Raw genomic sequence first — 57,671 nt, 5'->3', positions numbered from 1 at the left:
AATAAAGAAGTTAGCCGATGATTTTCTTTCTGGTGCTAAATTAACGGTTTTAATTGGCTTAAGCTGCTCAATAGCTTGGCGAATACTTGTCAGTAATTTATTGATTTGCTGTTTGTCTTGATGATTTAAACTGTATATTGAGCGTGAGGGTAGGCTATTTAATAGGGTCACAATATTGCGACGAGTTTGACCTCCATCTTTGAAGGGGACAATTGCCAAGTAAGCGATAATGAATAAGTCAGCGTTGTTGCTTGTAAAGGTAATGGTTGTTCTGCGGACACCTACCTCAATGCTGGGGGCTTGATTGAAGACTTCAGAAACATTGGCTATCTGATTGTAAATCGAGGCTAAAGCCAAATTCGCTTTGAGGTCTAACGGGGTATCAACGATAATTTTTACCGTTGGCAGGGTCTCGTTGAAAAAGGTTTTGGCAGCTTCGGAAGACAGAGGGATAATTTGACTTTGATCGCCATCAGGACTCAAGTCAACCCATTCACAGATCAGTCCTTCGGTTTTGAGACCAAACCGGGAAACGGCACATAGTTTTGCCCCAGTGAGGGTAGCACCAGTCAAATCTGCTCCAATCCAATTGGCTTTAATCAGCCTTGCCTTACTAAGATCAGCGTGTACTAAACTGGTATTAACTAAATTGGCATTGCTCAAATCAGCCCCAACTAAGGTAGCTCCACTTAATTTAGCGTTGCTGAGATCAGCCCAACTGAGGTTTGCTCCACTTAAATCAGCCCAGCGTAGATTTGCCCCACTGAGATCAGCTCCCCTAAAATTGGCACAGGTGAGATTTCCTTGTCTGATTTCAACCCCTTTGAGATTACTACCGCTGAAATCGGCTTTGTGCAGATTTGTTCCGTTTAAGTGCGCTCCCTTCAAATTTGCTTGACTAAGGGTTGCCCCGGCTAAATTGGCTTCATTGAAGGTAGCGCGGCTGAGATTAGCTTGTCTGAGGGTGGCTTCTCGTAAATCAGCACCAGAGAGGTTTGCTGCGGTTAGATTTGCTCCACTTAGGGAACCACGAACCATCTCAGCACGAATCAGTGATGCCTGAATCAGTTGGGCACCTCTTAAATCAGCCCGAATCAAATTTGCTACATTGAGCTGTGCTTGTGTTAACTTGGCTTTAGAGAGATTGGCACCGCTGAGTCTAGCAACGTTTAAGTTTGCTCGGCTGAGGTTTGTGCCGCTCAAGTTAGCACCACTTAAGTTAGTTACCCTCAGGTTAGCTTCACTCAAGTCGGCACCACTAAGAGTAGCGCTGCTTAGGTTAAGTTCCGTAAGATCAGCAGCTGTAAAATCTCTTACCCCTGCTGCATATTGTTGGATAATTTCCCTGACATTCATTACAATCTAACAAAAATTAATATTTATCATGGCATAGGCTGAATCCCGCTGAGAGATAATGAAAATTGGTATTGTAGGACTGGGATTGATGGGTGGATCCCTAGGATTGGACTTGAGAGCACAAGGTCACCAGGTCTTGGGAGTCTCTCGTCAACCAAAAACCTGTCAATTCGCACGTGATCACGGCATTGTTGATGATGCGAGTATTGACTTAAGTATCCTAGCCACAGCAGAGGTTGTATTTATTTGCACCCCGATAGCCGCGATCGCCTCTACTGTCAAGGATTTAGTCAACTATCTTTACAAGGATACCGTAATCACTGATATTGGTTCGGTCAAAATGCCAGTGGTTAGAGAAATGGCTCCCCTGTGGGAAAATTTTGTAGGTGGTCATCCGATGTCAGGAACGGAACACAGCGGTGTGGAAGCTGCGGTGTCGAATCTATTTGCCGGAAACCCTTACGTACTGACGCCGATTGAGACGACACCACCACCAGCACTTGAGAAGGTGGAGGAAATTGTGCGATCGCTTAAGTCATTGGTTTACATCACAAGCCCGGAAAACCATGACCAAGCGGTAGCATGGATTTCTCATCTACCGGTGATGGTGAGTGGGAGTTTGATAGATGCTTGTATGCAGGAGACTGACCCAGTGGTGTTGAGGTTAGCCCAACAGTTAGCTAGTTCTGGTTTTCGTGATACTAGCCGTGTCGGGGGTGGTAATCCAGAACTGGGAGTAATGATGGCTCGTTACAATCAGGAGTCGATAATGCGATCGCTTTTAGGCTATCGCGATCGGCTTGACCAGATAATTGAGGTGATTGAACAGGAAGATTGGTCGAGTCTGGAACAAATCTTTGAAACTACTCACGTAGCGCGGAAAAAATTTGTTTCGTGAGTTTGTTTAGTTTGTTATTTAGATAATTAGGAAGCCACCACAGAAGATCCCACCAAGCAGTGTTTATTTTAAGCTGAACGCTGACCGCTGTTCGCGTAGCGTGCGCGTAGCGCATATGCTTACCTACTTACAGTTTTTCAAATGTAAGCAGGTACACAAAATTAATTACAAATTTTCAAAAACTGAAACTCTTTTAATTCAAGGGTTACAGAGAATTATAGTAGGTAATTCATTCGGCGCGCGGTACTTACTATGATACAGTAATAAGTTACTCTCTCATCACCTGATACTGCGTTCCTAAAAAATAAAGTTTTGTAAAAAAAAACTTCCTGTATACTAACTTGGTATATAGTGTAAATTTGGATATGCTAAGTAGGTGGGCGTAATTAAGTGTAAGAGTTGATTTAGCAGATGGGTGAAGTAGAGATTGGAGTCGGAACCAAAGGGGCCACCAACGTGCCTAGTAGCCCAAGCCATAGAACAGCCGGTACTAGAACTGGAAAATTGGGTAAAAATAGAACAACCCAATGTCCATGTCGATGAAACCCCTTGGGGGGTCATTGGGGTAAAGGAATGGTTATGGCTAGTCGCCAACCAGGATTTTTGCCTATAAAGAGCAGCAGATACACGTTCACGAAAAGAACTAGAGTCACTGCTAGGAGATAAGTATGGTGGAGTTCGAGCGCAGCGACGAAAAGCGTGTATACTAATGGTTACCCTGTAGTAGCCCAACAAAAGTGCTTGGCACATATGCGCAGGCATTTCAAGGGTTTAATTAAATGTCCTGGATTACACAATGAGAGTATTGGCAAAGCATTTATTAGTCTGCAAGATGTGCGCTTTTGAGCATTATCACTTATGGCAAACCCAGGCTGATCATAAAGCTTACGAATTATGGGCCAAGGAATTCAAATCCAAATTAAGTAAAGCTTTCAATAAATGGATACCGCAAGGGGGAGCAAGAGCTTTGAGGCTTTTAAATAATCTCCAAAACAAGTTTGATCAGTGGTGGTATTTTCGCCATGCATCCAGAAGTACCTCCTGACAACAATTTGGCAGAACGTTGTCATTGATTGGCTGTTACAAAGCGTAAGGGAGCGCGGAGGTTCTCGCTCCTTGGAAAGATTTGAAAACACCGCCAGACTTTTGACTGTTGTGCAAACCTGTCGTTCTCAGCAACGTTGTGTCGTCAACTTTTTTGCTGAAGCATTACGTGCCCACATCGGTCGTGACATGGGTTTTCCTTGACTTATCCCTATTTTTACGACCTGAATCCTTACCTCGAATGTTATTTCGAGACACCTGTATTGGAGTAAAAGTTATATTTTATAAAATTTGTTGAGCAAAAAGTTTAAGCATTTCAAGCTCTTATAAAACAGGATATTTATGACAGTAATCGAGAATCTTTTATCTGATATCAGTCGTTTGGGAATAAAGCTATGGCTTGAATATAGTGATTCAACTCAAGCACCTAGGTTAAAATGTAGAGCTCCAGAAGGAGCTTTAAATCCAGCCTTACGAGATCAGTTGCAACAGCATAAAATAGCAATAATTGAGACTCTACAACAGTGGGATAAATATAATAATCAAGCAGTTGAAACTATTGTAAAAGTTCCTCGTGAAGGAAACTATAGTCTCTCCTTTGCTCAAGAAAGACTGTGGTTTATAAATCAGCTTAATCCTGGTGATACTAACTACAATGTGGTTCATAATTTTCAAATTTCAGGAATACTCAATGTTTCAATACTTGAACAAAGTTTAAATGAGATTATTCGCCGTCATGAGGTGCTACGAACCACATTTTCCATAAAAAAAGGTAGCCCAAGACAAGCAATTGCACCTAGTTTAAATCTGATCTTATCAGTTGTTGATTTACAATCGCTACCTAGCCAAGATCAGTTGACTCAAACAGAACAATTCATTCAGGCAGAAAATCAATATGCTTTTGACCTATCTCAAGAGATATTATTGCGAGCCACAGTGCTTCATCTGTCAGAGCATTTGCATATCTTACTATTAACTTGTCATCATATTATTACAGATGGCTGGTCTACAAAAGTTTTGTTGCGAGAACTCGGAAGTCTTTATACGGCTTTTTTGAATGATGAGTCTTCACCATTACCTGAGTTACCAATTCAATATATAGACTTTGCCCACTGGCAGCGACAATGCTTATCAAAAGAACGATTGGCAAATCTGGTGGAGTATTGGAGACATCAATTAGCTGGCGCACCACCTTTGCTAGATTTACCTACTGATCATTCTCGCCCTCCAGTGCAAACCTTTCGAGGTGCGACTCAGCTTTTTGACTTCAGTAAAGACCTGACGCAACAAATTAAAGAACTGGGTTACCAAGCCGGAACAACACTATTCATGACATTGTTGACGGCTTTTATGGTCTTACTAAGCCGTTATAGCGGCCAGGAAGATATTATAGTGGGCACTCCGATCGCGGGTCGCAATCATCCTGCCCTTGATTCAATGATTGGCTTTTTTGTCAATACGTTAGTGTTGCGGGTTGATCTCTCTGGTAATCCAAGCTTCCGAGAATTAATGGATCGGACACGACAGGTAACGTTAGACGCTTATTCCCATCAAGATTTGCAGTTCGAGAAGCTTGTGGAAGAGCTACAACCCGAACGAAACCCTGGTTACAATCCGCTGTTTCAAGTGATGTTTGTTCTGCAGGAGAATGAGGTTGATGAATGGAAGTTTTCAGATTTAACCCTGACTCCTTTACCAACGGAAAGGGTCACGGCCAAGTTTGATTTGACCCTATGTCTTGAGAATCGGGAATCTGGGCTGAGAGGGAAGTTAGAATACAGCACGGATTTGTTTGATCAGGACACTGCTGCTCGAATGATTGGGCATTTTCAAACGCTCCTTGCCGCAATTGTCAGAAATCCTGATCAATCGATCTGTCACCTGCCGCTTTTAAGTCTTGAGGAATCCTATCAACTCCTAGTTGCTTGGAATCAAACCCAAATGGATTCTCTGTGTGACATTTCTGTTCATTCACAGGTTCTAACTCTGTTAGAGCAGCAGGTATCTCAGCATCCAGATGCTATAGCTGTCCAGTTTCAACAGCAAACGCTCACTTATCAAGCATTGCACGATCGGGCTAATCAACTCGCTCATTATCTCCAAAGTCTTGGGGTTGGTCCAGAAGTTGTCGTAGGTCTTTGTGTCGAACGGTCTATAGAGCTAGTTGTGGGTTTTCTGGGCATCCTTAAAGCAGGTGGAGCGTATCTCCCTCTTGATCCGACCTATCCCCAAGAACGGCTCACTTATATGCTTGCAGATGCACAAGTTTCGGTGCTTGTGACTCAGCCCACTCTACTGACTAGACTTCCATCTCACCCAGCAAAAGTGGTGATGTTAGAGAGCGACTCTGCTGTTTTTGCCAACCAACCTGTGACAGCACCAACCTCTGCCATTACTGCAGAGACGCTAGCCTATGTAATCTATACTTCTGGCTCTACCGGACGACCCAAAGGAGTAATGGTCACGCATCGGGGGTTAAGCAATCTAGCAGCAACTCTGATTGCGACTTTTAAAGTCAACCCCCACAGTCGGGTTCTTCAATTTACCTCCTTGAGTTTTGATGTTTCAATCTCAGAAATCTTGATGGTTTTAAGTTCTGGGGCTTGCTTGTGCTTGAATCCATCAGAATCTTTACTGCCGAGTTTAGATTTAGTGCAACTTCTCCAGCAGCAGGCAATTACGCATTTGGCATTACCTGCATCTGCCCTGGCGACTTTACCGCTCATGCCAATCCCCAGTTTACAAGTGCTGATTGTAGGAGGGGAAGCCTGTCCTGTTCCGTTGATGCAAGAGTGGGCTAAGGGTCGGGAATTTTTTAATGCTTACGGCCCAACAGAGGCGAGTGTGTATACGACTATCGCCCTTTGTCAACCAGAGGACCCTATCATTACACTCGGTCGCCCCATTCCCAATGTCAACGTTTATATTCTAGATCCCTATGGTCAGCCGGTTCCGATCGGTATTCCTGGCGAGTTGTATATTGGGGGGATCGGTCTTGCACGAGGTTATCTCAACCGTCCTGATCTGACCCAGGCAACATTTGCCGCAATGCCTCACAGCTTAAAGAGGCTGCACGAGGATTTTGGCAAGGCTTTACCTGCAAACTCTCTAGCCAATCGTTTATACAAAACGGGTGATCGGGTGCGTTATCTTGCTGATGGCAGAATTGAGTTTTTAGGACGGATTGATCACCAAGTTAAGTTGCGCGGATTCCGGATCGAGCTCGGAGAGATCAGTGCAACCCTGGAACAACATCCAGCCATTCAGACTGCAATTGCCTTGTTGAGACCAGATCAACGTGGCGAACAACAATTGGTCGCCTATGCAGTTTTGCACAGTGGGAGTGATCAGCCTTCTGCTCCTGAACTGCGAAGGTTTTTGCGAGGACTCTTGCCTCACTATATGGTGCCAATGGCGATCATTTTGCTGTCAGAATTCCCCCTGACCCCCAATGGCAAGATCAACCGTGCTGCTTTGCCTGCTCCTGATTTGCAACACCTACAACAAGCTACCTTTGTTCCGCCTCGCAGTCCGGTTGAAATTGTTATTGCCAATATCATCGCCTCGGCATTGGGTTTAGAACAGGTGGGTCTGCAGGATGATTTCTTTGAACTGGGAGGCCATTCGTTATTAGCGACTCAGGTTATCTCTCGAATTCGTCAAAGTTTTGGGGTTGAGATCCCACTGATCACTCTATTTGAGCAACCCAGGTTAATAGACCTTGCTCAGGCTGTGAACTCTGTTCAGAAGAAAGATTTTTCTCCCTTACCTCCTATTCAGCCGATCGATCGCAACCCCTTAAGCGACCCCAAATCATTTCCCCTGTCATTTGCCCAACAACGGCTCTGGTTCCTCAATCGTCTTGAAGGGGTCAATACAACAAGCTATAACACGGGTAGAACTTTTCAGTTAACTGGGAATTTGAATCGACCCGCACTACAACAAAGTCTGCAAGCCCTCATCGAACGTCATGAAAGCCTACGCACTACCTTCCCCATTGATCGTCAAGGTATTCCCTGTCAACGGATTAATGAGCCTGGAACGATAACATTACCCGTGATTGAGTTGGAAGCAGGAGCACAAGAAGCCGAGATTAAAGAGCTAATTAAAGTAGAAAGTCAACAACCCTTTGATCTGACTCACAACAGGCTCATTCGCTTCAAACTGCTGCAATCGTCGCCTACTGATCATATTTTGATGGTCACGATACACCACATTATTTGTGATGGTTGGTCGATCGGGGTATTCCAACAAGAGCTACTCCAACTGTATCAAGCTTTTTGCCAGAATCAATCTTCTCCCCTTTCCCCTTTACAGATCCAATATGCAGATTTTGCCTGTTGGCAACGGCAATGGCTAACCGATCAAGTTTTAGAGGCTGAACTCAACTATTGGAAACAACAACTGGAAGGCGCTCCCCCTCTATTAGAACTGCCCACAGACTACCCTCGACCTGCTGTGCAAACATTTCAAGGGGGGGAGGTCAGTTTTCAGGTTGATGCATCCCTGAGCCAGAATCTGAAAGCCTTCAGCCAAAAAGCAGGCGTTACCCTATTTATGACCTTGCTTACTGTCTTTAAGATATTATTATCTCGCTACTCCAGACAGACCGATATTGTGGTGGGTGCGCCCATTGCTAATCGTAATCAGGCTGAAATTGAGCCTTTGATTGGTTTTTTTGTCAATACCCTGGTATTGCGTTCCGACTTGTCCGGCAATCCTAGATTTGTGGAACTGCTGAGACAGGTTAGACAAACCACGCTAGAGGCTTACACGCATCAAGACCTACCTTTTGAGAAATTAGTAGAGGAATTACAACCGAAGCGTCGTCTTGACCATCATCCGATTATTCAGGTCATGTTTGCTTTGCAAAATGTTCCAGATGCTGATTTAGAACTACCAGACTTAGAAGTCAAGTCCCTCAGATCAGAGGTTGAGACAACCCGCGAATTTGATTTAGAAGTTTACCTTTGGGAAAAACCTCAGGGGTTGGTCGGCTCCTGTATTTACAGGGGTGATTTGTTCAAAGTTGAAACGATCCAGCGGTTATTTGAACAATTTCAGAGGTTATTGCAAGCAGTGGTGATCGATAGCAGTCAAAGGATCGATGAGTTGCCCCTTCTGACTCTTGCTGAACAACACCAGATTCTAACGCAATGGAATCAGACTCAAAGAGACTACCCTCGTAACTCCTGTATTCATCAACTATTTGAGCAACAGGTAGAACGATCAGGAGATGCCATTGCCCTAGTATTTGAAGACCAACAACTTACTTATCAGGAGCTGGATTACCAGGCCAATCAGCTTGCCGCTTACTTACGGAACTGGGGTGTCGATCCAGACGTATTGGTTGGGGTTTGCCTGGAGCGATCGCCTGACCTGATTGTGGCCATACTGGCAATTCTTAAAGCTGGGGGAGCATATGTGCCCCTTGATCCAAACTACCCCTCAGAACGTTTGGCCTTCATTGCCGAAGATACACAAATACCGATATTAATTACTCAAACAGCTTTTCGAGCCCACCTTTCGGATTCTCAGACCTGTTTCCTCATTTGTTTAGATGAAATCAACTTAAGAGAGTTTGCTGCTCAACAACCGACTAACCGGAAAGAACATGATGTCCAGCCTGATTTGAAGAGAACGTTAACAGACACCATCTCTCCTACCCTAGAAACCCAGGCTGGGACTTCTTTGAGCGGAAAATCAATCACCGCTGACAATCTTGCCTATGTGATGTATACTTCCGGCTCTACAGGTCAACCCAAAGGTGTTGCAGTTTCCCATCGGGGAGTTGTTCGTTTGGTGGTCAATTCCAACTATGTTAACATCACCGCAGCGGATACCTTTCTACAACTCGCCTCCATTGCTTTTGATGCAGCCACCTTTGAAATTTGGGGTGCGTTACTCAACGGAGCTACCTTGGTGCTCGCTCCAGCCTCTCGTTCTTCTCTGGCTGAAATTGCTTACCTCCTGCAGCATCATCACATTACGATTCTCTGGCTCACTGCTGGGCTCTTCCATCAAATGGTGGAAGAGCATCTTGAAGCTTTCTCATCTGTTCAACAACTCTTAGCTGGAGGTGATGTTCTCTCTGTTGCTCATGTTCAAACCGTAGTTGAAGCCTTACCCAACACCCTGGTGATTAATGGCTACGGTCCAACAGAAAATACTACCTTTACCTGCTGTTACCCTGTTCGAGATCTTGATGAGATCGGCACATCAATTCCGATCGGATCTCCGATTTCAAACACTCAAGTCTATCTGTTAGATCAAACTTTTCACCCAGTTCCAGTTGGAGTACCTGGAGAGCTTTATATTGGCGGAGACGGCTTAGCACGCGAGTATCTCAAGCGTCCTGATCTGACCGCAGAACGCTTTATCGTGAATCCCTTTCTATCTTGCAAAGTCATAGAAAAGGATGAAGGGAGAGAATCAAAAGGAACTCCCCAGATTTCAACTTCGAACACACTGTATAAAACCGGAGACTTAGCCCGATACCTTCCTGATGGCAATATTGAGTTTCTTGGACGATTTGACCATCAAGTTAAAATTCGTGGTTTCCGCATTGAACTGGGAGAAATTGAAGCAACGATTCGGCAGAATTCAATTGTCTCTCAAACAGTTGTTACGGTTCATAAAGATCCAATCGGTGATAAAACTTTAATCGCTTATGTAGTGCCTGACTGGCGTGGGCAAGGGATTGCTGCATTACTTGCTCAGGCAGAACAGGAATTATTAGAGGATTGGCAAACCCTCTACGAAGAAATCTACAGTCCATCCACTTCAGAACCGGATGAGACAGGATTAAAATCTAACTTGGATTTCAATATTGTAGGATGGAATAGCAGTTATACAGGTCAGCCGATCCCAGCTATCCAAATGAGGGAATGGGTTGAGCATACCGTGTCACGAATTCAGCATTATCACCCTCAGTCAGTATTAGAAATTGGCTGTGGAACAGGATTATTGTTAAGTCGAATTGCTCCCCATTGCAAACATTATGAAGGAACTGATTATTCCAGGGCAGCCTTAGCCTATAACCAAAATCTACAGCAAAGTAAAACGACCTTAAATCATGTTATTTTTCATCATAAATTAGCCCATGACTTTGAAGGCATTCCTAAGCAAAAATTTGACACCGTTATACTCAATTCAGTCATTCAATACTTCCCCAGTATTCATTATCTTCTCCAGGTTTTACAAGGGGCAATAGATGTCATTATTCCTGGCACCCCCGGTCGCATTTTTGTGGGAGATATTCGGAGTTTACCCTTATTAGATAAGTTTCATACGATGGTGCAATACTTGCAAGCGGACGATTCAATGTTGTTACAGGAACTTACAACTCGATGTCAGCAGAGCTTGCAAGCGGAAGAAGAGCTTGTCATTGATCCAGATTTCTTTGTTACCTTACCTCACTATTTCCCTGAAATTAGCCATGTTGAAGTTCAACCGAAGCGAGGCAAACATCACAATGAGTTAACCCAGTTTCGTTATGATGTAACGCTCCATCTCAGCATGACTCAACCAAGGGAAAATGTAACAATTCCTTGGCAGGACTGGCAGGATGACCCAGACATGTTGACTCAAGTTCGGCGTGTGTTGTTGGAAGAACGTCCAGAATCGTTGGGTATTCGTCGTATTCCCAATGGGCGAATTCAACAGGCATTACAAGTCCAACAATGTCTGGAGCAATCGTCTCAGGAATTCAAAACCGTTAAACATCTCCGACAACATCTAATGGATGTAATGGGTGATGGAGCACACAACAACTCCAGTGGCGTTGAGCCGGATATGTTCTGGGAATTAGCAGAAGAATTGGGCTATCAGGTGCATTTGAGTTGGTGGGAAGCCAGTTCAACAGGGTATTATGATGTAGTTTTTCTACGTGAGACTGTTCCCAAGGACCAGGATGTTGTCTCAGCTCTTCAAAAGGTTGCCTTTTGGCAAGAGCACCGAAGTCCTCTTAAGCTGAGGCAAGACTATGCCAATATCCCCCTACAAAGTAAGCTAACTTACAAACTGATTCCTGAAATACGCCAGTTTTTGCAAAACAAGTTGCCTGAGTATATGCTGCCTCAGCACTTTGTTGTCTTAGACCATTTACCTCTGACCGCCAATGGCAAAGTCGATCGCAGGGCTTTGCCAGTCCCCGATGTTATAGATGTGCATCGAGAGGGAGAATTTGTTGCACCGAGGACCCCGACTCAAGAGCTGTTAGCTGCGATTTGGCGTGAGGTTTTGCGAATTGAACAGATTAGCCTTGACGATGACTTCTTTAAGCTAGGGGGACATTCTTTATTGGCAACTCAGGTGATGTCGCGGATTCGCCATAGACTAGGAGTTGAACTGCCTTTGCAAGTGATGTTCGAGCAACCGACATTGAGGGATCTCACCCAGGCAATAGAGACTGCTCAGCAAGGGGATTTAATCTCTTTTCCTGCCATTCAGCCCGTTTCTCGTGCAACACTCTTGCCCGTTTCGTTTGCTCAGCAACGGCTTTGGTTTCTAACTCAGCTCGAAGGCATGAGCGCTGGCTATAACGTCCCCAATGCTTTCAAACTTGAGGGTGTGTTGAACCACACCGCATTGGAGCAAAGTTTTCAAGCGATCATTCATCGTCATGAGACCCTACGGACCACCTTTAAAGCTGATGATACGGGTACACCTTACCAGTATATTAATGAGGCTGGAATCTTTACCTTGCCAGTGATTGAATTACACAGCGAACACCAAGAACGCCAAGTTAAAGATCAAATTCAAGCAGAAAGCCACCAGCCCTTTGATATTAGTCAAGATCAACTGATTCGTGCCAAGTTACTGTGTCTGTCCCCCACTACCCATGTATTGCTAGTAACCATACACCACATTGTCTCAGACGGGTGGTCATTAGGGGTATTCATTCAGGAACTATCTCAACTTTATCAAGCCTTTTGTCAAGGAGAGACCTCTCCACTCTCTCCATTAACAATCCAATACGCAGACTTTGCCCAATGGCAACGGCAATGGTTAGCAGGTCAAGCCCTGACAAGCCATCTAGACTATTGGAAACAGAAACTTGATGGTGCTCCTCCCCTGTTAGAATTCCCCACAGATCATCCTCGCCCAGAGGTAGCTACCTTTGAGGGAGGAATAGAGTGGTTCTGGCTGGATTCTAGCCTGACGCAACAACTGAAGACCCTAAGCCAAAAAGCAGGTGTCACCCTGTTTATGACCTTACTGGCAGCGTTTCAAGTGTTGCTCTCGCGCTACACCAGAAAATCAGATATTGTGGTTGGATCGCCAATCGCCAACCGCAAACAGGTTGAAGTTGAATCGTTGCTGGGCTTTTTTGTCAACACCCTGGTACTGCGCTCTGATCTGTCTAACAATCCTAGCTTTGAGGCGTTATTGGCTCAGGTCAGACAAACAACCTTGGAGGCTTATCTTCACCAAGATTTGCCTTTTGAAAAACTGGTGGAAACCTTACAACCAGAACGTCACCTCAATCATCATCCTATCGTTCAGGTCATGTTTGCTTTGCAGAATGCCCTGGGTGATAAATTAGAACTCTTTGATTTGAAAGTAGAACGTCTAGGCGTAGAACTGAAGACCATTCGTGAGTTTGATTTTGAACTTGATCTTTTTGAGAATCCTGAAGGTTTGGCAGGACGGTGTACTTACAATATTGGTTTATTTAAGGCTGAAACAATTCGACGGATGTTGGGCCACTTTCAGACTCTCTTACAAGCCATTGTTGTTGATAGTACTCAAGGAATTGCAGAACTTCCCCTCCTGACTCAGGCTGAACAGCAACTGTTAGTTGCCTGGAATCAAACTCAGAAAGATTATCCTCATGATCAATGTATTCATCAATTATTCGAAGCTCAGGTTGAGCGCACATCTGATGCCATTGCTGTAATATTCGAAGGGCAGAAACTAACTTACCGGGAACTGAATGAGCGATCTAATCAGTTGGCTCATTACTTACAGCAGCAAGGTGTAGGCCCCGAAGTATTAGTTGGTATTTGTGTTGAGCGTTCCCTAGAGATGGTGGTGGGCGTGCTAGGTATTCTTAAAGCAGGAGGGGCATATGTTCCCTTAGACCCCACCTATCCGAGTGATCGAATTGCTTACATGATGGAAGATTCAGAGATTGGGCTGCTCCTCACTCAACAATGTTTGCTAAAGGAATTACCGCTTCACCGACCTCAAATCATCTGCTTGGATGTAGAAGATGACGTTTTTGCTAAATACAGCACTGATACAGTTCACAGTAAGGTCCATCCTACTAACCTTGCTTATGTCATCTATACATCAGGGTCTACTGGACAACCCAAAGGCGTAGCGATCACTCATCATTCTGTACTGAACCTGGATCAGGGATTATTGCACGCTGTTTACAGTTCTCTGACTCATAGTAAGGAGAACCTTTGCATTAGTATTAATGGTTCATATGCCTTCGACACATCGGTTAAGCAGATTCTTCAACTTTTACATGGGCACACCCTAGTCATTGTTCCAGAAAGCGATCGATACAGCGGCTCAACTCTACTGCACTATCTCAAGCAATATCAGATTGATGTTTTTGACTGTACACCCATGCAATTCACCTGGTTGATAGAAGCAGGTCTCCTTAGCACAGATGAAGTACCCCTGAGAGCCATCTTAGTAGGTGGAGAACCGATTGCCTCCTCCACTTGGCTAGCGGTTCAAAGCTGCGAGACAATTCACTGCTTTAATCTCTACGGTCCAACAGAATGTACTGTAGATGCTACGATCTGTCGTTTACAGTCCGCTCATAGTGCTGGTACTATTGGTCGCCCTATTGTGAATACGCAGGTTTATCTGTTGGATAGTCATCTACAACCTGTTCCGATAGGAATTCCTGGCGAGTTGTATATTGGAGGGGCAGGGTTAGCCCGTGGCTATTTAAATCGTCCAGAGTTGACTGCCACAAAGTTTATTGCTAATCCCTTTGGTGCTGGGCGATTGTACCAAACTGGTGACCTAGCCCGTTACTTGCCTGATGGTTCCATTGAATACCTGGGTCGCTTGGACCAACAGGTTAAAATTCGTGGTTTCCGCATTGAGTTAGGTGAAATTACAACCGTCTTAAGCCAACATCCAGATATTAGTCAGGCTGTCACCATCGCTCGTGAATCTGAGACTAGAGATCGGCAACTGATTGCCTATGTGGTAGCGAAGGATAACGTTCATGTAGATCCACCAGTCTTGCGGCAATATTTGCAGCAAAGCTTACCAGCTTATATGTTGCCCAGTTCGTTTGTGTCACTGGCAGAATTACCCTTAATGCCCAATGGCAAAATAGATCGTAAAGCACTGCCTGCGCCCAACGTTTCTGATTTGCAGCGACAGACAACTTTTGTCCCTGCTTCCACCTCCACCCAGCAACTCTTAGTAATGGTTTGGGCCGATGTTTTAGGAGTGGACCAGATTGGTCTTTATGACAACTTCTTTAACCTTGGGGGACATTCTTTGCTAGCTGTTAAGGTTATTTCTCGCCTACAAGAAGCTTTGCAAATTAGTCTACCCGTTCAACTCTTATTTACCTCCAAAACACTGTTAGAGCTGGCTCAAGCTATAGATCGGATTCGAAATAGCGATCAGGATATTTCAAAACTTGGCACATCTTTTGTTGATTTAGAAGCTGAAGCCATTTTAGATCCAAACATCAAGCCTGCTAAGGCACAAATTTCTCGCAACCCAGATCACATTCTTTTAACAGGAGCAACAGGTTTTGTCGGTATTTTTCTCCTGCATGAATTACTCAAACAAACTTCAGCCAAGATTTACTGTCTCATGCGGACTGGCGATCCCCTTCAGGGTTGGCAGCGCCTGCACAAGCTCCTGAAATCTTTTGGTCTTTGGCATGAAACCTATCAATCGCGAGTGGTTGTGATTAAGGGAGATCTCTCACTGCCTAAGTTTGGTCTTGAGGAATCAGAGTACGAACAGCTCAGTCATCAGGTTGAATCTATTTATCACTCTGGAGCCTGGGTCAATAGCATGTATCCATACTCTTTTTTAAGTCCGGTAAATGTTGCAGGAACCCAGGAGATTATAAAGCTAGCATGTGCCAGTCGAGTCAAACCGCTGCACCATATTTCAACCCTTGGAGTTTTTTCTGCCGGAAGTTATTCTGGACAAAACCTTATTTTTGAGGATGATCCCCTGATTCATGGCAAAGGACTCAAAGGAGGATACAGCCAGAGCAAGTGGGTAGCAGAAAAACTTGTTATGGCGGCACGAAATCGTGGATTACCCACTTCAATTTACCGACTAGGGAGAGTCTTTAGCCATTGCCAGACAGGCATCATGAACATGCAGGACTTCCTTTGCATTTTCCTGAGAGGTTGTATCCAGTTTGGCAAATATCCCGACAGTGATCAGATGGTAGACCGATTGACTCCTGTAGATTACGTAAGTAAAGCAATTGTTCATCTATCTTTGAAAGGTCAGCTGGGTAAAGTTTTCCATATCAATAATCCTGAAACCGTAAATCTACAAACATTGTTTGAGTGGATCAAGGCTTTTGGCTATCCTTTAGAAGCTATCCCCTATTCAGAGTGGCGAACTCAATTTACACAACTAGAAATTTCTCAAGCGAGTAATAACAGTCTATATTCGTTATTTCCTGCGTTCTCACCCTATAATCCTCCTTATACAGGCAAGGTGCTGAGATTTGACTATCAAAATTTGACTAATGGTTTAGCTCAAAGTAATATTCAGTTGGAATCCATCAACCAGGCATATCTCAACCTCTTTCTATCTTTTCTAATTCAAGAGAATTACCTTGATGCTCCGGCAAGGTTGTGAGAACTATTTCAAATTTGCCAGGTAGGGTTTGTCACAGTAAAAGAATCTTCCTTTTTCTATCTCTCTTGCTTAGAAAAACTGCAAATTGTTCGGGCAGTGATGTACTGATAAATCAAATGACTGATATAAAGCAATCACGCATTAATGGTAGCAGCTTTCCCATCATTAACGCTTTCACGAAGCAATTTACTGCCCTAGAGGGTATGGAAATCTTCAGCTTCATCTGGCTCAGCCAGGTCGTTTCTCTACTTGGCTCCAGGCTTACCAGTTTTGCCATCAGCATCTGGGTTTATTCACACACGGATTCTGTCACCCTGTTTTCATTGCCTATTTTATCTACTTTGCTGCCTACTATTCTCATCAGTCCCATTGCTGGAGTTTATATCGATCGCTGGAATCGCCGATGGACAATGATAATCAGTGATTTCTGTGCTGGCTTGTCTACCTTGATAGTAGCTTGGTTGTACGTAACAGGTCATTTAGAACTTTGGCATATTTGCCTGACTAATATATTGCGATCTAGCTTTAGCACCTTTCAAGAATTAGCCTATCTTGCTGCAACCAGTTTGCTTGTCCCTAAAGATAAGCTAATTCGTGCTAACAGTATGATGCAAACGAGTCAAGCCATATCCAAGTTGATAGGACCTGCACTAGCTGCAGCTTTATTAGGGATCGTTCAGTTTGAAGGCATTGTGGCTATCGATTTCATTACCCTGGCCTTTGCCCTAGTATCTCTCTTAATCGTCAAATTCCCTGAGATTGCCGCTGAAACTGAGCAGCAGACTGAGCATGAGTCATTTATGCAGAGTTTAGCCCTTGGCTGGAATTACTGTAAAGAACGATCAGGTCTTCTATGGCTTACTTTTCTACTAACAGTCTGTAACTTTTTGATAGGAGCCCATGCTGTTTTAGAGGCTCCCCTCATTCTTTCTTTCGCATCAGTGATCGGTTTTGGCCTAGTTGTGTCCTGCTCAAATGTTGGTATGGTTGCAGGAGGTCTAGTGGCAATGAGCAGAGGAGGTAAGCAAAATCAAATGCGCACCATTCTGATTGGCATGGCTTTAATCGGCTTATCCATTCTGCTTGAAGGTATTCGTCCCTCAATTTGGTTAGTTACGATCTCAAGTTTTTGTTTGCTTCTACCTGTCCCCTTAATTAACAGCTCCATTATTAGTATCTTTCAACGTAAAGTAGCCCCTGAATTACTAGGGCGGGTTTTAGCGTTATTAAGATCAGTTGCTCGCTCTGGAATCCCTATTTCTTTTCTTCTTGCTGGCTTCCTTGCTGATCATTACTTTGAACGCTTTATGAGTGGAGATAACCCAGGTGCTAGACTGATTGGTCAAGCGATCGGGGTAGGTCCTGGCCGAGGTATTGGTTTGCTTTATATTTGCATGGGAATCTTAACGCTTACCATGACTTGCATCGCTTATTTTTTACCTCGGTTGAGATACCTTGAGGATGAGCTACCTGATGTAATTGGAGATGATTCATCTGATGTTATTTCTGAGGTTGAATAACAAACAAGTTTTTGAACCAACCTGTAAACCTATCGTGATTAATTGAGAATTTCGAAAGTTGCTGAAATGGGTAGAGGTTTTGATGAATAAAGTTGATCAGAAGATGGTGCGGCTGGCGACTGCTTTCAAGGGGAAAATTCGGATCGTCGATGCCAGTTGCTGGGTATTCGTCATATTGGCAGTATTGAGTTCCAAATAAGTAATCCCAGATAATTAAAATTGAGCCAAAATTGCGATCGCGATGTTGTGCTTCAATTGAATGATGAATGCGATGAGACTGAGGGGTAATCATGATATGCTTCAACCAACCATAATTGAGTTTGAGATTGGCATGATAGATACGTAAATACCACTTTTGCAACACTTTAAATAGAATGATAGAAGGCGCAGAAATCCCAAGCGCGATCATGGGTAAAGCAACAATGATATAAGCAATTGCTTTATCAACGATATGAAAGCGTAGACCACTCAAGAGGTTCAGTTCGGTTTGGGAGTGATGGACAGCATGAAAATACCAAAAGGCTGGGATATGGTGGCGTAGAATATGTCCAAACCAAATTAGAAAGTCGCTAAGCAGAAAGCCGAGCACTAACATGATTGGTGGAGGAAGTATTGTTGCGCTATCAAAGATAGGGAAACCGACACGATTGCTCAAAGCGTAAAGAACGGAGATGCAAGGCTTCAGAAAAAGAATCGTTTCGACAAGGTCACCTAGCAACCACAAGGAGTCTTGACAGAAACCAACGGACAGCCGAGCCTGCTGACGTGCGGGTAACCAGATTTCGATCAGTAGAATCATTGAGACAATCCCATAAAACCACGGATTAAGGGAGATCTCGTGGCTAAGAGTTATGAGAATTTCTTCGGCCAATGTCCTAATGTAGGCAAGGTCACTCCAGGCGATCGCGGTTTGCACTAGAAAACAGATCACTACCAATCTTAAAGTTATCCCAGCGACATTCTGACACCCTCGCCATAGAAACTGAATTCGAGATGATTGCAGTAAATCTAACATCGTAATTGCGAAGTGGGGGAAGTAGGCGTCTAGCCAAGCAATCCTTATAGGATATCATTCACCTGTTTCTGAAGCAGAATTTTTTCGCCTTGAAGCCGTGGTAAAATTCTGTAATCATTTGAAAAGTAATAATTTATACCCTCAAGGTTAAGGTAACGTGTGAACTACTCTTACATCCTATTAACCTTTTCTAATTGAACAATCGAAAAACGTACATTGTAACACCTTTTTCAAGATCTCTCTGGAAAAAACCATGAATCAATTAATGAAAAGTAATGACCTGAAAGATTCAATCATAATTTCAGATACTACCCTCCGTGATGGTGAACAGACATTTGGCATTGTCTTCAGCAATGAGGAAAAGTTGGAAATTGCTAGACAACTTGATGCACTAGACATTCAGGAGTTGGAAGCTGGATTTCCAGCTCAAGAAGGAAGTGAAAGGACCTACCTGCAAGAGCTGATTTCCCGTAAAACCAATGGGCGTATCTCAGCACGGGTGTTAGGCTGGCATCGGCCATTGCGTGAAGAACTATCCTGGTCAGTTAAGTTGGGCCTAGATGGCTGCTGCTCTTCTACTCCGATTACCCCTTATATGATTGATAGCATCCTGAGATCTACACCGGACAAAATCTTACAAGCTCAACGGAGTGCATTAGCTTTCATCAAGGAGAACGGCTTATACGCTGTTTCTGACTTTCAGGATGCTTTTAATGCTGATCGCTCATTTTTATTTGAGATGATCCAGATGTCAGAAGAAACAGGTGCAGATCGAGTACGGCTCTGCGATACCGTAGGTCGCACTGATCCCTTCATGATCTTCGATATCATAACGGATATTCTCAATAACTCGGAAATCGATGTGGAACTCCATGCCCATAACGATCTGGGTATGGCGGTTGCCAACTGTGTGGCTGCGATCAAAGCATTTGATCTCTGGTATGAGGCCCAAAAAGAACGACCAAGCCGGAAGCTCTATTTAACCACTACAGTGAATGGAATTGGTGAGCGAGCTGGTAACACTGATTTGGCTACATTAGTGGGTGCATTGAAAGTTGGGCTAAATATAAATCTATCTGTACAGGAATCGAGACTCTCCAGCGTTTGTGATTATGTCTCGCAAGCAAGTAGTCGCCCGATCCCGATTAATGCACCAGTAGTAGGTCCCAATATTTGGTCTCATTCCTCAGGTATTCATGTAGATGGTGTGTTGAAAAGCCCTGCAAATTACGAGCTGATAAGCCCTGAATTTGTTGGCAAAACTAACACTGCTCGACGTTTAGGTATCAATAAACATTCTGGCAAACGTGCCGTCCAGCATAAATTTGCTGGGTTGGGCATACCGTTGACTGATGAAGCTGCTCTCAAACTGTTGCCCCAGATTCGTGAAGGGACAATTCAGAATAAGCGAATGCTATTTGATCATGAATTGGTTGATTTAGTGAATCGATCCCAAAAACCTTCATGATCTCACTGCAATCGTGATTTTTGCTAAGTAGGTGGGCGTAATTAAGTGTAAAATAGCGATGGAAATTCAAAATCATGAAACCCCTATGAATAGAGGATTCCAGCTTCATTTTCGGATTTTGAGTTTTAACGTTTATTTATGCCCACCTACTTATCGGTGACCCTCTACCCTTAACCTACCAATCGGTTCTTTAGTTATGATCACCCCCCCCATTGCCACTCTTTCAACTCCAAAGCAAGAACCTGGTGAGGAAAACTTACTGATGAATCTGAAACATCAAGTGTTGCCTGAACAAAGAAACCAATGTATCTATCAACTGATAGATGCTTATGCCCACAATATACCTAACAAAACTGCTGTAATTTGTGGAGGTCAGACCCTGACCTATCGCATACTCAATCAGCTTGCCGATCAAGTTGCTGAGCATTTGCAGCATTTAGAGATTGAATCCGGAGGATTGATCGGGCTGTATATGGATCGATCGTTGGCTATGATTGTTGGTTTATTGGGAATTTGGAAAGCGGGTTGTGCCTATGTTCCACTTGATAGTCAATATCCCAAGCAGCGTCTCGAATTTATGCTGGCAGAGACTGAAGCAGCGATAGTCTTAACTGAACCTCAGTTGTGTCAGGATTTACCAAAACTATCAACAATTGCACAGGTGATCACGTTAAAGGTCGAGACCGACGGTCGTTTGTCCCTTGCTTCAGTAATCTCATCGAAATTAAAACCATCTGTCTCGACAGCGATTTCTGCGCCAGTGACGGCCAAGGATCTTTCCCCGTCGAAGGTGGAAGATCCTCCTTCTGTAGATCAGTGCAGTGAAGGCCGCGATAAACTGAGCTGGGACAAGCGAGCCAAATCTTCTCCTGAAATCAACCCCCTCGATCGCCTCGCTTATATTATTTACACCTCTGGTTCAACGGGCAAACCCAAAGGCGTAATGATCAGCCATCGGAATCTGGCACATTACTGTTGGTCGATCGTTCAGCCCATGGCTCTGCAATCCACTGATATTTATTTGCACCTTGCCTCCATCTGCTTTGCCACATCTGCCCGTCAGTTATTGTCACCCCTATCACATGGGGCAACTGTTGTTATCGCGACCTCGGAAGAACGTCAAATCCCGCTCAAAGTGCTACAACTGGCAAAGGATCAGCAGGTTACCTTAATGGATATGGTGCCATCCTATTGGCGAATTCTAAATTCAACCCTACAGCATTTGCCTCCTGATACGCGCCAGAAACTTCTGACCAACACTCTACGATTTGTTAACGGTCATGGGGAACCTGTCCCCCAATATATTCCTCAGATCTGGCAAGAGAGGTTACAGCATCCTGCTGCGACGTTGAATCTATATGGTCAAGCAGAGGCAACAGGTTCGGTTGCCTTTTGTTTTTACCAATCCGGAGAACCTGGCGCTGTGATGCCGATCGGTCAGCCATTACCAGGGATGAAACTCTACATCCTTGATGATAATTTAACCCCTGTAGCGCCTGGAACTTGCGGGGAAATCTACGTGGGAGGACCAGCGGTATCTCAGGGATACTTTAAACGCCCAGAACTGAATGATGAAAGGTTTATCGTTAATCCCTTGATTAATCATAAGTCCGGCAATAGTGAACAAGAACTTGACCAGACTGTTCCATTCTACCTCTACAAAACTGGAGATTTGGGGCGATGTCGGAGCGATGGGGTTTTTGAAATGTTGGGGCGTGTAGATCGTCAAGTTAAGATTAATGGTGTTCGAGTTGAAATAGACGAAATTGAAGCAATTCTCTCTCAACATCCCACCGTTAGGGAAGCTGCTGTTTTAGATCTGAAAACGAACCTGAATGAACCTTATTTAGTTGCTTATTTAACCCTCGAACCAACATCCCTGTCTCGTGAGGATAACAATTGGGAGCAAATTGAAATCGCCCTCCAAACGGTAAGATCTGGCAAGTCTGTGAAGATAGATAGTCTTACCGTTGCTGAGTCAAACTCAGAGCTGATCCATCAACTCAAGACATATCTCCAAGCCCAAGTATCTCGCTATGTGGTGCCATCCAAGTTTGTGATTCTGGAAGATCTTCCCCTAACTCCGAATGGCAAAGTCGATCGTAAGGTGCTGCTTGCACAACAAGAAGCGCAGTTTGAAAACCGAGAATTGATTGCTCCCCGTACAGAGACCGAAGTGAAGCTTGCCAAGATTTGGTGTGACATTCTCAATCTTACTCAGATTAGCCTTGACGATAACTTCTTTGAATTGGGTGGACATTCCCTGCTTGCAACGCAGGTGATTTCTCGGATCAGGGACGTATTCTTCATTGAATTACCTCTGGCTCAAGTGTTTGCTTATCCCACTTTGATGGAATTAGCCCAGTCGATCGACACTATCCAGCCAACAGACTCAATTAAACTGACAACCATTAGTTCAGTTCCCAAAGACACCAAGGTTCCTTTATCTTTTGCTCAGCAACGTCTTTGGTTTCTTGATCAATTAGAAGGACCTAGTTCAACTTATAATATTTCAAATGTCTGGCAACTGGAAGGAGACTTAAATCTATCAGTACTGACCCAAAGTCTTCAAACAATTGTGCAGCGCCACGAAGGGCTACGGACCATTTTTCCGAGCGATAATGCTGCTCCATATCAAAAAATTCAACTTGACGTTACAGTTCAGGTTCCCCTAATCGACTTACAATCGCTTCCCCCAACAGAACTAGAATCTCAGATTCAGATTTTGATTAATGCTGAGGCTCAAACACCGTTTGTCCTTGCCCAAGATACGCTTGTTCGTTGCAAGCTTTTGAAATGCAGTACAACAGTCCATGTGCTTGTGATTACAATCCATCACATCGTTGCCGATGATTGGTCACTGGGCATCTTTCAGCAAGAACTCTCCGAACTCTATACTGCTTTTTGTCAATCGGAACCTTTACCGCTGGCACCCTTGCCCATTCAATATGCAGATTTTGCCTATTGGCAGCATCAATGGTTACAAGGACAAGTTCTGGAGACCTTACTCGACTACTGGCGAAACCAACTTGCAGACAGTCCACCCCTGCTAGATTTACCAACCGACTACCCACGTCCAGCAAAACAAGTTTTTCGGGGTAGCACGATTGAATTTGATTTAGATGCTCACTTAACCCAAAAATTACAACTTCTCAGTCAACAATCTGGCACTACCCTCTTCATATCACTTCTGAGCGCGTTTTCAATCTTACTCTGTCGTTACAGCAACTCAACTGACATCGTTGTTGGGTCGCCAATCGCCAATCGTAATCGTCAGGAAATTGAGCCTCTCATTGGGTTCTTTGTCAATACATTGGTGTTGCGTAACAACCTTGAAGGGAATCCAAGCTTCTTAGAATTGTTGCAACGAACTCGCCAAGTTGCCTTAAATGCTTATGCCCATCAGGATCTCCCGTTTGAGAAGTTAGTAGAGGAATTAAATCCAGATCGCAACCTGAGCTATCATCCCCTGGTTCAGGTCATGTTTGTATTGCAAAATAGCATCCCATCCCATGCCTTGAGTTTTCCAGGCGTAACTGTGAGTCCACGAAGGGTAGAACGGACCACTGCAAAATTTGATTTGATTTTGTCAATGCGGGAAGCTTCTCAAGGGTTGCAAGGGGTTTGGGAGTATAACAGTGATTTATTCACATCTAACACAATTCAACGATTGCATCACCACTTTCAAACCTTGCTTAAAGGGATTGTTGCCAATCCAGATCAATTAATTTCTGAGTTACCCCTGCTAACCGAAGCAGAACAGCAGCAATTACTGGCACAATGGAGCCAAGCCCATAGAGATTATCCCGGTGATTCCTCCATACACCATCTATTTGAACAACAAGTAGAACGTACACCAGATGCGGTTGCCTTAGTGTTTGGAGAACAACAGCTCTCTTATCGAGAACTGGATCGCCGTGCAAATCAGCTTGCCACTTATTTGCAGACCTTGGGTGTAGAACGAGAAGTATTGGTCGGCCTTTGCCTGGAACGATCACCAGAGTTGATTGTTGCCATGCTAGGAACTCTCAAAGCTGGAGGAGCCTACGTTCCCCTTGATTCCAACTATCCTTCGGAGCGCTTGGCTTTCATCTTAAATGAAACGCAAATTCCCGTATTAATTACGCAAACGACTTTGCGCTCCCGATTAGCCAATTATGAGCAGTGTGTCCTGATTTGTCTCGATGAGATTGATTTGACACAATCCAATGGATTGCAATCTTATGAAGTGCAGTCTGATAGCTCGTCAGAGCCGCAATTGGTGACAAGAGAGAGTCTAGCCTATGTAATCTATACTTCTGGCTCTACGGGTCAACCCAAAGGAGTTAGTATTCCCCATCAAGCAGTGATACGTTTGGCGATCGATCCTAACTATGTGACAATTTGCTCAGACGACACATGCCTACAACTAGCTTCCATTGCCTTTGATGCGGCCACCTTCGAAGTTTGGGGGGCTTTGCTCAATGGAGCAAAATTAGTCCTAGCTCCTGCTGCTCGTCCATCTCTGGCAGAGATCGCACATCTGCTATCACATCACCAAATCACTGTAGTTTGGCTCACCTCTGGACTCTTCCATCAGATGGTAGAAGAGCATTTGGAGTCTTTCACCTCAGTTCGACAACTTCTGGCGGGGGGAGACGTTCTGTCAGTTACCCATGTCAAGAAAGCAGTTCGAGCCTTACCGAATACCCTTGTAATTAATGGTTATGGTCCGACGGAGAATACAACTTTTACCTGCTGTTACCCAATCCGAAATCTTGAAGCCATTGGCACGTCGGTTCCAATCGGTTGTGCGATTTCAAATACTCAGGTTTATCTGTTGGATGACAGCTATCATCCAGTTCCTATAGGAGTTTCGGGAGAGCTTTATATTGGTGGCGATGGTTTAGCACGCGAGTACTTTAACCGTCCTAATCTGACAGCAGAACGATTTATCTGCCATCCTGCTTTGGGTCGCCTCTACAAAACTGGTGATCTTTGCCGCTACCGTTCAGATGGAAATCTCGAATTTATAGGACGGATTGATCATCAAGTTAAGATTCGGGGTTTCCGCATTGAGTTAGGAGAGATCGAAACAGTGCTCGGTGAGCATCCTGATTTACAGGCAGTCGTTGTGTTAGCCCGAGAAGATAATCCAGGAGATAAGCGGTTAGTCGCTTACTTTGTAGTTGAGGCAGATAAGCAAATTCTCCCTAATCAACTCCAACAGTTTCTCAAGCAGAGGCTACCAGATTATATGATCCCCTCCGCCTTTGTACAATTAAGAACCTTGCCTTTAACCCTAAATGGCAAGGTAGATCGTCGATCTCTGCCGATTCCTGACTTTTCTCAACTCCCTCACAGGCTTGAGTTTACTGCACCCCAAACTGAAACTGAGTACAGGATTGTTAAAATCTGGTCTGAAGTCATGAAATGCGATCGCATCAGTATTCACGACAACTTCTTTGAATTGGGTGGTCATTCTCTCCTTGCTACTCGGGTCATTTCAAAGCTCCGTCAAACTTTGCAGATTGAACTGCCAATCCAAAGCCTCTTTGAATATCCAACGGTAGCTGGGTGGGCTAAACACATCGATCTAGTGCTATGGTTTGGTCGAGATGCAGTGGACCTTGCAGCAGTTAAAAACACTGAGGAAATTGAGATATGACCTAAGCTACAGATGGGGAATTCCGCGCATCCGGAGTGGTAACGAGAGAGGCTTGGTGGCTGGCATTGTATGTTACAGTACTGAACACATCAAGTACAAAAACAGTGGGAGGGGCACAGGATAACCTACACTACCACACTATAACTCAAGCGCACTGCACTGGAAAAGTGAATAAACGATTACATCAAGACCATGAGAACTTTTGCGCTCCGAATGGAACGGTTAGGCACTGAAGCTGCCTTTGAATATCTCGCCAAAGCCAAACAATTGGAGGCCCAAGGACGAGATATAATTCATATGGAGATTGGACAGCCAGATTTTCCTACTCCTCCTCACATTTGTAAGGCAGCCTACCAAGCCATGCAAGCGGGCCACACGGGTTATGGTCCTGCAGCAGGACTACCAGAACTGAAGTCAGCGATCGCACGCCACATTTCCAAAACCCGGCATTTGTCAGTCGAACCCGATCGGGTTGTCATAATGCCAGGGGCAAAACCCGTAATATTCTTGACTATTCTGGCTCTGGTTGATCCCCAAGATGAGGTCATTTACCCAAATCCAGGGTTTCCCATTTACAAATCAGTTATTGACTTTGTCGGAGCTAAACCTGTTCCGCTACCTTTGCGAGAAGTCGTGAACTTTCGCATCCAAATTGAGGATTTGAAAACCCTAGTCAACGATTGTACCAAGTTATTGATCCTCAACTCTCCTCAAAACCCAACTGGGGGAGTGCTGACGTCTGAGGATCTAGCTGAAATTGCTACCCTTGCTCAGCAATACGACTTCTACATTCTCGCAGACGAAATCTATTCTCATATTCTCTACGACCAGACCCATACTAGTATTGCAAGTTTGCCAGGCATGGAGGAGCGCACTATTTTACTAGATGGTTTTTCTAAAACCTATGCTATGACTGGCTGGCGTTTGGGCTATGCCGTTGCATCTCCAGAAATCAGTGAAAAGCTAACTCAACTCATGATCAATACCAATTCCTGTACCTGTTCGTTTACTCAATTGGCAGGGGTGACTGCCCTGGAAGGAGACCAAACCTTTGTTGAGAAGATGGTGATGGAATTTCATCGGCGTCGAGATATGATTGTCACCAGGATCAACCAAATAGCTGGTATCAGTTGTCAAATGCCAAGAGGGGCATTCTATGCATTTCCAAATGTCTCCCAGTTACCGTTAGATGATCAAGCCATAGCAGATTATTTGATGACTGAGGCTGGGGTGGTAGTGTTACCTGGTTCTTCTTTTGGCAATCAAGGTCAGGGATATTTACGCCTGTCCTACGCAAACTCATTCAGCAAGATTGAAGAGGCATTGGATCGAATTGAGCAGGCAGTTCATACTCTCATTTAACATCTTCCCCGACCTAAAGGCACGGAGATTCCCTAGTGTTGCCTCTTGCCTGTTCCCTATTCCCCATTCCCTGTTCCCTTATTTCTTAAGACTTTAACATAAAAATTCTCAATATAAAAAATGGTTGTTGCCCAAAATAAAACTAAAGATATTGAAGCAATGTATCCCCTTTACTCAACGCAAAAAGGGATATTATTTCAGACATTGTATCACCCGGAACATCGGGTATATTTCGACCAATTTAAGTTGACGATTCACGGCAAGCTGAATCCGAAGTTCTTTGAACAGGCTTGGGTGAGACTGGTAGAAAGACACCCAGTTTTGCGCACCTTATTTGTTTGGAGAAACCGTAAGCAGCCGGTGCAAGTTGTACGTAAAACCTTCAAGCTAACCTGGATTGAGCATGACTGGCGAACCCTATCTCCTGAAGCCCAAACAGCCAAGATGGATGATTTTTTAGACAGGGATCGACAACAAGGGGTTGAACTGGGGAAAGCCCTGGTTGACTTACAAAACTCTGAAATGGCTTACTGGTACGTTGGGATTTTGAACTCTAACTAAGGACGCAAATAATATCACAATTAATGGACAAATAAAAGACAAATTATCAATTCCCACAACACTAACTATTTCCAATACCTTGACCTCCTAACCAACCCGTTGTCCAAGCACTCTGAAAATTAAATCCCCCGGTAATTCCATCAATATCGAGAATTTCCCCAGCAAAGTAAAGACCTGGACATTGGCGGCTTTCCATAGTCTTGAAATTCACCTCTTTGAGACTAACACCACCACAAGTAACAAACTCTTCCTTAAAAACCCCTTTACCTTGAATCAAATAGCGTCCTTGAGTCAGTTCTTGAACTAACTGATGTACGGTTTTTTTCGATAACTCAGCCCAACGGTTTTGTGCTCCCACTCCCACACTAGTAACTAAGCTCACCCAAAGGCGCTTTGGGATAGGAATGGGACAACTAGTAGTAATGAAGCGTCGAGGTAACTGGGATTTAACATCAAGGAGTAATTTGCGCAATCGGTCTGGATTATACTCAGGAAGCCAATTCACCAACAAGGGCATTTGATAATGGTGTTCATGCAATACTCTAGCCCCCCAAGCAGAAAGCTTGAGTACCACTGGACCACTTAAACCCCAGTGGGTAATTAGCAATGGTCCCGTTTGTTCCTTCAACGTTTTACCAGCATCGGGTAATTTGAGGCACACCTGTTTAACACTCACCCCAGCTAAATCCTGTAAACGGGAGTCTGGGATATTAAAAGTGAATAGAGAGGGAACCCGGGTTTCGATGGTATGACCTAAGGCTTTTGCCCAACGGTAGCCTAGGGGATTGCTACCAGTAGCAACCAAAACGCGATCGCATTTTATAATCTCACCATTCCTCAACCCAATTTCAAATCCTCCTGGGGTCTGGTGTGGCGTGTCAGGAGTTGGGTGTTGGGAAGATTGCCGAGAGATCGACTTAACCGGATTACTGGTGCGAATCTTTACCCCTGCCCTCTTAGCTACTTGTAAGAGACAATCAACAATAGTTTCGGAAGTGTCAGTAATCGGAAACATCCTGCCATCCGCTTCAGTTTTCAGATCAACACCGTGAGCACCAAACCAAGCAATGGTATCCTTGGGTTGAAAACGGGTGTAAGCCCCTCGCAATGCTTTGCTTCCCCTGGGGTAAGCTTGCACCAACTGGGCTGGGTCAAAGCAAGCATGAGTAACATTACACCGTCCACCACCAGAGATGCGCACCTTCGATAATGGATGGCGTGAGGCTTCTAGGAGAGTGACATTGGTATGGGGATGAGTAGTGGCACAGGTAATTGCCCCAAAAAAACCAGCGGCTCCACCACCAATGACTACAACATTGAGATTTCGTGAATTATCCAAGGGAATCGGGAATCGGGAATTGGGAATCGGGAATCGGGAATCGGGAATCGGGAATCGGGAATCGGGAACAGGGAAAAAATCTTGTTTACCTTATTAATATGAGAACCGATAATTACCCTTAATAAAAATCTCCCCATCTCCCCATCTCCCCATCTCCCCATCTCCATTAAACTAAGTCAGTGAGTCACCCCACTGACTCGTCTTCAGAACCGGACGTGAAACTTTCGCTTCATCCGGCTCCTCGTTGTAAGAACCATTGACATTGGTACCTCTACCAGGGATGGGCATCAAGCTCATGACTGGTTTTTACGGTAGAACCGTGTCTGACATCGTGGCAATGTAGGTGAAGTAGTTCCAGATTGTCGTCTGTGTTATTTCCACCAATGGAGCGCGGTATAATGTGATGTTTTTCCAATAAATCTTCGTCCCTAAAGGTAAGACCACAGTGGGAGCACTTCCCTTTTTGCCTTTTTAAAAGTCTGGCCTTTTGATTGGTCAAAACAGGATGCTTGCCCATTCTGGTACTCCAATAGATTAGGTCTCCATCGTAAGGACTTCTGGATTCTTTGACTTTGACATGTCTAACAATTGGTGTCAAAGCATGTTTCGGTAGATAGTTATCTTCCTGTGCCATGAATACCCAGTTGTCGTTTGAGATGGTTCCCCAATATTTCTGGTTTACCCAGGTTTTTGATTTCTTTGGATGCCTTCTGTACCCCCACCGTTGGAGTTTATTCCATAACATATTCCCCAGGTCGTTGTTCGCGTAGCGTGGCCATAGGCCAAGGTTTCTTTGCTACAGACTGTGCTGTAATAATTACACCAACCTGTTATAATGGGTTTGAGTCGGCTGATTAGAGCCTTCTGTGGAGCAGCTTTATATCTATCAATAACAGAGGAAAGCTGCTCATAATGCTTGTGGATTTTCTGTTTAGATGGTTTGATGATGGTCTTAAAACCTTGTTTTGACTGGTTTTTACCAACCTGATATTGACGGACATTGAATCCAAGAAAGTCAAATCCATCCATGGTGTGGGTAATCCTGGTCTTACTTGGTTTTAGTTCCAAGCCCATATCCATCAACCATAGGTTGATGACCTTCTGGCATTCTTCTACCACGGTTAGGTCTTTGTGCATGATGACAAAATCATCAGCATATCGAACCAAACTTAACGCTGATTTGTTATCCCGTTTTTTTCCGGGTAATGTTTCGGCATATTGTTTAATCCGTTTTTCCATGCCGTGAAGGGCTATGTTTGCCAGTAGAGGGGATATTACTCCCCCCTGTGGTGTGCCCTCATCTGTAGTGGAGAATGTGTCATTGTCCATCACACCAGCCTTGAGCCAGGAACGTATTAAACGTTTCATGGATGGATAAGTATTTAATTTTCTCAGAAGTGCATCGTGGTTGATTTTATCGAAGCATTTGGCAATATCAGCATCTAGAACCCATTTTGGTTTTTGTTTGATACTGTTGAATATTGCTTCGATGGCGTCGTGGCCTGAGCGTCCTGGTCTAAACCCATATGAATTAGGTTCAAATTGTGCCTCCCATTCTGGTTCTAATGCCAGTTTGGCAAGAGCTTGCAATGTTCGGTCATACATGGTAGGGATGCCTAGTGGGCGTTTTTCACCTTTGCCAGGTTTGGGAATCCAAACCCGTCGAGTTGGTTTGGCCTTTCCGCAGACTTTCAAGTTTTTAACTAGGGACAGACGTTGTAATGGTGTTAATGATTTGATCCCATCAACCCCAGCCGTCTTCTTACCCTTGTTATCTTGTGTGACCCTACGCACCGCAATCATTTTTGCAGTCCAAGACTTCATCAAGGTTTTTTGTAGTCGTCTAACCGCGCGAACATCGCCACGTTGGGAGGCTCGAAATATTCGTTTTTGCAACTTAAATAAGGCTCGTTTTAACTTACGCCAATTGACCTTATTCCATTCCGACGTATGGGAGAATCCCATCGTTTTAGACTTATTCATTGGTACTTGCGACTATTTCTTTTCCTACAACGTGAGTCCGTCTGCATATCCTAGGCATTACCCTAGGCGTTAGCAACTGAGCTCAATCTTGCCCCCATATGACTTGCGGCTAACTACCTACTTGGATATCGACCTTTCCAAGAGTACAAACAGGGGTTACTTCGTTCCTGATTACCATTGGTTGGACTTTTAGGGTGGTACTGTTCACCGGGAGGTGTGGTTTTGGGAATCACTTCATGGAGATGGAACCTTGAAGTCAGTGCCTCCTTTGACGTTTTGTCTATGGCGTGTCAGCCTTTGCGCCATACGATGGTAACGATGATTTGAGCGTACCTTCCTTGCGTACCCATAAGTCCTTGCCTGCTACTAACACCAGATTCGGCTTCTAGTGCTTCGCTGTTTGACCCCGCTTTACCCATAGGCTTGTTAGTTCCTATGAATAGGGGTAAGGCTGTCAGGAGGATTCCACTCCGGCTGGACTTGCTTATACTCACCAGCATGGTTATCAAGTTATCTAGGTTCCAAATAGAGCGTGGTGCTCTATCTGGCTAGCGGCTAATCCCCCAAGCCCTTTCTGGACAAGGTTTCTAGCCAACGAATCGCACCCATCTCCCCATCTCCCCATCTCCCCACCTCCCCATCTCCCCACACTTCCCACACTTCCCAATTAGGATCGTCCTGGCAAATAGTACTTAAAGTCCCTGGAGCCTTGATAGTCAGTGACATTAGCCAATTCTTCTAGAGTTCGGACACCAGGGAGCAATTCGCCATTAATTTGCCAAGTAGGATAGGATTGAATTCCAGCAGCGATACAGGCTTCTGTCTGAGCATTTTTGCCATCACGAGCACACTCTATATAATTGATTTGAGAGAATGCCTGTTTTCCAAACAGTTGCTTCTGCTCATAGCAGTGGGGACACCAGTAAGCTCCGTATTTCTTAGCACCAACTTCAGTCAAATGACGCGCCAGATCAATTTCCGATTGACCAGAGGTTGTGTTAACTTTCCAGCCACCAATAGCTGCGTTTGGCGCACCAGAGGCTGTGGGAATTGGACCACCATTATCTGCTGATGTGGCCACGGATTCCCCAACATTAGCATAAACGCCTAAGGTACCCACCAAGGTGATCATGCCCACGATCAGACCGATAAAGAAAATTTGACCAATATCGTCCCAACTGCGACCCACAAGGGTTAGGACTAGCAGGCTAATGGCAAATAATGCTGAAGTGATGCAGTATATACAGAGTGCTTGGATCTCAAACGCTAGCAAGTACATCAAGTAGCTACTGAAAACTGTCATAGCTGCTGCGCCTGCTAACAGCAGTAACCAAGTCCAATTTTCTAGTTTTGAGCGAAGTCCCTTCTTTGGGTCTCCCTTTACTAACAACGGAGCCAAGGCAAATGTAGCCATACTGGTGTATGCCAAGAAACCAAACAAGGTTAGTGGCAGACCAAATATACTAGCATAAGGGCTGGAAAGGACATCATTACAGCTAGAAGCATTAGCTGCACCCGCGCTGCAAACTGCAGTACCACCTGTCAGTTTAACCACAGTCAGATAAGCAGTTAACAGGGCACCCACGACAGCGATCGCAGCAATCAGCTGACGGGACCAACGATAAATCCAGGGGGCAGAACGCCGACGACTCACACTCATAATCTAGATTAATGAGGAATAGGGGTTGCTTGAAAGTTCTAACTATTACGTTATCAAGTCAAACAACCAATAGACAGAAACCAAGGTGACATACTGTTGAAAGTCAACCGGCCAACCTTGGCCTATTGGCCACGCGTGCGCGTTCAACCTGATAACCTTGGCCTATTGGCCACGCGTGCGCGTTCAACCGGCCAACCTTCAACCTTCAACTGGCCAACCTTCAAACAATTGGTTTTTCTTCTTGTTTAGCAGACACACTACTGCGTACTGCTTCCACAAATTGACTGACCCGAATCGGATCAATAGGTTGATCAATTTGTCCACGACGCTTGAGGGAACTAGAGACAATTACCCCATCAGCATATTGCATCAGGGTGGAGATATTTTCCCAATTAGCCCCACTGCCAATAAACACTGGTTTGCCCTTAGCCGCCGCCGAGGCTAACACCAGGTCTTGGGGATTAGTAGGAGTACCGGTTCCCCAGCCAGAGAGAATCACACCATCAGCTAACCCCCGCTCTATGGTTTCTTGTACAGCTATGGTGATATTCGGTGACTCCAAAGGTTGTCCATGTTTGACTAGAACATCAGCAAGAATCTTAACATCACTACCCAGTGCCCGACGGTAGCGCAAGAGTGTATGAGCCTGTCCCTCAATTAACCCCTGGTCTGTTGCCATAATCCCAGTCAGAACATTAACACGGATAAATTTAGCCCCTACACAAGTAGCAATTGCTAAAGCACTATGAGCATCATTGCGTAAAATATTGATCCCTATTGGTATGGGAACCAGGTTCATCAGTCGCTGGACTATGATCGTCATGGTACTGACTACTGCTGGATCGACCTGGTTTTTAGTAAATGGGGCGTCGAAAAAATTCTCAACAATCACCCCATCGACTCCACCAGACCCTAAGGCGGTGACCTCTTGCTCGGCTCGGTCAATCACAGCTTGCAGGCTACCCCCCCAGCGCGGGGAAGTAGGGAGTGGCAGCAAATGCACAACTCCTATGATCGGATTCGGTGTCTGGAAAATTTGCTCTAAGTTCACAATCGTGGGATGTTTGGAAGCCCCATCTCATCAGGGAGCGGGGAGGAAAAGCTACAGATAGAGCGCCTCAGCGCCCCCTGTAGAAAACTTGGGAATTGAGAGGTCGGATGCCTTGTCTTGATGCAGTCGCTCATGGGGGAAACCCCCAAGACCGCGCTGCATCGCTTTCTGGCATCGGTCTACCACTGGCATTAATGGTAAAGCTATGGTGCTTACTCTATTTGATGAAACCTGGGATTTAGTTCTCCCGGTTGCTAAAACCAGTCGCTCAAACCAATTGTATCGGTCAGTGCTATCCCCAAAGCAAGCACCTTAATTCCTGAAGACGATTTCTAGTGGTGGTAGGTTAACAGAGGTGAGCCCTAAAACTACTACATCTGTTTTTGATGCCTACTGATGCTAGGTCAAGGGTAAAATAGGATTATATATAGTACCAGTAGATTGTACCTTTGTCCTGTCAACTTTGAGCTTTTCGAGCTGCTTGTGGTTAAGAGCCCAGATCAGCACTACTCGATTTAATCCCTGTAGGAGCTCAGCCCCCCGCTCCCCCATAGAGGGAGCTTACCAACACGAGCCCGTTGGAGTCACGATCCCCGCGAGCCCATGATTTTCTGTGAGGGATATTTTTAGATTTCCTCATATTTTTTTGAATATTTTAATAAAATTTAATTTAGAATGAGTGTATAGGTTTTGATAGTGAAATCAACATGGAACATCAGTACTAGTAGATTAGCAGAGCAGATTAGGAGTTGAGCACATCACTTACACACTAAGCTCAATCACACCAAGCTCAATCAATGGTGTAAGGTTCTGGTAAAGGGCAGTAGGTTATGTGACTAAGCCGTAGTACAATATAAAATGATGAATGAATGGGCAAAAAGCCAACTGTAGCAATATCTCACTTGGGGTGCGAGAAAAATCGCATTGATACCGAACATATGCTGGGTCTGCTGGTGCAGGCAGGATACCAGGTAGATGCCAATGAAGAATTAGCTGACTATGTTATTGTAAATACCTGTAGTTTTATAGAAGAAGCGCGGCGAGAATCAGTGCGCACGCTGGTAGAACTGGCGGAAGCTGATCAAAAAATTGTGATTACCGGCTGTATGGCTCAACACTTCCAAAGCCAACTATTGGAAGAGTTGCCAGAGGCAGTGGCAGTGGTGGGAACCGGGGACTACCATAAAATAGTAGATGTAATCCAAAGAGTAGAAACAGGCGATCGCGTTCAAGAGGTTTCTACTGAACCAACCTACATTGCTGACGAAACAACGCCACGCTACCGAACAACTTCTGAAGGGGTTGCTTACCTGCGGGTCGCAGAAGGGTGTGATTACCGCTGTTCCTTCTGTATAATTCCGCACCTCCGGGGAAAGCAGCGATCGCGTACCATAGAATCCATTGTTGCGGAAGCCGAGCAGTTGGCATCTCAAGGGGTTCAAGAGCTGATTTTAATTTCCCAAATCACCACCAACTATGGTTTAGACATATACGGCGAACCGAAACTGCCAGAACTGTTGAGAGCATTAGGTGAAGTAGACATCCCCTGGATTCGGATCCACTACGCCTATCCCACCGGTTTAACCCCATCCGTCATAAAAGCCATTCAGGAAACTCATAATGTTCTTCCTTATCTCGATTTGCCTCTACAGCACTCCCATCCAGAAATCCTCCGCTCCATGAACCGTCCTTGGCAGGGACGAGTAAATGACGCTATAATCACGCAACTAAAAACTGCACTTCCTGATGCAGTGTTGCGAACCACCTTTATTGTCGGGTTTCCCGGCGAGACAGAGCAGCACTTTGAACACTTGCTGGAATTTGTCCAGCATCATGAATTTGACCATGTTGGAGTGTTTACCTTTTCTGCGGAGGAGGGAACAGCAGCATACAAATTGCCTAATCAGTTGCCCCAAGGGGTGATGGATGCCAGACGGGATGCCCTGATGGCAGTTCAACAACCGATTTCCTTGAAAAAAAATCAAAACTGTCTGGGCAAGATAGTTGATGTTCTCATAGAACAAGAAAATCCCTTAACGGGTGAATTTATTGGTCGCAGTGCCAGGTTTGCCCCTGAGGTGGATGGATTGGTCTACGTTCAAGGTGATGCCTCTTTAGGAACCATAGTATCAGTAGAAATTACTGATTGTGATTTCTACGACTTGTATGGTTCTGTAGTACTACCTCCGTAAACAAGCCACAGGCTTTAACTAGGGGCTGGAATTAAACACTCCACCACTAGGGCAAGTAATCTGGTCAATCCTGAACCAGACATAATCCTTGGTCTTTTAGATTATGGAGCTTTTCACAAGGCCTCTAGCCTTATCAAAAGCAGGTGTCTGTCGCCCATAGTAATGGCACACTAAAGCGCACACTAAACGGCAGCGTAAACGGCACACTTAAAAGACCTGCTTAGGGGGTAAAAACTAGCTGAGCGGTGCATCAATTCAGCTTTGAGGGTCAAATTTGGGATGATTTAACCCACCCCAATCCAACGGGCAATACCTAGCTAAGGAGCCACCCTCAACCTGACAACTGTGTCTAGGGCATTAACCATTGCGTCTGTAAGACGTGTTCTAGTGGGATGAACCTAATCTCAAGCTTTTAGACACACTAAATAGGTCGCAACAGACCCCAGCTGATGGTGAAGCGCGATGCAGCCCCGACCTGAGGGGGTTTAAGCCAAAGCGCGACTGCCTATGGGACAAGGTGCAACTTAGGAGTTGATGCCTATCAACAGGTGCGACCCGTGGCGAATTTAATTCGCCAACGGAAAGCGCACCTAACCAAATGGGTGGAAACTAAACCGCTTTCTACTCATCTAATCTCATCATAGGTTTGTCAAGGCAAAAACCATGGTGAGTAAAACCTGAAGGCTCACTGTCTTTATAGCCATGACAGTGTTTCCTCACACGTTCAACTACTAACTTTCTGACTTACCAGAAAAAAACCACAACTAACCAACGAAAAATCGAAAAATAACTTATGACCGTTTCTTTCCAAAGCCTGGGATTGTCTGAAACTTGTGTAAGCCAACTCGAAAAAATCGGCTTCACTACACCTACTACTATCCAAGCCCAAGCTATTCCTGAACTGCTCAATGGCCATGATGTACTCGGTATGTCTCAAACCGGTACTGGCAAAACAGCAGCGTTTTCCCTACCAATGCTAGATCGCATTGACTTGGACAAGCGAACCGTACAAGCCTTAATTCTAACCCCAACCCGAGAGTTAGCCCAGCAAGTTAACCAAGCGATTCGGGACTTCAGTGAGGACCGTCGATTGCATATACTAACCGTCTGCGGTGGTCAGTCCATTGAGCGGCAAATTCGGATGCTCTACAAAGGCGCTCAGATTGTGGTAGGAACTCCCGGACGGGTGATTGACTTGCTAGACCGGGGAGACCTGAAGCTGGAAAACCTGAGCTGGGTGGTACTCGATGAAGCGGATGAAATGTTAAGCATGGGCTTTATCGATGATGTTAAGAAAATCCTGCAACAGACTCCCGAAGAGCGTCAGACTACTTGCTTCTCAGCAACTATGCCCCGGCCAATTCAGGACCTAGTCAGCAAATTCCTGAAATCCCCGGTCACTGTTAAAGTTCAGCAATCGAAAGCAGCACCAGCGCGCATTGAACAGCGAGTTTACATGGTACCCCGTGGCTGCTCAAAAATCAGGGCTCTCCATCCGATTCTGGAACTGGAAGACCCAGAAGCTTCAATCATTTTTGTGCGAACACGAAAAGCGGCTGCTGAACTAACCAACCAATTACAAGCGGCTGGTCACAGTGTGGATGAGTACCACGGTGATTTGAGTCAGAGTCAGCGGGAGCGGTTATTGTATCGGTTCCGGAAAAATCAAGTGCGTTGGGTAGTAGCAACCGATATTGCTGCCCGTGGTCTAGATGTGGATCATCTGACCCATGTGATCAATTTTGACCTGCCAGATCAAGTAGAAAGCTATATTCACCGCATTGGTCGTACCGGTCGTGCTGGTAAGACAGGAACAGCAATTACCCTGATTCAACCCTTTGAACGCCGTAAACTCTACCAGATTGAGCGCAAGGTGCGGCAACGGTTGGAAGTTACCCGGATTCCGACCCGCTCACAAATTGAAGCCCGGCGCTTAGAAAGACTGCAGGCAGAGTTACGGGAAGCTTTATCAGGGGAACGGATGGCTTCTTTCTTGCCAGTTGTACGGGAATTGGAAGAAGAATATGATGCTCATGCGATCGCAGCGGCAGCATTGCAGTTGTTCTATGACAAAACTCAACCCCCCATTAGTGACGATATCGAAGAACGAATGGTGGAACGTCCCAAACTGCGGCTTAACACAGACAAACGCCATCGGTCAGAAAAACCGAGAAAGCCTGTGATTCAGAATCAGTCAAGATAAGATAGACAAAGATGAAGTGTAAAGGATGAAGGCGTATTGGATGAAGTAGCACAATATACCAGTTGCTGAGTAAGCAATAAAAATCAATGGAAGGGTTGACAAATCATAACCTTCATGCTTCATACTTCATGCTTCATACTTCACACTTCACACTTGATACTTCACCCTGAATACTTCCCTAACCAAACGTGGCTTTAAGTCTGTCTGTTTCTACTTCACTCAACTGGCCTGGCTTAGTTGAGGCTTACCGTCCTTATTTGCCAGTCACTGACTCCACACCAGTGGTAACCTTACTCGAAGGTAACACTCCTTTAATTCCTGTCCCCACTATTGCCAAAATTATTGGCAGAGGAGTAAAGGTACTGGTGAAATATGATGGTCTCAATCCTACCGGTAGTTTTAAAGACCGGGGCATGACCATGGCGATTTCAAAAGCTAAGGAAGCAGGAGACCAAGCGGTAATCTGTGCTAGTACCGGAAATACCTCGGCATCAGCAGCAGCCTACGCTCGTCGGGGGGGAATGCGGGCATTTGTAATTGTTCCTGATGGTTATGTAGCTCTGGGGAAATTAGCCCAAGCGTTGGTATATGGAGCGACAGTAATCGCCATTAAGGGAAATTTTGATGACTGCTTGACAATTGTCCGGGAAATGGCATCCAAGTATCCCGTGACCTTGGTCAATTCCCTCAATCCTTATCGCTTAGAAGGTCAAAAGACAGCTGCGTTTGAGATAGTGGACAACTTAGGTGATGCTCCTGATTGGCTGTGCATACCAGTGGGCAATGCTGGTAATATTTGTGCCTACTGGATGGGCTTTTGCCAGTACCATCAGCAGGGGAAATGCGATCGCTTACCCCAAATGATGGGATTTCAAGCATCTGGAGCATCTCCGATTGTCGCTGGCAAAGTCCTAGAGCATCCCGAAACCATTGCAACGGCAATTCGGGTGGGTAACCCAGCTAGCTGGGAAAAAGCGATCGCAGCCCAAGAAGCTAGTAAAGGGGCATTTAATAGTGTTACCGATCAAGAAATTTTAGATGCCTATCGGTTATTGGCATCCCAAGAAGGAATTTTTTGTGAACCAGCTAGCGCCACATCAGTCGCTGGTTTGTTGAAAGTAAAAGACCAGGTACCCACAGGAGCAACTGTGGTTTGTGTATTGACAGGTAATGGTCTCAAAGATCCAGATACTGCTATCGAACACAGCAAAAACCCATTGACAGAAGGGATTGAGCCCACAACTGCTGCTGTGGCAGAGGTGATGGGGTTAAAGCCAAAAGAGGCTTAAAGATGAGTGGTAACGTCAGTTGTTATGTTGTTCGCCTTTGGCGTTCCCGAAGGGTAGGTTAACCGGTTGAAGGTTAACCGGTTGAAGGTTGTTCGCGTAGCGTGGCCAATAGGCCAAGGTTCGTCGGTTGTTGGCGTAGCGTGGCCAATAGGCCAAGGTTCGTCGGTTGTTCGCGTAGCGTGGCCAATAGGCCAAGGTTCGTCGGTTGTTGGCGTAGCGTGGCCTATTGGCCAAGGTTCGATGGTCTTATAGCGCTACCTTTCTGTATCCCGACTCCCGACTCCCGACTCCCGATTCCCTGTTTCCATCAATCCTAGTAGAGCATCTCATTTCAAAACACTATCGCCATCAAATTCCTTATGCAACTAGAAGAGTATTTCAACTTTCTGGCTCCTGATGACATTCGGATAAAAGGTCATCGGATTGGGATTGAAACTGTGTTGTACGAGTATCTATTTAAGCGATGCAGCGCGGTCTTGGGGGTTTCCCCCATGAGCGACTGCATCAAGACAAGGACGCACTGCTGAAGAAATTGCGAAAATCTACTCAACTCTGACCTTGGAAGAGGTCTATGCCACAATTCTTTATTACCTACAGAACAAAGACACAGTTAGTCAATACATTGCTGACTGGCTAGAGTGGGCACATCAACAGCGTAAAGCTCAAGCCTTGAATCCTCATCCTGCTGTTGCTCGACTCCGGAAAATCAAAGCAGAAAGACAAGCCCAGTTGAAAGCCAATGGCACTGAAGTATCTAATGGATGAGAATGTTGACCCAGCTTACCCAACTCAAATCCGACGCAAATGCAGGGTAAGCGCAAGAAAAAATGGCTCATAATGTGCATTGGCTGGATATCGGTTGATCGTGGCTCGAAACCCCTATAATCTCTTATAACTGTACTCGCAATAGAGTTAATTTGTTGAGAATGACGCGGTCTTTTTATCAATAAGGATATGCTTATTGCTTCTTGCGCTTACCCTGGCCAAACTAGGAGAGCCATTTTACACAATATCCGAAAATAGTACAAAAGGTACCCTCAGGGGTACTGCAAAGTCTAGGTTAAATCAAACATTATATAAATGTGTTGATTGAAATTAATGACACTGATCTTTTTTCAGTCAATCTGCAAATACATACATGTAGTTTCCACACTCACAGGAGTTTTATATGAGTGACTTCGAGACCATGCTGGACATCTCTGTTGGTTCTGATGGTACCGCTTTTGGCATTGACAATCAACAAAGAGTTTTCAAATATTCATTACAGGGTTGGCAAAGGGTAGACCCAGATTTTGAAGCAGTTCAAATAGCAGTTGGTGACAGTGAAAATGTTTGGGCAATCGGGGCTGGAGAATTATTCACTTATAAACTTGAAGGAAATAGCTTTGTTCAACAACCGCAGGGCAGTAAAGCTATTCGCATATCTGTTGGTATAGCTGATCCAACCCAAGTTTGGATAGTTGGAACGGACACCAATACATATAAGCTAGAGAACGGATCATTTGTACAGACTCCATCTGGCTCTAAAGCACTGGAGATCTCCGTATACGACACTACTACGGTTTGGATAATTGGAACGGACACCAATACATATGAGCTAAAGAACGGATCATTTGTACAGACTCCATCTGGCTCTGAGGGCAAGCAGATATCAGTAGATGCATCGGAGAATGTCTGGTTAATCGGCACTGATGATAATTATTATAAGCTAGTGAATGGTGCATTTATCAGATCTTCTATTCCCTGGGAGGGCAGTGGTTTAAACAGCCTCTTGGCTGCAAACCGACTACTTAGGAACCGTGTAAAATAACTTGAACAATTAACCCAGAGAAAGAGGCTTAATTACCGGCGTTGCTGATTCTGGGTATGGCGCACGCCCCCCTAGCCACCCAAGCGAGGGATTGCTCGCTTGGGGGGAACAAAACTCTCTTGCGTCCCCCGAGCGAGGGATTGCTCGCTCGGGGGATTTAGGGGGCTTTAATAAAACCAAATTATCCCGCATTCATTCCTTAATTCAGCAACGCCTAATTACCAGGGTAAGCGCAAGAAAAAATGGCTCATAATGTGCATTGGCTGGATATCGGTTGATCGTGGCTCGAAACCCCTATAATCTCGTAGAACTGTACTCGCAATAGAGTTAATTTGTTGAGAATGACGCGGTCTTTTTATCAATAAGCATATGCTTATTGCTTCTTGCCTTGACCCTGGACGCAAATGCCCTGATTTAGTGATTCGCGCAGTTGGGGAAATCGGTACTCCGAGCCTCAGTACACTAGACCCGGAAATTCTGTGTTCGTCTTAGAATCTTCATCGATCAAGCCTGAGGGGGTAAGGAAATAAGCTAAAACGCAGACTATATATAAGCTAAAACGCAGACTATATAAGCGACCTAGCTTTTAGAGCTCGTTGATTATACAATCGTAGTCTTGATGCAGTTGCTCATGAGAGTCCCCCCATGAGCAAGCTACCTCCCGACTCCCGACTCCCGACTCCCGACTCCCGACTCCCGACTCCCTACTCCCTACTCCCTACTCCCTATAACCCAGGACTAAAGTCCCTTATCCAATTGAGAGCTGCTATATAAAGTGGGATAATTTAATAGTGGAGTTCTCTCAAACCCAATTGGCAGTCGATTTAATCGACTTAATTCCTTATCAATGTGATTAATAAAGTATTTCATTTCTCTAGGATTCCCATCGATATCTTGGCCTGTCACCAAGTAGCTAGTTACCTCATTCTGTAGAGATGCATAGTTCAGGTATAACTGTTTGTTATTGACAATACTGTCCTCATACCGGAATAATCCCGGAATATTTCCAAACAGAATAGCTGATGCTGAAACCACTACGAAGATATTAATCACATAAGGGTGAGTACTATTCCAACCTGATCGAATAATAAAGAGTAAACAAATTCCTGCTACAATTGCTGTACCATAGGTCATTAACTTAGACATATAGTAATTGTTGTAGAAGAATGTCATCATTTTAAAATGTCTTTGGTCTCGCGCTTGGATTTCTTGGATTTGGTCACTAATTCTTTCTTGTTCAAGGGGAGCAGCATCAGCGATGGTCTCAGTATAGGCAACTGGTTCTCTTGGGGGCAACAACCACTTTTGGGTTTGGTAGTTACCTAAGGAATACAGAAATATGACTCCTACAGTAATAAGTAAAACCAATACAGAAGTTATGGCGATATGTCCAATCAGGGGCTTCGACCAAAATTTTGGCTCAGTTAAGCCTATTGGCTTAGTTTCCTGATTGTCCGTTTTGACAACGGTTTCAATGGTTTCATGATTATTAGTTTTTTTCGAATTTCCTTTATCGATGTCGATAGCTGAAGATTTATTAAACTCTAACATTAGCTTGACCTCCAAGGGGCGGACATATGGTTTTTTATTGGGATTCGGTTTTTGATTCGGATATGAATTTAGTACCATCAACTTTAACAAAATAGGGGGAGTTTAAGGGGGCGAAATTCTCCCACCTGGCCAAAGGCCACGCTAAGCGAACTTTCAGGTGGGGGATGGATAGCCCCTTGGCTTACGGCCACGCTACGCGAACAAATACCAGAAGCCTGTTTTCTTACCCAGCTCTCTATATACTCTCCAACGCTTACCCCGGAATCTTTAGCTGCTAACTGCAACCATTTCCAAGTAGTGTCTGTTAACCAAATTCCGTGTTGTTTTTTTAGTTCGTCATAATGATCAGGTGCTCCTCTCATTCTTTTCTGAGTTTTTTTCCTTTTTATGCTTGACATTTATATTTACTATCAACTATATTAAAATAATAGCAAACAAATAGCACGAGATTCAAGGAGGTGATTCCACTTATGGCGATTTTTAGGCAGACGTTCCGTATATATCCCAATAAAACAGCTACATCAAAGATGTTTTATGCGAGAAAACTGCACCAGTTACTCTACAACGCTGGGATAGCTGATCGTCGTTATGAGTGGAAAGTAAACAAAAAGTCTATAGGATATTTTGATCAGCAAAACTGTTTGCCTGATTTCAAAAAATGCTGGCCGGAATATAAGGAGTTATATAGTACGTCTTTGCAAGCTACTCTAAAGAGAGTAGACCTGGCTTATAATCGGTTCTTTCAAGGATTAGCTGGAATCCCAAAATATAAGCCAATTCGGAAATACTCCGGATGGACTTACCCCAGTAAAGCTGGCTGGAAAGTGAATACTGACGGGAAGCATGGGACTTTGACACTGAACGACCTCGGTCTCACTATAAAGATGCGTGGGCAGGCAAAGTTTTGGGGAACACCAACAACCTTAACAATTACTTATAAGCCTAGTCTAAACGCTTGGTATGCTTCAATAACTGTCAAAGCAGAAACCCCATTAACTAAATATGGCTCAGAATCTGATTTGACGTACAAGAAGATCATAGCCTATGACCTGGGGACTGAGACAGCAATCACAGCCTTCAATGGCAGCGAGTTTGAGGAGATAGCTAACCAGCGTTTTACTAAAACTCTAGAGCCTAAAGTGAAGGCAGCCGGGAAAGAAAAACGTAGAAAGCAAGCTCCTAATTTCAAAAAAGGTATTTTGGCGTCTAAGCGTTGGAAAAAAGCCAACAAAAAGGAATCCCAGTTAAAAAGAAAAGTTGGCTTGGCGCGCAAAGACTGGCAACACAAGGTTACGTCAGATTTATCTAGTCGTTATGACATCGGCGTAACTGAAAAACTCAACACGAAAGGGATGACCCGAAAAGCAAAAAAAGGGTCAAAAAGAAAGAAGCAAAAAGCTGGATTGAACAAAGCCATTTTAGATGTAGGATTCGGTACTATCAATAAAATGCTGACCTACAAAATTGAACTCAAAGGCGGAATTGTCCTTCAGTTACCAACTAGACAGCTAAAACCATCTCAGCGCTGTCCAAAATGTGGAAAAGTTCACAAAGAATGGGCTGAACTATCAAATAGATACCACAGCTGTGATGCTTGTGGGTTTGAACTTGATAGAGACAAAACAAGCGCAATGGTGATGTTCAAAGCAGCTAATGGAAATCAGCCGGGGTACGGGACTGACCTCGAAAAACGTGGATTTTCTAGCTCTACTTCAAAGACCAGTAAACATACTGGATCGATGAAGCAACTGGGAAAGATGAAGCGTCAAAAATCGCGCTCATCAGACGGGTCTGCTGATACCCCGTCCTGGCCGTAGGCCACGCCAAAGGCGAACGTCCAGGGCGGGGTAGTTCATAAGGGTATTCAATAAGTTTAAGTTGTCAATTTAAGGGGCTCTCCTAGACTGATTATAGTAAATTAGTAGTTTAAATGAGCTTAACCCCTTAAATAGCAAGGGATTCAATAAAATCAAAATACATTGTCTTGATGCAGTCGCTCATGGGGAGGGGCTGTGTGCGGAACCTGCGTCCGCACCTTGTAAGCCCCGTGGAAACCCCCAAGACCGCGCTGCATCGCTTTTATTAAAATTGCATTTTTAAATTACTAAAAACCTTACTTAGTAAGGGCTATAGCGATTATTTTATAGTAATTTATCATAGCCACCCTAGGAGAGCCATTTAAGGCAAAAGCAAAATGGTAATTAGCAATTAGCAATTAACAATTAATAATTAACTAATCATTAATCACTAATCACTAACGTAGAGGAAGCCGACCTGCCAAATTCTTCTGGGGCATAGTTGAGGTGTGCTTGGGCAGGGGGCCATAAATAGGTTCCTGGTGTAACTGAGCGCACCAGATAATGTAAATTATAGACACCAGCTTCCAATCGATCGGCATAAGCCACAATGCGATCGCGATGGATTTTCTGATAATCGATTTGCCAGCTATCCTGTTGAGCTTGGAAGTAAGGGGTAGCAGTTTGGAAACTAGTATCGACGGCTTCTAAGCCAGCTGGTAAGAGATCTTCGATCACGACATGATCCACTGGATGATCGGTAATCACCTCCACGCCAATATCAAACACTTGTCCCGCTGGTACTGTTAATGGCTCTTTGAGAGCATACAGTCCAATCTTTCGCAATACCTTTTCCTGATTAGCGGGACGTATGGTCTTGTTTACTCGTAATCCATTAAACCGACCGGGTTGATTGCCTTGTAAGCGATAACGATAGCTGGTTAAGTAGTGTAGAGTCCCTGAACCAGATTTTTTGACAATCAAGTCATGGCGACCTCGGGGTAAGTTATCCATTGTAACCTGAATCGATTGACTAGGTTTCTGATACCCCTGGAACTGGGCTGAGCCAAGTTTTTTCCCGGCTAGTTGTACCGTTGCTCCAAAGCTCGGGGGTGTAGGCTGTAATCGACTATAGTCTACTAAGGCACTCAAGGCTTGGGCATTATCGTAGCTAGTTTGCCAAGTGCCGTCTCGCCGTAACTCTAATAACCCTTGTAATAGTTTACTGCGAACCTCGGCTGAGCTGTTTTGGGCGATATATAGGCGCAAGGCTTGAGCTTGTGCAGTTGTAGAAGAATCCAGCCAACGCCAGCTTTGGGGTAAGTTTATCCGAGCTGAACGCCCAGTTTGATAGATGCTTTCCTGAAACTGATTGACTAAAGTTTGGGCTTGGCTCCGCCACTGAGGAAACTGGAATAAGTAACGCGCTAATTTAATCTGAGTGACCCGGTCGAAGTTACTGCTCTGTTCAGAAAGGTATCCTAGGAAGTCACTGCGGGTCTGACCGAGTTCTGCTAACCCCATCAGTGCTTCTAATCGCACCTTACTCTTACACACTACGCTCTTGCAATAATCATACTGACCAGGATTTGCCAATATTTTCTGCAAGTAGTTCTGGAGACGGCTCACCATCCCAGCATCTACTGGTAATCCTGCTGCTTTCGCCCGAGCTAGAGCAGTAGCAGCATAGGGAGAAACAAAGGGGTCTGAGGATTTTCGTCCGGGCCATCTGGCAAAGCCACCATCTGGTCGCTGAAGTTTCTGTAACTGTTTGATAGCCTCAGTGCCTTGTTGGCTAGGGTTAAACTCAGCAAAGGTCTGACCATATTGTTTGCCGAGTATTTCCAAATTGGATGCGATCGCTAATTTACTTGCTACCGGTTCTAAGAAGGGTAAGTCTTCGTTATCCAAGACTTGCTTAGCCGGAGCAGTAATTTCAGGAATCAGAGTGCTAGCCAGGGAAATCTCTAACCCTCCCCTGTCAGGTACCACGTTACTAGCTATATTCACTGGGATTTTTACTTGAGTCCTGGTTACTCCCGATTCCACCACTTGCTCAGTCATGTCAACCGGTTTAACAGCTAAAGGTACTTCAAACCCATCCTGATTACCATTGAGCTTAGTCGTAAACTTGACTTTAGCTTTACCCAAGTTATTGGCTACCATCGGAAAACGATAACCACTGGTTCCGGTCTTGGCTGAGGTTTTTTGATTCAGCGTAGGCCCTTTACCACCATCAAACTGAACGGCACCGGTCAGTTGTCCATTAATTTGTAAATCTCCCGTTTGCCCAGTATTATTAATTAGCGCTATCCCAGCTTTAAAGCGATCGCCTGGACGAGCAAATTGAGGTAATACTGGATTAGCCATCAGCCGCTTGGTGGTGATAAAGGTAGCCTGGCCATTACCAAAGTGTAGGTTGCCATCCGTTGCTACTGCCATCACCCGCCAAGTGGTTAAGTTATCTGGTAGTTTAAAGGTTACCCTTGCTTTACCATTGGCATCTGTTACCAGTGAACCATTGTAGTAGGCTAAGGGTTTGAATTCCGTGCGAATCCGAGTACTAGCTGCCCCAGAAGACTGTCCTCCACCATAGCCCCAGCCTTTTTGCGTCATTTCCATCGCTAGCTTTTCTAGCACCACCTTAGGACGGTTATCACTGAAGCGAGTGGAAATATCTTGCTGAGCATACACGGTCTCTACTAAATCCGGTACTTGGTAGCCACTCAGTTGCAAGATAGCTTCATTGACAACCATGACGGTAAACTGTCCCTTTACAGGTTTACCCTTAGAATCTTGCAATGCTAATTCCACAGTTTGCTTAGCACCAGGTTCAATGGACTTAGACTGCAATGTCTCTGTTACCTTGAGATAGTTATCATCCAAGCTGGTATTAAAGGGAGCAAAACCAATCCGCACCAGATTTTCTACACTCCCCGGCTCAACTTGGGAGAGGGGTTTGCCTTGGCGCACTACTACTGCTTCTACTGCGGCATTAGGTACCATCTCCGGAGTGACTTTGAACTTAATCTCTGGCGCACCCCCTTTAACTTTGACTACTTTGCGATAGAGGGTATTGTTCCGAACTACTGAAAAATACAATTCCCCTTCGGCATAAGGAGATTGAATCAAGGCTGTGGCTGTTTCCCCAGGCTTATAGCTATCCTTGTCTAGTTTGATATCCAGGCGAGAGTTATCATAGCGAGACCCCCAGTACACTGCGTTTCCACCGGTTGCCCAAATTTGCAAGTCTGTTGCTGCTAAGTCATTTTTCGCTTTAGCAAAGTTAGCGCGAATTCGATAAGAACCGGATGAGGGGGGAGTGAGCTTGATGGATTTCGGACTACTACCGGAACGGACAGTTACCTCTTTCACGGTTTTGTATTCCACCTGATTCTTTTCTCGCTGACTCCCTGCCAAGACCTGGGTGACACTGCTGTATTTCATTTCTTGCAGTTCCAGGCGTACTGATTGTCCTTTGATTAATTTACCCGTGGGGTCAGTAACAATCACTTCTAGAGGGAATGGTTTTCCGGCATCCGCCACCCAATCCCCTTTTAATCCAATTAGTTTATCGCTAGGTAAAGCTGTAAATGTTTTAGAATCGGATACCGACAGATTCGAGACATCGGTAACTTGGGCATCCACCCGGTAAGTCATGGGATAGGGCAGGTCTTTCGTCACCGGAATAGTTAGACTACTTTCCCCAGACTCACTTAAAGTTTGATTAGTTTGGAGGACATCACTGGTAACTTGCGGTCTTTCCTGGGGCCAAAACCACTGCTGACCAAAGGAAAACTCTTCCCATCCTGCTGGAGTAAAGTAGAAGGGGGTGCGGGTGACATAATAGGCAACCTTACCCCCATCTACATTTGAACCAAACCAATAATTTCCTTGGACATTAGCGTCCACCTTCTCGCCCATGTTAGCAAATTTTTGAGCAAGGGTCAGGTCAACTTTAAAGTTAGGAGGATTAAACTCAGCTACTCGGAAACCACCTGAAATTTCTCTGCCATTGCTTCCCCTGGCTTCAACGGTATAGAAACCTAGGGGTTGATTCTCTTTCAGGGGTAATTCTAAGGAGAAGGTACCAAATTCATTGGTTGTCTTAGTGCCTAAGTCTGTCTTCTTACCATTGGGTTCGACCAGCGTGACCTGATAAGATGCATTTTTGTCTTGGGTGAGGTTATCTTTTTCCAGATAATAGGCTGCTGCGGTGAACCAAGCCTTTTCTCCTGGTTGGTAAAGCTGTCTGTCTGAGAAAATAGTGCCTCGGGATTTGGGTTTGCCATTGTCCCAGTCTGAATAAATCCCGTAGCCATAATACCCACTATATTCATTGGTTCGAGTAAATGCCCAGTCTTTGCCTTCTTTAGCTATTACCAGTAATTTCGGGCCTTTAGTGAAGCGCGTTGCCCCATTCATACATTGACGTAGAGCCTGGCTGGTTAGGGCGATGGTGCCAGTTCTGTCAGTTTTTGCGATCGCACAGGGTTTTGGTGACCCTCGATAGGAAGCATTCAGCTCAGACTTATATATCTCTACCGTTGCTGCTGCTGGTGAGCCATCGGACAGATGATTCACTTGCACCAAACCCGAATCAGGAAACCATTGCGCAAACACTCCCAAATTGGTCAGCTGCACCATGCCATAATACTTTGGTTCCCACCACTTTTCGTTTCCATTCCCATCTTGATAGCGATAGGTTTTCGCTTGCACCCCATAGGCCAACATTCCCGTTGAACCTCCCAGTCGTTTCCTCAGGGAAACCGCGATATTAGTGGTTTTATTTTTCTTTCCCGCTACCCGGAAACGCTCCCATTGACTTGGGTTCGGTAATAAATCATTGCTCTTGCCACTGGGATAAGCGGAATCTTTATAGACCAAGTCAGTAGGTTGAACGATGCGATAAGCCGCTTTATACTCCGGTTGCGGTAAATTGACTGTAGAAATATTCAACTGTAGGGACTCGGAATTGCGTTTTAGGGTAGAGGGAAAGATATGCAAATCCGAGGGAGCCCAGATATCCCCTGCTAAATCCCCTGTTTGGTATTTAAAGGTTACAGGTTCACCCAAGGTTTGCCCAAATTGGTCAGTGAGATTAGCACCGAGAGTAACGGTATAGGTAATTTCTGGTTCTAATGCCCAAGGATTAAGGTTAACGAATCGATTGCCATCATAAGCTTGCACCAATTTGGGAGCTTCCTTGGGAGCAGGCTCAACCGTAATATGCTCCATGGCGGAAGAGGCCAGCAAACCATTATTAAATTCCAACCGAGCTGCCCCTTTCACAAACCGTCCATAAGCGCCTCCCGCCTCTGGCTGTCCGTAAAATGTGGTTTCCTGATAGGTCAAGGGGTCAAAGGTTTTGACTTGACTAACGAAAGCGGTTTCGGTCGCGATATTGCCGCGAGCGGGACGCACTCCAGGGGCAAAGGCTAATTTGTAATCGGTAGCTTTAGTGAGGGGTTGCTTAGGGGTGATCGTATAAATCCATTGCCGCAACGAAGGGTTAAATTCCTGAGCGGGTTGCCTATACTCATTGGAAACATCTGCTTGTTCCTTAAGGGCTACATCTAGCTTGACACTCTGAGTCTGACCTTTCGGTGTCATGGTCAAGTGCTGGTTTACTGAAGCGAGATCCAATTGGGTATTGGAGGTAAACTCTAACTTAGGCTCCAGAGCAATCGGTTCTGGTTCCGCTTCTGGATTCCGCTGAGTTGCTGGCAAATTGGTTAACTGGATCGGGGCAGTATTGAAGGTCCAGGCTAAGTCTTGTTCTAGACTATGATTGTTTAGGTCAGCTAATCCTGCTTTGATGGTAACTTGGACACGAGCGGCTAGAGGCAGAGCTTGGTCAGCTTGGAATCCTACCATCCGTGGGGTTAAGAAACGAAATTTCCCAGGGATAGGGGGTATGATTTCAAATTTCTGTAAGATTTCCCGCTGATTCGGACTTCCCAAGCGTTCAACGGGAATCAGGGGGTCTTTGAAGCGAATCCGAATTTGGGAAAGGGGCTCAGCCATGCCGATGGGACTAATTTGTTCAATCCACTCTGGGATTTGAGGCATCGGTAGGGGAGCTACTGCTGGTAAGGGTTGAAACCCTGACGTTAGTTTAGCGCTATCACAGCTTATTATTCCTAGGATGAGAGATAATCCCAGTAATAACCCTATGGCTGTTTTAATTACCCTACCCATGGCGTGCCTAGATTTTCCTTTTGGAGCTTCCATTTTTGATTAAAGCTCAGATTTTTTAATTTGGCAGGATTGCCCTAAGTTTCGTTAACTCGCCGGGGTAGGGCGCTTGTTGCAGCTAAGTATCAATAATGGAATGATTTTAATAGTTAGGTGGAATGGGCATCTTGCCCGTTCGGCGATCTTGGTAGAATGGGCATCTTGCCCGTTCGGCGATCTTGGTAGAATGGGCATCAGGCGTGGAACAGGCATCTTGCCTGTTTCATTCCCGGGCGGGCAGGATGCCCACTCTACTCCTATTCAGCGCGAAGATTCAGCAACGCCCACTTTGTTTAGGGCAGTGACTCACAAGCGATACCATCTTTATCACGGTCTAGCCGGTGCGGGTCGCCGGGAAAGGCATCAAGCACCTGTTGGGCTTCAGCTTGAGTACTGAAATCTGAACAATTGCAATCTGTATTCACGCAATTGGGCAATTCAGGTTGTGGAGCAGGAGACGAGTTAGGTGTTGTGTTACTAACCATCTTGGCAAAACGAACCTCAGATAAGCCAATCAGACTTGTCGGTCCATAGTTGGAGACAACATCGATTCTGGCAAACTGAGCTTTCACATTAGGAAAAGAGAAGATAGTAGCCGGAATATTGGTTGCAGGTCCTTTAGGCAGAGTTAGGGTTGAAGATTCAAAAACTGGATCACTAAAATCTGCTTTGTTAGAGAGAACTAAGATAAAGTCTTTGATACCCCGATTAGTTGCCGTTGTATTGAAAGCATTGTAATTCCATAGGGCTAGTGTATTCAAGACGACTGGGCTGCCAAAGTCAAAGTCAAAGTTTACATCAGCTGCCGTTGCACAATGATTTAGCTTCGCTGAGAGAAAGTTATCTGAATTTCCTCCAGCTACGTGGAGTTGATCCAGTTCCGTGCCGCTACCAGTCAGTCCATTGCCATTGAAAATGTTAGCTACAGCTCCAAAATTAGGTGTGAACGAGCCATTATTTAGGTTAACAAAACCAGTTGGATGTAGGATTTCAACCTGAGAACCAGGGCTGGAGAAGTTAAGATATGTTTGGGCTAGGGCTAGATCGGGGTAACTAGTCAGTGATGCTACTATCGAAAGCATCAACATAACTGTCATCACCAAAGCTTTAAAGCTTCTCAGTAAAATTTGTTTCACTATTCTATGATTGAGATTACTTTCAAGACTTTACGTTAATTTTTCCAATTGATCAACCCAAATACATGCTTCAAATGTAGTATATATATAACACAGAAGCCGCCAGAAAATTACTTATTTTTTTTGAGTATAAATAATCATTTTATCCTTAGCTGTAGTTGTCTGATTTATCGGGATTGAACTAGAGGGGAAAACTAAGGTTGGCAGCAACTCTCCCCTCTTTTAGAGGTTTTTTAGAGTTTAAGTCCCGATCTTCCCAAACTAATCAATTCCCAAACTAATGGATTCGCAAAAAACCATCAATCCCTCTCCCCATCCCTGACATCCGTTAAGCCATCCGTTGCCAACAGGAACTTATTTCAAGTGTTGGGAGTAATCTTCAGAAGATTCAGGGTTCAGCTCCCAGCGGAGGTGATCGCGAACCTCTAACTTGTCTCGAGTTTGGACAGCTTCACCATCAACTGAAGAAATTCCCATGGACTCCAGCAAGTCTTCAGTTACATTTTGGTCAGGAGTGGGCGTTTCTCCTCCAACTGCTTCTTCACCCACTACTTCAGCCTGATACCAATTATCGTAAATATCGCCACCGGTGACATTGCCACCGGATAGTTTGCTAGTTCTCAACTTCTCCAAGGTGCGTCCCATCCCAGTGTCACGGTCAACTACACCCTCAAAAATCCGGTCAGGGTCTTCTATTCCAGTCAGGTCTGCTAAAAAGACTTCTTCTGTATTACGGTTGTCAGTATACCCTTCCTCTCGTTTCAGAATTTCATAAGAGTTGACTACATCGTTGTTCTTGTAATCTTTCATAATCGTTACTCCTGATTAGTGTCATTGCTTGATTCATAACTAGTCTCCTTCTAATTAAATTGTACTGCTAAAATAACTATAATTCCAAAGCACTCTCCCTATGACCATCACTCCCTTTACCCCAGCATTATAAGGAATATAACGCTATGGGATCAGTTAGCAACACTATTAAACATTACTCAATAAATTGTAAAACTATCGCTGCTTACGCCTTACCTACAATCCTGGGAAGCTAGAAATCATGGATCCTTCCCCTGAATATGAACTTTATAAAAAAGTGATTGGTCGCTTTGTTTAAACCCTAGCTGAAGAATTTAAAATTAGGATTTATCCTTTAGGTTCACCTACCTTTAGACTAATTACCAGTTATGTAAGTTATGCGATCGCTTTTTTTTTATACACATAAATTATCCGTCGAATTACCAGTTATGTAAAAAAAGCGATCGCTTTTTTTTAATACACATAACTGGTAATGTTTCAAGAACTAATTTCAGAGGGTTAAGCTGGAAAATTATAAAAAATTGCTCCTCTTTTAATTAGCTCAAGCTTGGTGGATTCATCAATTCCTAAAATATATGCGAATCGGGCATTTTTGACTTTAGCATCCCTGAGCTGGGCACGAGTGAGGTCGGCACCATTAAGGTTAGCACCACTGAGGTTAGTACCACTGAGGTTGGCATTACTGAAATTGGCACCAATCAGCTTGGCACGAATCAGGTTAACACCAGTGAGGTTGGCACCACTCAAGTTAGCACGAATCAAGTTAGCACGAATCAGGTTAGCACTACTGAGGTGGGCACCACTCAGGTCTGCATCATTGAAGTCGGCACCACTTAAGTCGGCACCACTAAGGTCTGCACCCCTCAAGTCCGCATCACATAGATTAGCACCACTAAGCTTCGTATCACTGAGGTCGGCATCACTAAGGTCCGCACCCCTCAAATCTCGACCCACAGCTCCACTGCTGGTAATCTCTGCCACTAGACGCCATTTATGATCAAGGTTGCTATTTTCTTCATCATCTGACCTTTCGTTCAAAATTTGAATATCTTTAATAGGAAAACCGCTTAATTCTTTTAGGTCTTCTGATTTTATCCGAGCTTCAAGCTGTTCAATCGCCTCTTGAGAGCACTCTAGGATTAAGCGGCTTGGTTTTAATATCAATAATGTTGATCGTGTATCCTGAAGATTGTTGTAAAATAGATTCAATCAGTTTTGAAGGTTGAACTGAATTTATATCTCCTTCTAATACAAGAACAGCTTTGATTGTTTCACTGTGTCTCTCGATTACAGTCTCTTTTTGGCTCAGGGATTCACTTTGCTCTACACCCTTCACCAGCTCTGAGCTACTGCCATCAGTTTTGTTTAGCTGTTCTGATGCTTGTTCTTCTGCTATTCCCGCAATTTCTTTCCAGTCTAGGGTCAATCCCTCGCATATCCGTTTAAATAAATCAAGCTGAATTGGCTCTGACTTAAAAAATTTTGTAACTGTATAGTGACTTATCCCTTGTGACTTTGGAAAGTTACTTTTTAACTCAAATCCTAGCTTATCCAAAGCCTTTTTCGCTGTTTATACACCTTTTTAAGAAGCGGCGATAGTTAGTTTTTTAGTTTTATTACCCTGGCTAAACTCTGTCATAGTCTTGCTGATTTAGCATAACTATAGCATCAGAAGTTTTGAACAGAGAATAGGCAATAAGGAATAGGTAACAGGGAATAGGTAACAGGGAATAGGGAATAGGTAACAGGGAACAGGGAACAGGGAATAGGGAACAGGGAACAACCAGTAGTAAAATAATTATATGTACATCATGAGTCCTATAAACGCTATAATTTCAATTATTATTACATAGTCTCCCTGCTCCAATCATTTTTTTTAACTATCTCTAAAACTTCCAAATAAAAACTTATAAAAACCCTTGACAACTTAAATTATAATCATTACAATAATTAATATAAAGCCACAATGATTTCAAGTTCTGACTTATGTCAAAATACTCTAACCAAAACTTCAAGAAACAACCTGTTGAGCACACTCTAAAAGGTCCTCGTCAAGCCGTAATCCATAGTATGCAAAGGTTTTATTCCCTTGGCTATGGGGAGATTGCCGACTGGAGCCCTTTGGAACCTACTGAAACTCCAGGGGAAGTGAAGACAACCATGATGAAGTATTGGCTGTTGCCATAACACCTTAATTTCTGGGGGGGCTTCCCCCCAGAGCCTTGGCTCCGGTCTGGTCCCGTAGGGTGGCCGAAAGACCAAGCTCAATCAAATAAGATCACATCAGTTTCGGTTTGGGAACTCAGTGACATAAGTCATTTAAATAGCCGTGGATAGTATTTCTACGGCTATTTTTTTGGCGTTGCTGATTCTGGGTATGGTTTTGCCCCCCTAGGGCGTGTTTTCAAAGTTTTCCGCAAGATTATGATCCCCCCCAGCCCCCCTTTTTTAAGCTATCCATTAGGCAAAAGTAGTCGAAACGGTGATAGAGACTAGGATTTAGGCAAGGATTGGGAGAGGAGTGGTGAGAGCCATTATTAGACGAATAGGGGTTTCCCAAGACTGCGATCACAAAATAAGAAGTGCGATCGCAAAATAAGAAGTGCGATCGCAAAATAAGAAGTGCGATCGCTAGACGAATAGGGGTCTCCCAAGAGTGCGATTGCCAACTCTTAGAGAGGCTAGGCCAAATCATAGCTATCGCCACTGGGAAACGCTTCGCGCTTATTGGGCGGGTTGAAGCTGCTCCCCACCCAAACACTGTACTGGCGTGGCAAGATACCGTAGGGAGCGCTTCAACCTCCGCTGCGCCGCCCAATCTTTCCCAGTTGTAGTATCAACTTAACAATCGTGTTCGCACTTTGTGGACAGCAAGGCTAAGGTTGTGAGAGTATCAGAGGAAAAGTCAATCAGGGGATGAAGAAGAACAAATGAAGGATTGGATAAGCCAGGAAATAAATCCAAAATTTTTCAGGACATACGCCATGCCAAAAGATTGAGAAAGACACTGTTGCTCATAGCGCGAACATCCAGGAGAAACAGTACCGAAAGCGAGTGGTAATGCGAACAAAAGCCAAAGTATCTACAGATTTTGGTCAAATGAGAAAGTGAAAAAAACACAAATATTGGCTTCACACAGGGAAGGTGTAGTCAGGAGGTGTGTCGGTCGCCGTGAGTAGTACTGGCTATACAGGATACGACCGACTTGGAGTATACAACACATGAAGCAACCAAAGATTTGGGATATATCAATCAGACTCCTCAACAAGGAATCAAAGTTCATAGCTGTATAGCAGTAAGTAGCAAAGGAGAACCATTGGGAATGCTACATCAGCAGAGTTGGACAAGAAAGCAAAGGAGTGGAAAGAAAAAAGAACGCAAGAAAAAACCAATTCAAGAAAAAGAAAGCTATCGATGGTTACAGACAGCTAAAGGAGCCGAAGAAGGACTAGCCGAAAAAATCCAGCTTATACATGTTGCAGATCGTGAGGCTGATATCTTTGAGTTATTTGCCCAAAAGCGCTCTGCCAATAGCGAATTACTGATTAGAGGAGAGTATAACCGCAGAGTGAAAGAGGAGATGGGATATCTGTTACCGATGATTGAACAAGGGTCAATTTTAGGTACAATGACCATTAACTTGGAGCGTAATCCCAAACGTCGAGCTCGTCAAGCAACATTGCAAATCCGAGGGATGAGAGTCACACTGGAAGTACCTCATGCATCACCCCAAACCTCACAATCTCCATCCAGTGGAAATTAACGTACTACTGGTAGAAGAAACGGAGAAACCGGCTGATGGTAGTCAACCTATTCGTTGGTTGTTGCTCACTACTCTACCCATTGATGACTTCCAACAAGCTTGGCAATGTGTACGGTGGTATAGCTATCGATGGCTTATAGAACGCTTTCACAAAACCGCTAAAAAGTGGTTGACGCGCGCGAAAAACTTCAACTCCAAACCCGAGAGCGTTTACTCAAAGCATTGGCTACTTATAACATTGTTGCTTGGCGACTAATGTGGTTGACGTAATCTCGCTCGACTTAATCCGAATGCTTCTTGCCAAGTTGTTTTCTCTCCAGCGGAATGGAAACTCTTGCGACGTAAATTTCAACCCAAAAACCGCTCGAAAAAACCTCCTACTCTTCATCAAGCTCTGATGAGCGATTGCGCGCTTGGGTGGATTTTTGGCTCGTAGTGGAGATGGTGAACCTGGCCTGAAAACTCTCTGGCGAGGGCAAACGACCTTCTACCATTTGTTTGAAGGTTCACAACTTGCTTCTACATCCTAGTCTCTATCACCGTTTCGACTACTTTTGCCTAATGGATAGCTTAAAAAAGGGGGGAGCCATAGTCAAAGTCCCCCTTTTTTAAGGGGGACCAACGGGGGATCTCCGAGGCAAGAAAACACACCCTAGCCCCCCAATTTTGGGGGGAAAAAGACTTTCAAAGTCCCCCAAAGTTGGGGGATTTAGGGGGCTTGACCACAACCAGATGATCATGCATTCATTCCTTGATTCAGCAACGCCATTTTTTTTGGTGAGCTCGCCCCTAACGCAGCCTACCGCACTTTTTTACAAATATGAGATGCACCCACGCGAACAACCTTATACCTTAAACCTTGGCCTTTAGACACGCGTGCGCGTTCAACCTGCAACCTTAAACCTTAAACCTTCAACCTTAAACCTGCAACCTTAAACCTTAAACCTTAAACCTTAAATCTTACTAACCTTAAATAATCAAATATACCAATCCTAAATGAATTGTGAGAATTTTTGTTCTCTTTTCCCTACTCCCAATACGGTTCGGTTAAGCTCTAAGCAGTATTGATTACATAGAATGTTCGTGTTTCACTTTTGGCTCCAATTCCTTTATGTATTGGTTTCTTGGAAGGAAATTTAGCTCTAGTTTTTTTAACTACTC

At 44.6% G+C, this 57,671-nt stretch carries 41 protein-coding genes and 3 pseudogenes (1 of these 44 running past the window's edge); 25 read left to right on the top strand and 19 right to left on the bottom strand.

Features of this window, described 5'->3' with window-relative positions; all coding sequences use genetic code 11:
* Positions 1-1,356, bottom strand: the 5' portion of a protein-coding gene (locus tag F6K53_RS24380; RefSeq protein ID WP_293082489.1) for a pentapeptide repeat-containing protein. Its footprint begins 207 nt before the window's first position; only the first 1,356 of its 1,563 coding nucleotides appear in the window; it begins with the start codon at positions 1,354-1,356; its stop codon lies beyond the left edge, outside the window.
* Between the two features lie 58 nt (positions 1,357-1,414).
* On the opposite strand from F6K53_RS24380, the gene F6K53_RS24375 reads away from it, so the two are divergent.
* From F6K53_RS24375 to F6K53_RS24355, 5 genes are all read left to right on the top strand, one after another.
* On the top strand, positions 1,415-2,254 hold the full coding sequence (locus F6K53_RS24375) for a prephenate/arogenate dehydrogenase (protein WP_293082486.1): 840 nt from the start codon (positions 1,415-1,417) through the stop codon (positions 2,252-2,254).
* 427 nt (positions 2,255-2,681) lie between these two features.
* Positions 2,682-2,867, top strand: a complete 186-nt coding sequence (locus tag F6K53_RS24370; RefSeq protein ID WP_293021380.1) for a hypothetical protein — start codon at positions 2,682-2,684, stop codon at positions 2,865-2,867.
* Positions 2,868-3,262: 395 nt separating this feature from the next.
* Complete coding sequence (locus F6K53_RS24365) at positions 3,263-3,502, top strand: hypothetical protein (RefSeq protein ID WP_149031008.1); 240 nt, start codon at positions 3,263-3,265, stop codon at positions 3,500-3,502.
* 138 nt (positions 3,503-3,640) lie between these two features.
* On the top strand, positions 3,641-16,117 hold the full coding sequence (locus tag F6K53_RS24360) for a non-ribosomal peptide synthetase (protein ID WP_293082483.1): 12,477 nt from the start codon (positions 3,641-3,643) through the stop codon (positions 16,115-16,117).
* The gene (locus F6K53_RS24355; protein ID WP_293068323.1) at positions 16,114-17,637 is read left to right on the top strand and encodes an MFS transporter; all 1,524 of its coding nucleotides are present in this window, start codon (positions 16,114-16,116) and stop codon (positions 17,635-17,637) included. The genes F6K53_RS24360 and F6K53_RS24355 overlap by 4 nt, the downstream gene beginning before the upstream one ends.
* On the opposite strand, the gene F6K53_RS24350 is transcribed toward F6K53_RS24355, so the two are convergent.
* On the bottom strand, positions 17,618-18,568 hold the full coding sequence (locus F6K53_RS24350; RefSeq protein WP_293082480.1) for a sterol desaturase family protein: 951 nt from the start codon (positions 18,566-18,568) through the stop codon (positions 17,618-17,620). The genes F6K53_RS24355 and F6K53_RS24350 overlap by 20 nt on opposite strands.
* Positions 18,569-18,905: 337 nt before the next feature.
* Here F6K53_RS24350 and F6K53_RS24345 point away from each other — a divergent pair, with 337 nt between their 5' ends.
* From F6K53_RS24345 to F6K53_RS24330, 4 genes are all read left to right on the top strand, one after another.
* Positions 18,906-20,120, top strand: a complete 1,215-nt coding sequence (locus F6K53_RS24345; protein ID WP_293021386.1) for a hypothetical protein — start codon at positions 18,906-18,908, stop codon at positions 20,118-20,120.
* 196 nt (positions 20,121-20,316) lie between these two features.
* Positions 20,317-25,767, top strand: a complete 5,451-nt coding sequence (locus F6K53_RS24340; protein ID WP_293021388.1) for a non-ribosomal peptide synthetase — start codon at positions 20,317-20,319, stop codon at positions 25,765-25,767.
* A gap of 192 nt (positions 25,768-25,959) precedes the next feature.
* Positions 25,960-27,129, top strand: coding sequence for a pyridoxal phosphate-dependent aminotransferase (locus tag F6K53_RS24335; protein ID WP_070393215.1), 1,170 nt, complete (start codon positions 25,960-25,962; stop codon positions 27,127-27,129).
* 120 nt (positions 27,130-27,249) lie between these two features.
* The gene (locus F6K53_RS24330; RefSeq protein WP_293068319.1) at positions 27,250-27,690 is read left to right on the top strand and encodes a condensation domain-containing protein; all 441 of its coding nucleotides are present in this window, start codon (positions 27,250-27,252) and stop codon (positions 27,688-27,690) included.
* Between the two features lie 61 nt (positions 27,691-27,751).
* On the opposite strand, the gene F6K53_RS24325 is transcribed toward F6K53_RS24330, so the two are convergent.
* The 7 genes from F6K53_RS24325 to btpA all read right to left on the bottom strand — a co-directional run bounded on the left by F6K53_RS24325 (position 27,752) and on the right by btpA (position 33,723).
* Positions 27,752-29,029 carry an NAD(P)/FAD-dependent oxidoreductase gene (locus F6K53_RS24325; RefSeq protein WP_293021391.1) on the bottom strand — a complete coding sequence of 426 codons (1,278 nt, stop codon included), beginning with the start codon at positions 29,027-29,029 and terminating at the stop codon, positions 27,752-27,754.
* Positions 28,999-29,190, bottom strand: coding sequence for a hypothetical protein (locus F6K53_RS24320; RefSeq protein WP_293068316.1), 192 nt, complete (start codon positions 29,188-29,190; stop codon positions 28,999-29,001). Before F6K53_RS24320 ends, F6K53_RS24325 begins: the two co-directional genes overlap by 31 nt.
* A 110-nt stretch (positions 29,191-29,300) precedes the next feature.
* The gene (locus tag F6K53_RS46020) at positions 29,301-29,663 is read right to left on the bottom strand and encodes an HNH endonuclease (RefSeq protein WP_364302760.1); all 363 of its coding nucleotides are present in this window, start codon (positions 29,661-29,663) and stop codon (positions 29,301-29,303) included.
* Positions 29,664-29,707: 44 nt separating this feature from the next.
* Positions 29,708-31,012, bottom strand: coding sequence for a group II intron reverse transcriptase/maturase (gene ltrA / locus F6K53_RS24315; RefSeq protein ID WP_364302757.1), 1,305 nt, complete (start codon positions 31,010-31,012; stop codon positions 29,708-29,710).
* Positions 31,013-31,526: 514 nt separating this feature from the next.
* Positions 31,527-31,661: a hypothetical protein gene (locus F6K53_RS24310; RefSeq protein WP_293021393.1), complete on the bottom strand. Its 135-nt coding sequence runs from the start codon at positions 31,659-31,661 to the stop codon at positions 31,527-31,529.
* 18 nt (positions 31,662-31,679) lie between these two features.
* The gene (locus tag F6K53_RS24305) at positions 31,680-32,672 is read right to left on the bottom strand and encodes a vitamin K epoxide reductase family protein (RefSeq protein ID WP_293021395.1); all 993 of its coding nucleotides are present in this window, start codon (positions 32,670-32,672) and stop codon (positions 31,680-31,682) included.
* Positions 32,673-32,892: 220 nt separating this feature from the next.
* Positions 32,893-33,723 carry a photosystem I biogenesis protein BtpA gene (gene btpA / locus F6K53_RS24300; RefSeq protein WP_071104593.1) on the bottom strand — a complete coding sequence of 277 codons (831 nt, stop codon included), beginning with the start codon at positions 33,721-33,723 and terminating at the stop codon, positions 32,893-32,895.
* A 107-nt stretch (positions 33,724-33,830) separates the two neighbouring features.
* Here btpA and F6K53_RS24295 point away from each other — a divergent pair, with 107 nt between their 5' ends.
* From F6K53_RS24295 to thrC, 4 genes are all read left to right on the top strand, one after another.
* Positions 33,831-33,965 (top strand): hypothetical protein, encoded by a 135-nt coding sequence (locus F6K53_RS24295; protein WP_293068311.1) that lies wholly within the window; start codon positions 33,831-33,833, stop codon positions 33,963-33,965.
* Positions 33,966-34,592: 627 nt separating this feature from the next.
* On the top strand, positions 34,593-35,915 hold the full coding sequence (gene rimO, locus F6K53_RS24290; RefSeq protein ID WP_293021396.1) for a 30S ribosomal protein S12 methylthiotransferase RimO: 1,323 nt from the start codon (positions 34,593-34,595) through the stop codon (positions 35,913-35,915).
* A gap of 793 nt (positions 35,916-36,708) precedes the next feature.
* Positions 36,709-38,118, top strand: a complete 1,410-nt coding sequence (locus F6K53_RS24285; RefSeq protein ID WP_293021397.1) for a DEAD/DEAH box helicase — start codon at positions 36,709-36,711, stop codon at positions 38,116-38,118.
* A gap of 188 nt (positions 38,119-38,306) precedes the next feature.
* On the top strand, positions 38,307-39,407 hold the full coding sequence (thrC, locus tag F6K53_RS24280) for a threonine synthase (RefSeq protein ID WP_293021399.1): 1,101 nt from the start codon (positions 38,307-38,309) through the stop codon (positions 39,405-39,407).
* Between the two features lie 15 nt (positions 39,408-39,422).
* Here the strand turns inward: thrC and F6K53_RS24275 are convergent, their stop codons facing one another.
* Complete coding sequence (locus F6K53_RS24275) at positions 39,423-39,641, bottom strand: hypothetical protein (RefSeq protein WP_293046741.1); 219 nt, start codon at positions 39,639-39,641, stop codon at positions 39,423-39,425.
* Here F6K53_RS24275 and F6K53_RS24270 point away from each other — a divergent pair.
* From F6K53_RS24270 to F6K53_RS24250, 5 genes and pseudogenes are all read left to right on the top strand, one after another.
* Positions 39,634-39,804 (top strand): hypothetical protein, encoded by a 171-nt coding sequence (locus F6K53_RS24270; RefSeq protein ID WP_293068307.1) that lies wholly within the window; start codon positions 39,634-39,636, stop codon positions 39,802-39,804. The two genes, F6K53_RS24275 and F6K53_RS24270, sit on opposite strands and share 8 nt — an antisense overlap.
* Positions 39,767-40,172 (top strand): annotated as a pseudogene (locus tag F6K53_RS24265) (hypothetical protein). The gene F6K53_RS24270 and the pseudogene F6K53_RS24265 overlap by 38 nt, the downstream one beginning before the upstream one ends.
* Positions 40,173-40,575: 403 nt before the next feature.
* Positions 40,576-41,217 carry a tectonin domain-containing protein gene (locus tag F6K53_RS24260; RefSeq protein WP_293021402.1) on the top strand — a complete coding sequence of 214 codons (642 nt, stop codon included), beginning with the start codon at positions 40,576-40,578 and terminating at the stop codon, positions 41,215-41,217.
* Between the two features lie 369 nt (positions 41,218-41,586).
* A complete protein-coding gene (locus F6K53_RS24255) occupies positions 41,587-41,709 on the top strand; it encodes a hypothetical protein (protein ID WP_293068305.1) in 123 nt (40 codons plus the stop codon).
* Positions 41,710-41,862: 153 nt separating this feature from the next.
* On the top strand, positions 41,863-41,991 hold the full coding sequence (locus F6K53_RS24250; protein WP_293021404.1) for a hypothetical protein: 129 nt from the start codon (positions 41,863-41,865) through the stop codon (positions 41,989-41,991).
* On the opposite strand, the gene F6K53_RS24245 is transcribed toward F6K53_RS24250, so the two are convergent.
* Both F6K53_RS24245 and F6K53_RS24240 read right to left on the bottom strand, forming a co-directional pair.
* Positions 41,956-42,768 carry a hypothetical protein gene (locus F6K53_RS24245; protein ID WP_293021405.1) on the bottom strand — a complete coding sequence of 271 codons (813 nt, stop codon included), beginning with the start codon at positions 42,766-42,768 and terminating at the stop codon, positions 41,956-41,958. The genes F6K53_RS24250 and F6K53_RS24245 overlap by 36 nt on opposite strands.
* Positions 42,769-42,851: 83 nt before the next feature.
* Positions 42,852-43,130: a hypothetical protein gene (locus F6K53_RS24240; protein ID WP_293068302.1), complete on the bottom strand. Its 279-nt coding sequence runs from the start codon at positions 43,128-43,130 to the stop codon at positions 42,852-42,854.
* Between the two features lie 108 nt (positions 43,131-43,238).
* On the opposite strand from F6K53_RS24240, the gene F6K53_RS24235 reads away from it, so the two are divergent.
* On the top strand, positions 43,239-44,585 hold the full coding sequence (locus tag F6K53_RS24235; RefSeq protein ID WP_293021407.1) for a transposase: 1,347 nt from the start codon (positions 43,239-43,241) through the stop codon (positions 44,583-44,585).
* 423 nt (positions 44,586-45,008) lie between these two features.
* Here F6K53_RS24235 and F6K53_RS24230 read toward each other — a convergent pair whose 3' ends face one another.
* From F6K53_RS24230 to F6K53_RS24200, 7 genes are all read right to left on the bottom strand, one after another.
* Complete coding sequence (locus F6K53_RS24230) at positions 45,009-50,798, bottom strand: alpha-2-macroglobulin (RefSeq protein ID WP_364302743.1); 5,790 nt, start codon at positions 50,796-50,798, stop codon at positions 45,009-45,011.
* Between the two features lie 51 nt (positions 50,799-50,849).
* Complete coding sequence (locus tag F6K53_RS24225; protein ID WP_293082477.1) at positions 50,850-51,014, bottom strand: hypothetical protein; 165 nt, start codon at positions 51,012-51,014, stop codon at positions 50,850-50,852.
* Between the two features lie 80 nt (positions 51,015-51,094).
* Positions 51,095-51,937, bottom strand: a complete 843-nt coding sequence (locus F6K53_RS24220; RefSeq protein WP_293068298.1) for an excalibur calcium-binding domain-containing protein — start codon at positions 51,935-51,937, stop codon at positions 51,095-51,097.
* Positions 51,938-52,291: 354 nt separating this feature from the next.
* Entirely contained in the window at positions 52,292-52,747 is a 456-nt protein-coding gene (locus F6K53_RS24215) for a DUF6335 family protein (RefSeq protein WP_293030426.1), read from the bottom strand.
* A gap of 498 nt (positions 52,748-53,245) precedes the next feature.
* Positions 53,246-53,911, bottom strand: a complete 666-nt coding sequence (locus F6K53_RS24210; RefSeq protein ID WP_293068296.1) for a pentapeptide repeat-containing protein — start codon at positions 53,909-53,911, stop codon at positions 53,246-53,248.
* Complete coding sequence (locus tag F6K53_RS24205) at positions 53,859-54,302, bottom strand: hypothetical protein (RefSeq protein ID WP_293068294.1); 444 nt, start codon at positions 54,300-54,302, stop codon at positions 53,859-53,861. Before F6K53_RS24205 ends, F6K53_RS24210 begins: the two co-directional genes overlap by 53 nt.
* A gap of 105 nt (positions 54,303-54,407) precedes the next feature.
* The gene (locus F6K53_RS24200) at positions 54,408-54,530 is read right to left on the bottom strand and encodes a hypothetical protein (RefSeq protein WP_293068292.1); all 123 of its coding nucleotides are present in this window, start codon (positions 54,528-54,530) and stop codon (positions 54,408-54,410) included.
* A 203-nt stretch (positions 54,531-54,733) separates the two neighbouring features.
* Here F6K53_RS24200 and F6K53_RS24195 point away from each other — a divergent pair, with 203 nt between their 5' ends.
* The 6 genes and pseudogenes from F6K53_RS24195 to F6K53_RS24175 all read left to right on the top strand — a co-directional run.
* Positions 54,734-54,934 carry a hypothetical protein gene (locus tag F6K53_RS24195; protein WP_075900035.1) on the top strand — a complete coding sequence of 67 codons (201 nt, stop codon included), beginning with the start codon at positions 54,734-54,736 and terminating at the stop codon, positions 54,932-54,934.
* A gap of 395 nt (positions 54,935-55,329) precedes the next feature.
* The gene (locus tag F6K53_RS24190) at positions 55,330-55,581 is read left to right on the top strand and encodes a hypothetical protein (protein ID WP_293082474.1); all 252 of its coding nucleotides are present in this window, start codon (positions 55,330-55,332) and stop codon (positions 55,579-55,581) included.
* A gap of 201 nt (positions 55,582-55,782) precedes the next feature.
* Positions 55,783-55,926, top strand: a pseudogene (locus tag F6K53_RS46015) (hypothetical protein); the annotation flags it as partial.
* A 2-nt stretch (positions 55,927-55,928) separates the two neighbouring features.
* Positions 55,929-56,510, top strand: coding sequence for an IS4 family transposase (locus tag F6K53_RS24185; protein ID WP_366511366.1), 582 nt, complete (start codon positions 55,929-55,931; stop codon positions 56,508-56,510).
* The gene (locus tag F6K53_RS24180) at positions 56,500-56,766 is read left to right on the top strand and encodes a hypothetical protein (RefSeq protein WP_293030860.1); all 267 of its coding nucleotides are present in this window, start codon (positions 56,500-56,502) and stop codon (positions 56,764-56,766) included. Before F6K53_RS24185 ends, F6K53_RS24180 begins: the two co-directional genes overlap by 11 nt.
* Positions 56,767-56,877: 111 nt before the next feature.
* Positions 56,878-56,986: pseudogene (locus tag F6K53_RS24175) on the top strand (IS4 family transposase); the annotation flags it as partial.
* Positions 56,987-57,671 lie beyond the last annotated feature (685 nt).

Source organism: Moorena sp. SIO4A1, from assembly GCF_010672065.1.
Taxonomy (GTDB): Bacteria; Cyanobacteriota; Cyanobacteriia; order Cyanobacteriales; family Coleofasciculaceae; genus Moorena.
Note: the sequence above shows the minus strand (reverse complement) of the source record. Positions and strands in the feature narration are given on the sequence as shown.

Bases quoted from the DNA above. Each gene is read 5' to 3' on its own strand.
- F6K53_RS24375 (WP_293082486.1), top strand. From the start codon at position 1,415: ATGAAAATTGGTATTGTAGGACTGGGATTGATGGGTGGATCCCTAGGA.
- F6K53_RS24360 (WP_293082483.1), top strand. From the start codon at position 3,641: ATGACAGTAATCGAGAATCTTTTATCTGATATCAGTCGTTTGGGAATA.
- F6K53_RS24345 (WP_293021386.1), top strand. From the start codon at position 18,906: ATGAATCAATTAATGAAAAGTAATGACCTGAAAGATTCAATCATAATT.
- F6K53_RS24340 (WP_293021388.1), top strand. From the start codon at position 20,317: ATGATCACCCCCCCCATTGCCACTCTTTCAACTCCAAAGCAAGAACCT.
- F6K53_RS24335 (WP_070393215.1), top strand. From the start codon at position 25,960: ATGAGAACTTTTGCGCTCCGAATGGAACGGTTAGGCACTGAAGCTGCC.
- F6K53_RS24330 (WP_293068319.1), top strand. From the start codon at position 27,250: ATGGTTGTTGCCCAAAATAAAACTAAAGATATTGAAGCAATGTATCCC.
- F6K53_RS24320 (WP_293068316.1), bottom strand. From the start codon at position 29,190: ATGGGGAGATGGGGAGATGGGGAGATGGGGAGATTTTTATTAAGGGTA.
- F6K53_RS46020 (WP_364302760.1), bottom strand. From the start codon at position 29,663: ATGGCACAGGAAGATAACTATCTACCGAAACATGCTTTGACACCAATT.
- ltrA (WP_364302757.1), bottom strand. From the start codon at position 31,012: ATGAATAAGTCTAAAACGATGGGATTCTCCCATACGTCGGAATGGAAT.
- F6K53_RS24305 (WP_293021395.1), bottom strand. From the start codon at position 32,672: ATGAGTGTGAGTCGTCGGCGTTCTGCCCCCTGGATTTATCGTTGGTCC.
- F6K53_RS24295 (WP_293068311.1), top strand. From the start codon at position 33,831: ATGCCTTGTCTTGATGCAGTCGCTCATGGGGGAAACCCCCAAGACCGC.
- rimO (WP_293021396.1), top strand. From the start codon at position 34,593: ATGGGCAAAAAGCCAACTGTAGCAATATCTCACTTGGGGTGCGAGAAA.
- F6K53_RS24285 (WP_293021397.1), top strand. From the start codon at position 36,709: ATGACCGTTTCTTTCCAAAGCCTGGGATTGTCTGAAACTTGTGTAAGC.
- F6K53_RS24260 (WP_293021402.1), top strand. From the start codon at position 40,576: ATGAGTGACTTCGAGACCATGCTGGACATCTCTGTTGGTTCTGATGGT.
- F6K53_RS24255 (WP_293068305.1), top strand. From the start codon at position 41,587: ATGCTTATTGCTTCTTGCCTTGACCCTGGACGCAAATGCCCTGATTTA.
- F6K53_RS24250 (WP_293021404.1), top strand. From the start codon at position 41,863: ATGAGCAAGCTACCTCCCGACTCCCGACTCCCGACTCCCGACTCCCGA.
- F6K53_RS24245 (WP_293021405.1), bottom strand. From the start codon at position 42,768: ATGTTAGAGTTTAATAAATCTTCAGCTATCGACATCGATAAAGGAAAT.
- F6K53_RS24240 (WP_293068302.1), bottom strand. From the start codon at position 43,130: ATGAGAGGAGCACCTGATCATTATGACGAACTAAAAAAACAACACGGA.
- F6K53_RS24235 (WP_293021407.1), top strand. From the start codon at position 43,239: ATGGCGATTTTTAGGCAGACGTTCCGTATATATCCCAATAAAACAGCT.
- F6K53_RS24230 (WP_364302743.1), bottom strand. From the start codon at position 50,798: ATGGAAGCTCCAAAAGGAAAATCTAGGCACGCCATGGGTAGGGTAATT.
- F6K53_RS24225 (WP_293082477.1), bottom strand. From the start codon at position 51,014: ATGCCTGTTCCACGCCTGATGCCCATTCTACCAAGATCGCCGAACGGG.
- F6K53_RS24215 (WP_293030426.1), bottom strand. From the start codon at position 52,747: ATGAAAGATTACAAGAACAACGATGTAGTCAACTCTTATGAAATTCTG.
- F6K53_RS24195 (WP_075900035.1), top strand. From the start codon at position 54,734: ATGTCAAAATACTCTAACCAAAACTTCAAGAAACAACCTGTTGAGCAC.